At 63.1% G+C, this 57,671-nt stretch carries 44 protein-coding genes and 1 tRNA gene (2 of these 45 cut by a window edge); 24 read left to right on the top strand and 21 right to left on the bottom strand.

All coding sequences use genetic code 11. The annotated features are described in order from the left end of the window. A protein-coding gene (locus HMPREF2781_RS04385) for a hypothetical protein (protein ID WP_070644533.1) crosses the window boundary here: on the top strand, positions 1 to 62 show its final stretch. Its footprint begins 562 nt before the window's first position; only the last 62 of its 624 coding nucleotides appear in the window; its start codon lies off the left edge, out of view; it ends in the stop codon at positions 60 to 62. A gap of 42 nt (positions 63 to 104) precedes the next feature. Here the strand turns inward: HMPREF2781_RS04385 and HMPREF2781_RS04380 are convergent, their stop codons facing one another. Genes HMPREF2781_RS04380 through HMPREF2781_RS04370 form a run of 3 tightly spaced genes read right to left on the bottom strand, consistent with a single transcriptional unit; the run spans position 105 to position 3,078 of the window. Further along, a complete protein-coding gene (locus tag HMPREF2781_RS04380) occupies positions 105 to 1,400 on the bottom strand; it encodes a sulfate adenylyltransferase subunit 1 (RefSeq protein WP_070644532.1) in 1,296 nt (431 codons plus the stop codon). Then, a complete protein-coding gene (cysD, locus tag HMPREF2781_RS04375; RefSeq protein WP_070644531.1) occupies positions 1,400 to 2,296 on the bottom strand; it encodes a sulfate adenylyltransferase subunit CysD in 897 nt (298 codons plus the stop codon). The genes HMPREF2781_RS04380 and cysD overlap by 1 nt, the downstream gene beginning before the upstream one ends. Next, positions 2,296 to 3,078 (bottom strand): phosphoadenylyl-sulfate reductase, encoded by a 783-nt coding sequence (locus tag HMPREF2781_RS04370; RefSeq protein WP_070644530.1) that lies wholly within the window; start codon positions 3,076 to 3,078, stop codon positions 2,296 to 2,298. The genes cysD and HMPREF2781_RS04370 overlap by 1 nt, the downstream gene beginning before the upstream one ends. Before the next feature lie 162 nt (positions 3,079 to 3,240). Here HMPREF2781_RS04370 and HMPREF2781_RS04365 point away from each other — a divergent pair, with 162 nt between their 5' ends. The 3 genes from HMPREF2781_RS04365 (at position 3,241) to HMPREF2781_RS04355 (ending at position 7,506) form a co-directional block, all read left to right on the top strand. Further along, complete coding sequence (locus tag HMPREF2781_RS04365; RefSeq protein WP_070644529.1) at positions 3,241 to 3,657, top strand: methylenetetrahydrofolate--tRNA-(uracil-5-)-methyltransferase; 417 nt, start codon at positions 3,241 to 3,243, stop codon at positions 3,655 to 3,657. Between the two features lie 192 nt (positions 3,658 to 3,849). Then, on the top strand, positions 3,850 to 5,568 hold the full coding sequence (locus tag HMPREF2781_RS04360; protein ID WP_070644528.1) for an ABC transporter ATP-binding protein: 1,719 nt from the start codon (positions 3,850 to 3,852) through the stop codon (positions 5,566 to 5,568). Next, the gene (locus HMPREF2781_RS04355; RefSeq protein WP_070644527.1) at positions 5,569 to 7,506 is read left to right on the top strand and encodes an ABC transporter ATP-binding protein; all 1,938 of its coding nucleotides are present in this window, start codon (positions 5,569 to 5,571) and stop codon (positions 7,504 to 7,506) included. Positions 7,507 to 7,563: 57 nt separating this feature from the next. Here HMPREF2781_RS04355 and HMPREF2781_RS04350 read toward each other — a convergent pair whose 3' ends face one another. The 3 genes from HMPREF2781_RS04350 to HMPREF2781_RS04340 all read right to left on the bottom strand — a co-directional run bounded on the left by HMPREF2781_RS04350 (position 7,564) and on the right by HMPREF2781_RS04340 (position 9,308). Further along, positions 7,564 to 8,022: a hypothetical protein gene (locus HMPREF2781_RS04350; protein ID WP_246821771.1), complete on the bottom strand. Its 459-nt coding sequence runs from the start codon at positions 8,020 to 8,022 to the stop codon at positions 7,564 to 7,566. Between the two features lie 145 nt (positions 8,023 to 8,167). Continuing rightward, the gene (locus HMPREF2781_RS04345; protein WP_246821770.1) at positions 8,168 to 8,632 is read right to left on the bottom strand and encodes a DUF6114 domain-containing protein; all 465 of its coding nucleotides are present in this window, start codon (positions 8,630 to 8,632) and stop codon (positions 8,168 to 8,170) included. After that, positions 8,622 to 9,308: a DUF6230 family protein gene (locus HMPREF2781_RS04340; RefSeq protein WP_236659373.1), complete on the bottom strand. Its 687-nt coding sequence runs from the start codon at positions 9,306 to 9,308 to the stop codon at positions 8,622 to 8,624. The genes HMPREF2781_RS04345 and HMPREF2781_RS04340 overlap by 11 nt, the downstream gene beginning before the upstream one ends. Here HMPREF2781_RS04340 and HMPREF2781_RS04335 point away from each other — a divergent pair. The 4 genes from HMPREF2781_RS04335 to HMPREF2781_RS04320 all read left to right on the top strand — a co-directional run bounded on the left by HMPREF2781_RS04335 (position 9,307) and on the right by HMPREF2781_RS04320 (position 15,275). Then, on the top strand, positions 9,307 to 12,111 hold the full coding sequence (locus HMPREF2781_RS04335) for a (Fe-S)-binding protein (RefSeq protein ID WP_070644525.1): 2,805 nt from the start codon (positions 9,307 to 9,309) through the stop codon (positions 12,109 to 12,111). The two genes, HMPREF2781_RS04340 and HMPREF2781_RS04335, sit on opposite strands and share 2 nt — an antisense overlap. A gap of 69 nt (positions 12,112 to 12,180) precedes the next feature. Beyond that, positions 12,181 to 13,410 (top strand): cation:proton antiporter, encoded by a 1,230-nt coding sequence (locus HMPREF2781_RS04330; protein ID WP_070644524.1) that lies wholly within the window; start codon positions 12,181 to 12,183, stop codon positions 13,408 to 13,410. A 19-nt stretch (positions 13,411 to 13,429) separates the two neighbouring features. Beyond that, positions 13,430 to 14,041, top strand: a complete 612-nt coding sequence (locus tag HMPREF2781_RS04325; RefSeq protein WP_246821769.1) for a DUF1707 SHOCT-like domain-containing protein — start codon at positions 13,430 to 13,432, stop codon at positions 14,039 to 14,041. A gap of 10 nt (positions 14,042 to 14,051) precedes the next feature. Beyond that, entirely contained in the window at positions 14,052 to 15,275 is a 1,224-nt protein-coding gene (locus tag HMPREF2781_RS04320; protein ID WP_010188626.1) for a pyridoxal phosphate-dependent aminotransferase, read from the top strand. A 146-nt stretch (positions 15,276 to 15,421) separates the two neighbouring features. Here the strand turns inward: HMPREF2781_RS04320 and HMPREF2781_RS04315 are convergent, their stop codons facing one another. Beyond that, positions 15,422 to 16,795, bottom strand: coding sequence for an HNH endonuclease signature motif containing protein (locus HMPREF2781_RS04315; RefSeq protein WP_070644522.1), 1,374 nt, complete (start codon positions 16,793 to 16,795; stop codon positions 15,422 to 15,424). A gap of 121 nt (positions 16,796 to 16,916) precedes the next feature. Here HMPREF2781_RS04315 and HMPREF2781_RS04310 point away from each other — a divergent pair, with 121 nt between their 5' ends. Beyond that, the gene (locus tag HMPREF2781_RS04310; protein ID WP_070644521.1) at positions 16,917 to 18,143 is read left to right on the top strand and encodes a YibE/F family protein; all 1,227 of its coding nucleotides are present in this window, start codon (positions 16,917 to 16,919) and stop codon (positions 18,141 to 18,143) included. On the opposite strand, the gene HMPREF2781_RS04305 is transcribed toward HMPREF2781_RS04310, so the two are convergent. Continuing rightward, positions 18,073 to 19,419: a UDP-glucose dehydrogenase family protein gene (locus HMPREF2781_RS04305; RefSeq protein ID WP_070644520.1), complete on the bottom strand. Its 1,347-nt coding sequence runs from the start codon at positions 19,417 to 19,419 to the stop codon at positions 18,073 to 18,075. The genes HMPREF2781_RS04310 and HMPREF2781_RS04305 overlap by 71 nt on opposite strands. Positions 19,420 to 19,472: 53 nt before the next feature. Next, the gene (dcd, locus tag HMPREF2781_RS04300) at positions 19,473 to 20,045 is read right to left on the bottom strand and encodes a dCTP deaminase (protein WP_046645898.1); all 573 of its coding nucleotides are present in this window, start codon (positions 20,043 to 20,045) and stop codon (positions 19,473 to 19,475) included. Between the two features lie 87 nt (positions 20,046 to 20,132). Here dcd and HMPREF2781_RS04295 point away from each other — a divergent pair. The 3 genes from HMPREF2781_RS04295 (at position 20,133) to HMPREF2781_RS04285 (ending at position 21,483) form a co-directional block, all read left to right on the top strand. After that, positions 20,133 to 20,206, top strand: a tRNA-Gly gene (locus tag HMPREF2781_RS04295). Between the two features lie 47 nt (positions 20,207 to 20,253). Beyond that, on the top strand, positions 20,254 to 20,442 hold the full coding sequence (locus HMPREF2781_RS04290; protein WP_070644519.1) for a hypothetical protein: 189 nt from the start codon (positions 20,254 to 20,256) through the stop codon (positions 20,440 to 20,442). Between the two features lie 111 nt (positions 20,443 to 20,553). Further along, positions 20,554 to 21,483: a class C sortase gene (locus HMPREF2781_RS04285; RefSeq protein ID WP_070644518.1), complete on the top strand. Its 930-nt coding sequence runs from the start codon at positions 20,554 to 20,556 to the stop codon at positions 21,481 to 21,483. Between the two features lie 85 nt (positions 21,484 to 21,568). Here HMPREF2781_RS04285 and HMPREF2781_RS04280 read toward each other — a convergent pair whose 3' ends face one another. The 7 genes from HMPREF2781_RS04280 to HMPREF2781_RS04250 all read right to left on the bottom strand — a co-directional run bounded on the left by HMPREF2781_RS04280 (position 21,569) and on the right by HMPREF2781_RS04250 (position 33,745). Further along, positions 21,569 to 25,072, bottom strand: a complete 3,504-nt coding sequence (locus tag HMPREF2781_RS04280; protein WP_070644517.1) for a prealbumin-like fold domain-containing protein — start codon at positions 25,070 to 25,072, stop codon at positions 21,569 to 21,571. Next, positions 25,072 to 25,923, bottom strand: coding sequence for a SpaA isopeptide-forming pilin-related protein (locus tag HMPREF2781_RS12145; RefSeq protein ID WP_083308524.1), 852 nt, complete (start codon positions 25,921 to 25,923; stop codon positions 25,072 to 25,074). Before HMPREF2781_RS12145 ends, HMPREF2781_RS04280 begins: the two co-directional genes overlap by 1 nt. A 4-nt stretch (positions 25,924 to 25,927) precedes the next feature. After that, positions 25,928 to 26,836, bottom strand: a complete 909-nt coding sequence (locus HMPREF2781_RS04275) for a class C sortase (protein WP_246821768.1) — start codon at positions 26,834 to 26,836, stop codon at positions 25,928 to 25,930. A gap of 193 nt (positions 26,837 to 27,029) precedes the next feature. Continuing rightward, positions 27,030 to 28,499: a SpaH/EbpB family LPXTG-anchored major pilin gene (locus HMPREF2781_RS04270; RefSeq protein ID WP_070644515.1), complete on the bottom strand. Its 1,470-nt coding sequence runs from the start codon at positions 28,497 to 28,499 to the stop codon at positions 27,030 to 27,032. 643 nt (positions 28,500 to 29,142) lie between these two features. Further along, a complete protein-coding gene (locus tag HMPREF2781_RS04260; protein WP_070644513.1) occupies positions 29,143 to 30,924 on the bottom strand; it encodes an ABC transporter ATP-binding protein in 1,782 nt (593 codons plus the stop codon). 3 nt (positions 30,925 to 30,927) lie between these two features. After that, a complete protein-coding gene (locus HMPREF2781_RS04255) occupies positions 30,928 to 32,619 on the bottom strand; it encodes a VanW family protein (protein WP_070644512.1) in 1,692 nt (563 codons plus the stop codon). Positions 32,620 to 32,653: 34 nt separating this feature from the next. Beyond that, positions 32,654 to 33,745 (bottom strand): glycoside hydrolase family 3 N-terminal domain-containing protein, encoded by a 1,092-nt coding sequence (locus HMPREF2781_RS04250; RefSeq protein WP_070644511.1) that lies wholly within the window; start codon positions 33,743 to 33,745, stop codon positions 32,654 to 32,656. A 58-nt stretch (positions 33,746 to 33,803) separates the two neighbouring features. On the opposite strand from HMPREF2781_RS04250, the gene HMPREF2781_RS04245 reads away from it, so the two are divergent. The 3 genes from HMPREF2781_RS04245 to HMPREF2781_RS04235 are packed head-to-tail and all read left to right on the top strand — an operon-like array spanning position 33,804 to position 37,837. Continuing rightward, complete coding sequence (locus HMPREF2781_RS04245; protein WP_070517712.1) at positions 33,804 to 34,307, top strand: universal stress protein; 504 nt, start codon at positions 33,804 to 33,806, stop codon at positions 34,305 to 34,307. A 31-nt stretch (positions 34,308 to 34,338) separates the two neighbouring features. Then, positions 34,339 to 34,536, top strand: a complete 198-nt coding sequence (locus HMPREF2781_RS04240; RefSeq protein WP_010188604.1) for a DUF2613 domain-containing protein — start codon at positions 34,339 to 34,341, stop codon at positions 34,534 to 34,536. A gap of 1 nt (position 34,537) precedes the next feature. Next, a complete protein-coding gene (locus tag HMPREF2781_RS04235; protein ID WP_070644510.1) occupies positions 34,538 to 37,837 on the top strand; it encodes an alpha-(1->3)-arabinofuranosyltransferase domain-containing protein in 3,300 nt (1,099 codons plus the stop codon). Between the two features lie 159 nt (positions 37,838 to 37,996). On the opposite strand, the gene HMPREF2781_RS04230 is transcribed toward HMPREF2781_RS04235, so the two are convergent. After that, on the bottom strand, positions 37,997 to 39,178 hold the full coding sequence (locus tag HMPREF2781_RS04230; RefSeq protein ID WP_070644509.1) for an acyltransferase family protein: 1,182 nt from the start codon (positions 39,176 to 39,178) through the stop codon (positions 37,997 to 37,999). 53 nt (positions 39,179 to 39,231) lie between these two features. On the opposite strand from HMPREF2781_RS04230, the gene HMPREF2781_RS04225 reads away from it, so the two are divergent. Together HMPREF2781_RS04225 and HMPREF2781_RS04220 are read left to right on the top strand one after the other, a co-directional pair. Beyond that, positions 39,232 to 40,206: a PorA family protein gene (locus HMPREF2781_RS04225; protein WP_070644508.1), complete on the top strand. Its 975-nt coding sequence runs from the start codon at positions 39,232 to 39,234 to the stop codon at positions 40,204 to 40,206. Between the two features lie 6 nt (positions 40,207 to 40,212). Continuing rightward, on the top strand, positions 40,213 to 41,706 hold the full coding sequence (locus HMPREF2781_RS04220) for an MmpA family trehalose lipid delivery protein (RefSeq protein ID WP_070644507.1): 1,494 nt from the start codon (positions 40,213 to 40,215) through the stop codon (positions 41,704 to 41,706). Here the strand turns inward: HMPREF2781_RS04220 and HMPREF2781_RS04215 are convergent. Next, positions 41,630 to 42,712 carry a glycosyltransferase family 4 protein gene (locus tag HMPREF2781_RS04215; RefSeq protein WP_070644506.1) on the bottom strand — a complete coding sequence of 361 codons (1,083 nt, stop codon included), beginning with the start codon at positions 42,710 to 42,712 and terminating at the stop codon, positions 41,630 to 41,632. The genes HMPREF2781_RS04220 and HMPREF2781_RS04215 overlap by 77 nt on opposite strands. A 24-nt stretch (positions 42,713 to 42,736) precedes the next feature. Between HMPREF2781_RS04215 and HMPREF2781_RS04210 the strand changes: the two genes are divergently transcribed. After that, on the top strand, positions 42,737 to 43,492 hold the full coding sequence (locus tag HMPREF2781_RS04210) for a class I SAM-dependent methyltransferase (protein WP_070644505.1): 756 nt from the start codon (positions 42,737 to 42,739) through the stop codon (positions 43,490 to 43,492). Positions 43,493 to 43,548: 56 nt separating this feature from the next. Here HMPREF2781_RS04210 and HMPREF2781_RS04205 read toward each other — a convergent pair whose 3' ends face one another. Then, positions 43,549 to 45,369 carry a phosphoenolpyruvate carboxykinase (GTP) gene (locus HMPREF2781_RS04205; RefSeq protein ID WP_070644504.1) on the bottom strand — a complete coding sequence of 607 codons (1,821 nt, stop codon included), beginning with the start codon at positions 45,367 to 45,369 and terminating at the stop codon, positions 43,549 to 43,551. Positions 45,370 to 45,726: 357 nt separating this feature from the next. Here HMPREF2781_RS04205 and trmB point away from each other — a divergent pair, with 357 nt between their 5' ends. The 6 genes from trmB (at position 45,727) to HMPREF2781_RS04170 (ending at position 52,085) form a co-directional block, all read left to right on the top strand. Continuing rightward, complete coding sequence (trmB, locus tag HMPREF2781_RS04195; RefSeq protein WP_070443313.1) at positions 45,727 to 46,500, top strand: tRNA (guanosine(46)-N7)-methyltransferase TrmB; 774 nt, start codon at positions 45,727 to 45,729, stop codon at positions 46,498 to 46,500. Further along, the gene (locus tag HMPREF2781_RS04190; RefSeq protein WP_070644502.1) at positions 46,500 to 47,111 is read left to right on the top strand and encodes an NYN domain-containing protein; all 612 of its coding nucleotides are present in this window, start codon (positions 46,500 to 46,502) and stop codon (positions 47,109 to 47,111) included. The genes trmB and HMPREF2781_RS04190 overlap by 1 nt, the downstream gene beginning before the upstream one ends. A gap of 7 nt (positions 47,112 to 47,118) precedes the next feature. After that, entirely contained in the window at positions 47,119 to 49,521 is a 2,403-nt protein-coding gene (locus tag HMPREF2781_RS04185) for an MMPL family transporter (protein ID WP_070644501.1), read from the top strand. Then, complete coding sequence (locus HMPREF2781_RS04180) at positions 49,518 to 50,528, top strand: lysylphosphatidylglycerol synthase transmembrane domain-containing protein (protein WP_070443306.1); 1,011 nt, start codon at positions 49,518 to 49,520, stop codon at positions 50,526 to 50,528. Before HMPREF2781_RS04185 ends, HMPREF2781_RS04180 begins: the two co-directional genes overlap by 4 nt. Continuing rightward, positions 50,529 to 50,876 (top strand): DUF3054 domain-containing protein, encoded by a 348-nt coding sequence (locus HMPREF2781_RS04175; RefSeq protein ID WP_070443304.1) that lies wholly within the window; start codon positions 50,529 to 50,531, stop codon positions 50,874 to 50,876. It abuts the gene before it with no gap. A 195-nt stretch (positions 50,877 to 51,071) separates the two neighbouring features. Next, positions 51,072 to 52,085 carry an HNH endonuclease signature motif containing protein gene (locus tag HMPREF2781_RS04170; RefSeq protein ID WP_070644500.1) on the top strand — a complete coding sequence of 338 codons (1,014 nt, stop codon included), beginning with the start codon at positions 51,072 to 51,074 and terminating at the stop codon, positions 52,083 to 52,085. 297 nt (positions 52,086 to 52,382) lie between these two features. Here the strand turns inward: HMPREF2781_RS04170 and HMPREF2781_RS04165 are convergent, their stop codons facing one another. Beyond that, positions 52,383 to 53,954, bottom strand: coding sequence for an acyl-CoA carboxylase subunit beta (locus HMPREF2781_RS04165; RefSeq protein ID WP_070644499.1), 1,572 nt, complete (start codon positions 53,952 to 53,954; stop codon positions 52,383 to 52,385). Further along, positions 53,927 to 57,671 carry the 3' portion of a type I polyketide synthase gene (locus HMPREF2781_RS04160; RefSeq protein WP_070644498.1) on the bottom strand. It continues 1,100 nt past the right edge of the window, so the window shows 3,745 of its 4,845 coding nt (coding positions 1,101-4,845); its start codon lies off the right edge, out of view; the stop codon is at positions 53,927 to 53,929. The genes HMPREF2781_RS04165 and HMPREF2781_RS04160 overlap by 28 nt, the downstream gene beginning before the upstream one ends.

Below are 57,671 nucleotides of genomic sequence, written 5' to 3'. Positions count from 1 at the left end.
CGGAGTTCATCTGGTCCCTGCGCAAGACCTTGGGCCTCAAGCAGGCCGAAAAGACCGCCTAAAACGCCGAAACCCGCGGCCATAAAGCCGCGGGTTAAGGGGGACTAGCGCAGGCGCTGGCCTACAAAGCCGGCGGCAAGGGTGTTGCCGCTGGACTGATCAATGAGCAAGAAATTGCCCACCGCGCCGCGAGCGGCGTAGTCCTCCACGGGAAGCTCCGCCTGGGTTTGGATGGTGATGAACGCAATGTCATTGAGGGCTGCTGATTCCGGTGCCTCAACATCGGCCACGCCATCGAGGTCGAGGATGCGCTCCACCGACGCCACGCGGGCCTTGACCAGCGCGGCACCATACCGCAGCTTCACCATCTGTCCCGCGCGCAGCTCCTTGTCCGTGAGGACCACCGCGGTGGCGGCGAATTCGCGCACCTCCTCCGGGCGCTGCGTGCCGGCGATGAGGTCGCCGCGAGCCAAATCGATGTCATCGGCCAGCCGCAGAACCACGGAGTCGCCGGCGCGCGCCGCCTCGTCTTCAGCAAGCGAGCCATCGGTGGTGTCAATCGCGGTGACGGTCGAGGTGCGCCCGCCCGGGAGCGTTACCTCATCCCCCACCGCCACGTGCCCGGCCTTCACGCGGCCGGCATAGCCACGGTAGTCAGAGGCATGCTCGCGGATGACGTACTGGATGGGGAAACGCAGGTCCAGGTCATCGGCGCGGCCGGTGGCCACGGGGACGGCCTCTAGCGTTTCGAGGACCGTCGGCCCCTCATACCAGTCCATGGTGGTGGAGCGCTCCACCACGTTATCGCCCTTCAGCGCGGAAATCGGGATGGCCACCGAATCGGTGATACCCAAGCGCGCGGCGAGTTCGGAGAACTCAGTCTCAATCGCGCGGAAGGTGGCCTCGTCATAGTCCACCAGGTCGATCTTGTTCACGCCCAGAATCACGTGGCGCACGCCCAAGAGTGCTGCCACGTTGAGGTGGCGGCGGGTTTGCTCGACGACGCCATTGCGGGCGTCGACAAGCAGCACCACCACCTGGGAGGTGGACATGCCGGTGACCGTGTTGCGCGTGTACTGCACGTGGCCCGGGGTATCGGCGAGAATGAAGGTGCGCTTCTCGGTGGCGAAGTAGCGGTAGGCCACGTCGATGGTGATGCCCTGCTCGCGCTCGGCACGCAGGCCGTCCACCAGCAAAGAGAGATCCATGCCGTCAAAACCGCGGTCGGCGGAGGAACGCTCCATGGACTCCACCTGGTCCGCGAGCACGGACTTGGTGTCATAAAGCAGACGGCCCACGAAGGTGGACTTGCCGTCATCGACGGATCCGGCGGTGCACAGACGCAGAGTATCGCGTTGTTTGAGGGCGCCGACATTCGGCGCAAGGGTGGTGGTCGTCATCAGAAGTAGCCTTCCTTCTTGCGGTCCTCCATGGCGGACTCGGACAATTTGTCATCGGCGCGGGTGGCTCCGCGCTCGGACAGGGTGGAAATAGAGATTTCCGCGAGCACTTCATCCGGCGAGGCGGCGGTGGATTCCACGGCACCGGTGCAGGACATATCCCCCACGGTGCGGTAGCGCACGGTGCGGGTCTCTAGCGGTTCATCCTCGCGCGGTCCGCCCCACTCGCCTGGTGTCAGCCACATGCCGTTGCGGTTAAACACCTCGCGCCGGTGCGAATAATAGATGGAGGGAAGCTGCAGGTTGCGCGCGCCGATGTATTCCCAAATATCGGACTCAGTCCAGTTGGAAATGGGGAAGACGCGGACGTTTTCGCCGGCCATCTTGCCGCCGTTGTACAGGTCCCACAGCTCCGGGCGCTGGCGGCGCGGGTCCCAGCCACCGAAGGAATCGCGGATGGAAAAGATGCGCTCTTTGGCGCGGGCGCGTTCTTCGTCGCGGCGCGCACCACCCAGGACGGCGTCATAGCCGCGCTCAGCGATGGTCTCCACCAGCGGCACGGACTGCAGCGGGTTGCGGGTACCGTCGGGGCGCTCCTGGATGTCGCCGCGGTCGATCCAGTCTTGGACCAGCGCCACGTGCAGGCGGGCGCCGGTCTCGGCGACGAGCTGATCGCGGAAGTCAATGACCTCCGGGAAGTTGTGGCCGGTATCCACGTGGATGAGCTCGAAGGGCACTGTGGCCGGCGCAAAGGCGCGGCGGGCGAGCTCGAAGACGACGACGGAGTCTTTGCCGCCGGAAAAGAGCAGGCCTACCTTGTCGAATTGCCCGGCGACTTCGCGCAGGATGTGGAGGGATTCGTTCTCTAAATCTTTAAGGTGTGGTGAAAGAGTCATTATTCGTGTAACCCGCATTCTGTCTTGCCGTCAGCGAAAATACGCCCGGAGCGTGCATCCTCGCCCTCGCCTACCGGGAAGGTCAACGGCGCGCAGCCGATGGAACGGTAGCCCTGCAGGGTGAGGGGGTGAATGATGAGATCGTGTTCCTTGATGTAGGCGTCGGTGTTATCGAGGTCCCAGGTAATAATCGGAGAAATCTTCAGCCGTCCCGTGAGGTCCAGGCTCAGCGCCGGGGCGGTGGCGCGGTGCTCGGAATCGGCGCGGCGCAGGCCGGTGACCCACCCGACGTAGGGGTCCATGGCCATGTTGAGCGGCTCCACCTTGCGCATGCGGTTATAGGCCGCAACGTCGCGCGCATAGAGGCGCGGGCCATAAATCTTGTCCTGTTCCTCTGGGCTCAACAGTGGGCGCACGGTCACCAGCGGCAGGTCCGCATAGCGCTTGGCGACGTCCCCCGCTACCTCGAGCGTCTCCGGAAAGTGCCAGCCGGTGTCGATGAAGAGCAGATCGGCGTCTAAGTGGGCGCGGTGCGCAAGCTCGGCTAACACGGTGTTTTCCATGGACATCGTGACGGCGAGCCGGCCCGGCGCGTATTCGGCGGCCCACGCGGTAATCGTTTCGGCGGAGGCATCGTGGAGCTTATCGGCCCACTTGTCGACGAGTTCCTGGTTGCGCTGGGCCACGGCAGGCTCGAGCGGCGCGGTGTCGCGGGTGCCTTCGGGGCTAATGCTGGGGTCGCGGTAGTCGCCGCGGTCCAGCAGGTTAATCGGTTCGGTCATGACTCCTCACATTAAAGGCAGCTGTGCTTGTGTGCAGCCCCACTAAGGGGCGCGAGGGCTGTGAGCTTGGGTAGTAGGGAGAATAAAAATTAGCCAGAATGAACCGAGCGGACTAGATTTACAGACTAGACAGTCTATTTTCACCGAACTGAAGGGGTTCTTATGCAGCGTGTAGCCATCGTCGGGGACGGCCCCGCCGCGCTCTCCACCGCCGAGCGACTCATCGGGGCCGGGCTGTGCGTGGACCTGTACTGCCAGCGCCCTGCGCCCTTCGGTTTGCTGCGACGCTTCGCTGGGCTCTCCGGCGCAGAATCTATCGCCGCGCCATGCCCGAAGGGGACCACGCCGCGCCTGCGGCTTATCGGCAACGTGCGCGTGGGTAATGGCCCGGACGCGGACATCAACCATTCGGATCTCAACCAGCTTTCCGCCTCCGGCGACCGCCACTTGGTTTTACTGGAACTCATGGCCCGCGGCGTGGCCATCACGACATGGGAGGGCCTCTGCCACCCCACCCCCGACGTAGAAGATTGGGCCACCGTCACGGAACAGGCCCAGCGCGCACCGGTGTGCTTCTAGCGCGCGAGCGCGCGAGCTAGGCGCTCGCGCATTGATACGGGGAAGCCTGCCGCCAGTCCCCGCACCACCGCACTCGCTAGACGCGCGGGCTAGCGCCCGCGCAACCATAACGGATAGACTTTTGCGGTCAATGCCCTTCAGCGGCCCAGCACAGCAACCGCGCGGCCGCCAACACGCACGAAACGCTGGCACATGGAACTCGTTCGCATCCTTTTATCCCGCTCCAAGCCCTATACCGGCTACGTCATCGCGGTACTGCTCCTCCAGGCACTATCCACCGCGGCAACGCTCTACCTGCCTTCGCTCAACGCGAAGATCATCGACAGGGGCGTGACCCAAGTAGACATCGATTATATCTGGCACACCGGCGGCATCATGCTCATCGTGGCCTTCGCCCAAGTCATCGCCGCCATCGCCGCCATCTGGTTCGGCTCCCGCACCGCCATGGGCCTCGGCCGCGACCTGCGCTCCGATATCTTCCGCCGCGTCACCCGCTACTCCGCCGAAGACATGAGCAACTTCGGCACCGCCACCCTCATCACCCGCGGCACCAACGACGTCCAGCAGATCCAGATGGTCTACATGATGATCCTCAACTTCATGGTCACTGCCCCCATCATGTCCATCGGCGGCATCATCATGGCCATCCGCGAAGACGCCGGCATGTCCTGGCTCGTCGCGGTGTCCGTCATCGTGCTGCTGGCCGCCATCTCCCTCATCATCGTCCGACTCATGCCGCTCTTTCGCGCCTGGCAAGGCAAGCTCGACGTCATGAACGGCACCCTGCGCGAGCAAATCGCCGGCATCCGCGTCGTCCGCGCCTTCACTCGCGAGGAGCACGAAGCCGAGCGCTTCCGCACCGCCAACCGCGACCTGACCAACCTCTCCCTCAAGGTCGGCCAGCTGTTCATCCTCATGTTCCCCATCATCACCGTCATTCTCAACGTGGCCACCGGCGCGGTCCTCTGGTTCGGTGGCCACCGCGTGGACGAAGGCCTCGTGGAGGTCGGCTCGCTGACCGCTTTCCTGCAGTACCTGCTGCAGATCCTCGCCGCGGTCATGATGGGCACCTTCATGGCGATGATCCTCCCCCGCGCCATCATTTGCGCGCGCCGCATCACCGATGTCCTCGAACACGAACCCTCCATCACCGAGCCGGCTCAACCCCGTACCCCGGAGCACTCCGAGGGCGTCGTCGAATTCGACAACGTCTCCTTCCAATACGCCGGCGCCGAAGCGCCCGTGCTTCACGACGTCTCCTTCACCGCCACCCCCGGCACCACCACCGCGCTCATCGGCGCAACCGGTTCCGGCAAGACCACCGCGCTCTCCCTCATCCCGCGCCTCTATATCCCGACGAAGGGCCGCGTGCTTCTCGACGGCACCGATATCGCCGAGATGGCTCGTAAAGACGTCGTCAAGCGTGTGGGCCTCGTGCCGCAGAAGCCTTACCTGTTCAGCGGCACCGTGGCCTCCAACCTGCGCCTGGGTGCGCCGGAGGCCACCGATGAGGAGCTGTGGAACGCGCTGCGCGTGGCCCAGGCGGACTTTGTTGAGGACCTCGACATGCACATCTCCCAGGGCGGCACCAACGTCTCCGGTGGGCAGCGCCAGCGCTTGTCCATCGCCCGCATGCTCGTCGCCCGCCCGTTGGTGTATCTCTTTGATGATTCCTTCTCCGCGCTGGACGTGCTCACGGATGCCGCCGTGCGCTCCGGAATGCGCGAGTACACCGCCGAAGCCACAACCATCATCGTGGCGCAGCGCGTGAGCTCGATTGTGGATGCCGACCAGATTCTGGTCATGGACGCCGGGCGCGTCGTCGCCCGCGGCAGGCACGAGGAACTGCTCGAGTCCTCCGAGACGTACCGCGAAATTGTGGAATCCCAGAAGACCTCGGAGGTGGCATAAATGGCTGAGCAGGACAACGCTACGTTGAGTGAAGACACCACTGCCGAGATCGAGGAGAAGACCGGCGAGAACGCCCCGCGCAAAGCCAAGAACTTCTGGCCCTCCGCCAAGCGCCTCTTTGGTCTCCTCGCGCCGTTCAAGGCGCAGCTTTGGGCAATTGCGGCGATGAATATCATCTGCGTGTTCCTCGCCGTGGCCGCGCCGAAGGTCATGGGCATGGCCACCGACGTTATTTTTTCCGGCGTCATCTCCCGCCAGCTGCCCGCTGGTGTAACCAAGGACCAGGCGATCGCGGCGCTGCGCGCGGGTGGGCAGGAAAAGTTCGCCGACATGGCCTCAGCAATGGACTTGCACCCCGGCTTCGGCATTGATTTTTCCAAGCTGGGCACGATTATTGGCATCGTGATTGCGATGTACGTGGTGTCCTCTCTCTTCCAGTGGTGGCAGGGCTTTTTGCTCAACTCTCTGGTGATGAAGGTGGTTTTCGACCTACGCGAGAACATCGAGGCCAAGCTCAACCGTTTGCCGCTCAATTACTTCGACACGCAGTCGCGCGGTGACCTTCTCTCGCGCACCACCAACGATGCCGATAACATCCAGTCCGCCCTGCAGCAGGCCATCTCGCAGCTGTTCTACAACCTGCTCATGGTCGTGGGCATCACGGTCATGATGTTCACCGTGTCTTGGCAGCTAGCCCTCGTCGCGCTGCTGGCGCTGCCGCTGACCGCGGTGGTGATTGCGGTCATTGGCTCGCGCGCGCAGAAGCAATTCAAGGCGCAGTGGAAAGCCACCGGTGATCTCAACGGACAGGTCGAGGAAGCCTTCTCCGGCCATGACCTAGCGACTGTCTTCGGGCGCATCGATTCCATGACGGAGGAGTTTGATAAGCGCAACGAGGAGCTGTTCCGCTCCGCGTCGCTGGCGCAGTTCCTGGCCGGAATGATGATGCCGATCATGCAGTTCATCTCCTACCTGTCGTACGTGGTCATCGCGGTGCTGGGCGCGCTCAAGGTGGCCTCCGGCTCGCTGACGTTGGGCGGCGCGCAGGCCTTCATCCAGTATTCCCGCGAGTTCAACCAGCCGCTGGGCCAGCTCGGCGGCATGATGCAGCAGGTGCAGTCGGGCGTGGCATCGGCGGAGCGCGTCTTCGAGTTCCTCGACGCCGAAGAAGAGCCCGCCGAGGAGCCCACCTCCCGCTTGGGTGGGCGTGCGAAGGGGCTCGTGGAATTCGAAGACGTCGACTTCGCTTATGACCCCGACAAGCCGCTGATCCAGGACCTCAGCCTGCGCGTGGAGCCGGGGCAGACCGCGGCGATCGTCGGCCCCACGGGGGCTGGCAAGACCACGCTGGTCAACCTCATCATGCGTTTCTACGACATCGATTCGGGCACCATCCGCCTCGATGGCGTCGACACCGCGCAGATATCCCGCCACGAGCTGCGCTCCCAGGTGGGCATGGTGCTGCAGGACGCCGTGGTTTTCGAGGGCACCATCATGGACAACATCCGCTACGGCCGCCTCGACGCCACCGACGAGGAGGTCATCGCCGCCGCGAAGGCCACCTACGTGGACCGCTTCGTCCACTCCCTCCCCGACGGCTATGACACCAAGATTGACCAGGATGGCGGCGCGATTTCCGCCGGCGAACGTCAGCTCATCACCATCGCCCGCGCCTTCCTGGCGCAGCCGGCGCTGCTCATCCTCGACGAGGCCACCTCATCCGTGGATACCCGCACCGAGGTGCTCGTTCAGCAAGCCATGAACGCGCTGCGCGCGGACCGCACGTCCTTCATCATCGCGCACCGCCTCTCCACGATTCGCGACGCCGACCTCATCATCGTCATGGAAGAAGGCCGCATCGTCGAGCAAGGCACCCACGCCGAGCTTCTCGACGCCCACGGCGCCTACTGGCGCCTGAACCAGTTCCGCGAAGACTAACGCGCCGCAGTTGCGCATAACGCAGAGCTAGGACGCCACGCCCCCGGCGCATCGCCGTTACTCGACGGTAATGGACACTGTCGGGGCCGAGAACGTATCACCCGTGAGGTTCGCCAGCTCAAGGGTGACGTCGCTTAAGGAAAGGTGCTCCATGAGGGCGTCGGGAATCTCGGCGTCTGGGACAGGATTCGGCTGGGGTATACCGAGCTGATCGAGGACGGCGTTAATGTCACCGCCGGTGAGATCCGCCGTGACGGGCACGGTGCGCGCGCCTTCGACGGTGGGGGTGGCCGTCAGCGAGGTCGCCACGATGCGCACTGAACCCTCCACTTCGGTCAGGGCGTCGTCGGTGGTGAGCAGGCCATCGCCGGCGTTGCCTGGCAGCGTGATAGCCAAATCGCGCACAACGAGGCGGTCCCCGGTGAGCTCGAGGACGCGCACCTCCCCGTCGCGGGTGGGCATCGTGCCCAGCGAGGCTTTCACGTTCCCCGTCAGCGTCACCTCATCAGCCGTCACGGTGGAGAAATAAGGTTGTGCGGGCGCAACTTGCGCCCCAACTAGTCCCGCACTACTCCCCAGGATTAGCGCGCTGAGCACGGCTACCCCGGCCTTCACGCGCGTAAGGCGAACCACGCTCTGATGCCAACGCAAACGACGGCAATTAACCATCGCTAGGCTCCCAGGCCAAGGTCAGCGCGCCACCAACGATCCCGAGCACTGAGCCGATAAGGAAGCCACCCAGGTTAGAGGTGGGCAGCGCGATGACCGCCACGATGATGCCGAGCACTCCCAGGTACGTTGAGGTGGCCGGGCGGAACCACGCGCCGAGGCCAAACATGACCAACAGCGCCCCGATGAGCAGCGTGGACACACCCGACACGGTAGAAATCATGACGAGCAGGTCTGAAATCTGCACCGTGAAATAGGCGGGAAAGGCAATGACAACGCCAGAAAGAATGAGCAGCAACCCCGGAAAGAACGGCCGCCGGCCACGCCACGCCTTAAACCGCGCCCACACCCCGCCTGTGGCTGCCGTGGGAGCTACAGCCTGGTCGACATCGAGAGAATCCGGCGCTTCTGCTCCATGCAGTGCTGCGTCGGAATCCCTAGCGTGATCAGCAGACATTGCCGCGGCCCCGCTCCACAGAGACGCCCACGTTCTTCGCTGACAAGGTCTTCGCGCCGAGGGAGGTGGCACGGACGTCGTCGGCAGTCAGCGAAACCTGCTTGGCATAGAGGCCCCACGTTCCCGGGTCGGCGGACTGGGACAGCTGGCTGGCGTCGATGCCCACGTTCGCGTCCTGCATGACCAGCGAGCCCTCGATATTCGACGCACCAACGAGGAGACCAGTGGCCTCCACACTGTTATCGCCCTTCGCCTTGAGCGCGAGCGTGGACTCCCCCACCGCAGGCAGGTCAGTGGTGACATAAAGACACAAATCCGAGGCCACGGCGTGTTCCATCTTTAGCCGTGCGGTGGGAACATCCTCCTCGCCCTTCTTGTCGCTATCCACAAACAAGGAAAAGCCATCGCCTTCCAAGTGACGAATATTCACGTTGAAGAACGTACCCGAGAGCGCCAGGTTCGCCGTCAGACCGCCCTGCGCAACCGCAACTCCGGCCACTCCGAATGCTGCGAAGCCCGCAACGAGGCCCACTGCGGCCTTCGGAACATTGATTCTGCCCACAACGCCTCCTGAATTCTTAGCCCTCAAGATGATAGCTGAATCCTGACTCACTGATTTAGACGGCGAGGATTTAAGGTAGGAGGCACGCACAGCAGCAATCAAAGGAGCGCTCATGTTCGGCTGGATTGCCATCGCCGCATCGGTCCCGGTGTGGCTGTACTTTTTCTACCGCCTCACGGTGCTGTTTCGGTTCATCCGCTCCGGCGGGCCCACACAGCTGAACCGTACCGACCGCCCCATGGCGCGCCTCGGCCGCGTGCTCATCGAAGTCTTCGGCCATACCCACTTCAAAGGCCGGCCGCTGGTCAACGCCGCGCACTGGCTCGTGATGGTGGGCTTCCTCTTCGGCGCCATCGTGTGGTTCGAGGCCTATATCCAAACCTTCGCGCCCGATAAAGGCTGGCCGTGGCTCAGCGACTGGCCGGTGTACCACTTCATCGAAGAGGTCCTCGCCATCGGCACCGTGCTCGGTATCTGTTTCCTCATCGGCGTGCGCCTGAAGCTCGGACACACCGATCGCGGGAGCCGCTTCTACAATTCGCAGGTCTTCCCCGCACGCCTGGTGGAGGTCATCGTCTTTCTCGAAGGCCTCGGCATGTTCGCCGTCAAGGCCGCTGCGATCGCCACGTACGGCGGTGGCTCCCCGTGGGCTGATTTCTTGACGATGCGTGTGGCGGGGATTATGCAGGCGTCGCCAAGCATGGTGCAATTCTTTGCCCTGGTGAAGCTGCTCACGGGCCTGGTGTTCATCGCGTGCATCGCCCACTACTTCCAATGGGGCGTGATGTGGCACCGCTTCATGGCGTTCTTCAACATCTTCTTCCAACGCAACGCCGACGGCGAGAAGGCGCTGGGTGCTCTCCCCACGCCGGACTTGGAGGACCTCGAGCCAGGGAGCTGGAAGATGCTTCTCGACGCCTCCTCCTGCACCGAATGCGGCCGCTGCCAGGACCTGTGCCCCGCATGGAACACCGACAAACCGCTGAGCCCGAAGAAGCTCATGATGGACCTGCGCCAGAGCGCGCTGGATAACTACAACCCACACGAGGGGCTCAACGTGCTGGCGATGGCGGGCACGATTGATGATGACGTCCTGTGGTCCTGTACCAACTGCGGTGCGTGCGTGGACCAGTGCCCGGTGGATATCGAGCACATCGACCACGTGGCGGACCTGCGTCGCTTCAAGGTGCTGGCGGAGTCCGACTTCCCGTCGGAGCTGACCGGGCTGTTTAAGAACATGGAGACGAAGGGCAACCCGTGGGGCCGCAACGCTTCGGAGCGCCGCGCGTGGATTGATGAGGCGCGTGGCGACGGCATCGAGGTGCCGATCATCGGCGAGGACGCCGCCGACTTTTCGGACCTGGAGTACCTGTTCTGGGTCGGTTGCGCGGGTGCTTACGACGACAAGGGCCGCGCCACGACGCGCGCGGTGGTGGACATGCTGCACACCGCCGGCGTGAAGTTCGGTGTGCTGGCCACGGGCGAGACCTGTACCGGTGACCCGGCGCGCCGTGCCGGCAATGAGTTCCTGTTCCAGGTGATGGCGGAGCAGAACGTTGCCACGCTTAACGACGCCTTCGCCGGCGTCCCGAAGGGCCAGCGCAAAATCATCACGACGTGCCCGCACTGCTTCAACACGATTCGCAACGAGTACCCGGACTTCGACGGCCATTTCGATGTGCTGCACCACACGCAGCTGCTCAACCGTTTGGTGCGGGAGAAGCTGCTCGTGCCCGTGCCACGTTCCCCGGAGAATCGCCGACCCGTCACGTATCACGACCCGTGCTTCCTGGGCCGCCACAACAAGGTCTTCGACCCGCCGCGTGAGCTCGTGGAGGCGACTGGTGCAACGCTGGCGGAGATGGACCACAACCGCGATGCGGCCTTCTGCTGCGGTGCCGGTGGCGCGCGCATGTTCATGGAAGAAAACCAGGGCAAGCGAGTTAATGAATTCCGCTCAGAGCAGGCCGTGGCGACCGGAGCGGAGCAGATTGCGACGGGCTGCCCGTTCTGCAATGTCATGCTGACGGGTGGCGTGAAGTCCATCGCGCCGCAGACTCAGGTCAGCGATGTGGCGCTCATGCTGCGCGACGCCATTGCCCCCACTGGCGAACTTCCCGCCGCGCGCGAGAAGGCCTTCCTCGATACGCCCCGCCGCGAACCCGTCCCAGAAAAGCCCGCCCCGGAGGAGGCTTCCAACATCCCGTCCACCGCGCCGCAAGCACCCGCAGCGCCGAGCACGCCCGCGTCATCATCCGCGCCCAACGCGCCGAGCACGCCCGCAGCGCCATCTGCCCCCAGCACGCCGAGCGCACCGCAAGCACCCGCCGTGCCGAGCGCACCGCAAGCACCCGCCGCGCCGAGCGCACCGCAGGCGCCATCAACGCCGACTGCACCCAGCGCGGCTTCGCCAACGGCTCCCAGTGCCCCGCAGGCCCCAACTACGCCTCAGGTGGCAGGAGCTCCAACTGCTCCTACGGCACCAAGTGCTACCAAAGCACCTGCAGCACCGCCCGCACCGAACGCGCCCGGGGCTCCATCTGCAAACACTCCGGCACCGAACGCAACCGCTGTACCGCAGGCACCAGCGAACACACCCGCCGCGCCCCAGGCACCAGCGAACGCCCCCGCAGCACCTGCCGCACCCCAGGCACCCGGTGCACCATCGACGCCAAACGCGGCCGCTGTACCGACTGCCCCGGCGGCGCCCAAGGCTGCAACAACGCCAAACACACCGCAAGCACCCGTAGCTCCGGCAGCGCCCGCGGCACCGCAAGCACCCGCGGATACTCCTTCGGTGCCGAAAGCTCCGACTGCGCCAGCAGCACCCGCCGCTCCGTCCGCGCCGATTACCCCGCCGAAGGCTCCGGCTGCGCCGCAGGCTGCGGAGGAAGGGGCGTCGGAAAGCGAGGACTAGTGCGACGTCGGCCACATCAACGCCGCGCAAGGTAGGCGTGCCTGATACCCCACAGGTACGCTCTACTCCATGCACACTGACGTGACCTACGTCCTCGCCTCGGGCGAAAGCAATTACACCGACTCGCTGGTGTCCTTCGCATGGATCATGGCGGTAGCGCTGCTAGCACCGTTGGTATCCCATGCCCTAGGCAAGAAGATGCCGGCCGTGGCGCTGCTTATTTTCTTCGGCATGCTCATCGGCCCTTCGATGTTGGGCTTGGCGCACGAAGACCCCGGCATTGGCATGCTCAAGGAGCTCGGCGTGGGCGCGCTGTTCCTCCTTGCGGGTTTCGAAATTGACCTCGCCGCCCTGAAATCGAAGGAAGCCGCCACAGGGCTATCCACGTGGCTCATCTGCGTGGTGGCGTGTGGCGTCGGCGCCTACTTCCTCATGGATGACATCCCCAGCGCCATCGTCATGGCCATCGCTTTGACGTCGACTGCTCTGGGCACCATCACACCGATGCTCAAACAGGACAAACTCCTGGGCACTCGAGTGGGCGATTCCGTGGTCATCCACGGCGCGATCGGTGAGGTCGCGCCAATTACTGCAATGGCGCTCCTGTTGGGAACGCGCTCCACGTGGACAACGATGCTGATTCTTCTCGCCTTCATCGCAATCGCGGTCACCGTGGCCGTCATGCCCTTCGCCATTACTACCCTCATGCCGTGGTTCAAGGACGCCTTCATCTCCGGAGCGGGCTCCACCAACCAAACCATCATGCGCCTCATCATCCTGATGCTGGCCATCCTCATGGCGGTAACGGCGGTATTCGAACTCGACATCGTCCTAGGCGCCTTTGCGACGGGCATCATCCTCAACCGCATCATTCCCGATGAGTTCCATAAAGGCTTGGAAAACCGCCTCGACGTGGTTTTCTATTCCATGCTCATCCCCGTCTTCTTCGTGGTTTCCGGCATGGCAATCGACTGGAACGTCATCATGGCCGAGCCCATCAAGGTCCTCGGTATCCCGCTGCTCATCCTCGTGACCCGCGGCCTGCCGGTGTTCCTACGCGAAAACCTTCACCAAACCGGCTCCAACGTCGAAACCACCCGCGAACGCATCCAGGTTGCCCTCTACGCGGCGACCGGCCTGCCCATTATCGTGGCGGTGATGACGCTAGCGGTGGATTCGGGCATCGTCGATTCTGAGATCGCCTCGATCTTCATCGCCGGCGGCGCGCTCACCGTTGCAATCTTCCCGTTCCTCTCCGGCCTTGTGCGCGAAAAGGAACCCGCAAAGGCAGAGGATTAAGGCTGTTAAAATAGCCAATGTGACTAATCCTTTCAGCATGCGGCTTTCCGACGCCGAACGGACCGACGCCGTCAACGACCTCGCCCAAGCACTGGGTGAAGGCCGCCTCACCATGGATGAGTTCGAGGAGCGCACCGACGCGGTGATGCAGGCAACCACGCGCCGCGAACTGGCAGATGTCTTCATGGATATCCCCACCAAGGCCACCAGCGAGCTCAAGATCTACTCCCAAGGTGAGGTCGCCCGCGCCTACCAATCAACTCGGAAACCCCGCTTAGCCACCGCGCTGGTTGGCTCGCTAGGGCTCTTTTTCGGCTCGATCGCATCCTTTGCCGCCCTGTCCGGCGTCACCGCCGCACTCACTGGCACCGGCCTGCTTTTCCTCATCCCTGCGCTATGGATCATGTTGTACGTGGCCAAGGTGGGTCCGGAGTCCTGGCACCGTCCGTCGCCACGGCAGATCGAGCGCCAGCGCATGCGCGAGCTCAAGGCCGCCGGCGCTGAAGAACGCGCGCAGATGCGGGCGTTGGAGCAGGCGCAGTGGGCGGAACGGCGGCGCCAAGCAAGTGAAATTACTGGGGATGCGATGAATCTGGCCAAACGCAAGCTGGAGCAGTGGAACCAGAAGTAACATATCCGGCATGACACACAACCGGATTTTTGATCAATCCACCAAACTACAAGGCGTTGCCTACGATATTCGCGGCGAGGTTTCCACGGAAGCCGAGCGCATGGAGCTCGACGGGCACAGCATTCTGAAGCTCAACACCGGCAACCCGGCGGTGTTTGGTTTCGATGCGCCGGATGTCATCATGCGCGACATGATTGCGGCGCTGCCGACCTCCCAGGGCTACTCCACGTCGAAGGGTATTATCCCAGCGCGACGCGCGATTGTAACCCGCTATGAGCTGGAGGATTTCCCCAGCTTCGACGTCAATGACGTGTACTTGGGAAACGGCGTCTCCGAACTGATTTCGATGGTGACGCAGGCGCTGCTTGACGACGGCGACGAGGTTCTCATCCCCGCCCCTGACTACCCCCTGTGGACGGCGGCGACGTCGCTGGCGGGTGGCACGCCTGTGCACTATTTGTGCGATGAGGAGGACGATTGGAATCCCTCCATTGAAGATATTCGCGCAAAAGTAACGGAGAAGACCAAGGCAATTGTGGTCATTAATCCGAATAACCCGACGGGTGCCGTGTATTCGCGTGAAACGCTACAGAAAATCGTGGATGTAGCGCGCGAATATAACCTGCTGATTCTGGCGGATGAGATTTATGACCGGATTCTGTATGACGGTGCGAAGCACATTTCCATCGCCTCCCTGGCCCCAGATTTGCTGACGATCACGTTTAATGGCTTGTCCAAGGCCTACCGCGTGGCCGGCTACCGCGCTGGCTGGATGGTGCTGACGGGCCCGAAGTCCCATGCGCGTGGCTTCATCGAGGGCTTGGACTTGCTGGCGGGCACGCGCCTATGCCCAAATGTGCCGGCACAGCACGCGATCCAGGTCGCGCTGGGTGGGCGGCAGTCCATTTATGAGCTCACCGGTGAGGGCGGGCGCTTGCTCAAGCAGCGGAATATTGCCTACGAGAAGCTCAATGAGATTCCCGGCGTGTCCGTGGTAAAGCCGATGGGCGCGCTGTACTGCTTCCCGCGCTTGGATCCAGAGGTCTATGAGATCCACGATGACTCGAAGCTCATGCTCGACATTCTGCGCGCCGAGAAGATCCTCATGGTGCAAGGCACCGGCTTCAATTGGCCTACGCCGGATCACTTCCGCGTGGTTACGCTGCCGTGGGCATCGCAGCTGGAGAACGCGATTGAGCGGCTCGGCAACTTCCTGGTGAGCTACCGCCAGTAGCGCGCCACCGACATCCCTGCCTTGTTGTGCAGTATCTACGGCGCGCAGGTCCAGCGGGACGGGACTTCGCGCGATCGGGCAGGCGCAAAGAGCCGCACTCGGCACAAAAGAGTGCGCGCAGGATGCGCCCCCCTTTGCCTCAAGCGTTAGCGCTCCGGCGGGGCGGGGCTTCCCGGCTCAGAACGTGTGGATGTCGGTGGTTCGGCCGGCTTTGCGGTCTGGGCGCGACGGCTTGTGCTAGGCACCGCAACGGTGCTTACTGTGTCTTGACGGTTTTCGTGAATCCGCTGGGCGCGTGGTGCGCGGTGCGGATGTACCGGTTCCCGCGGATCGCGGGGACCAGCCGGCACCCACTTAACCTTGCCGTTTTCCCGCACGATGCGGCCACGACCCGGCAGTCCGTTAATAGCGTTGTGGTATTTGCACAGCGGGGTGAGGTTTTCAGGATTCGTTTCGCCGCCGTGTCTCCATTCTTGGATGTGGTGTATCTGGCAATAGTCGGCGCCGCACAGGCAACGGCCCCAGGCACAGGTGGGTTGCTCACCGCTGGCCATGATGCGCTGCTTCTCCGAAGCAACGCGCTGGGTGCGGTGGAGTTCGACGGGGCCTTTGACGCGGTCGACGAGCATGACGAGGCCTTCTTCCGCGAGCTCCCGCTCGATGAGCTCTTTGCCCGTGATCTTGGCACCGTTGGATAGCTGAATCACGATATCCCCAAGGTCCGGCGCTGCGGGCTCACCGGACGCTGTGGTGTCGTGGCCGGATGTCTCTCCGATGGCAGGCTCGTCAGAATCATTAGACGGTGATGCGTCGGCGGGCTGGCTGGAAGCAGGAGTTGTGGCTGCAGAAGACGCTGTTGTGCAGGAAAGAGGTGCCGAGGAAGGCGCATTCGATTCTGCGGAGTCGGGGCGCGGGGTGGACGGGTCGCCCAAGCGGCCCAAGATTGTGGCGTACTCGGGAAGCTCCATGACGGCGAGGGGCTGGGGTACGGGGCGGGCGAGGCGGCCTTCTCGAAACGCAGCCGTAAACGAGCCGACGGGATCGTCTTCGTCGATGTTGGGACGCAGGTCCTCGATGAGCGCGGCCGGGGCCGTGAGCGTGAGTTTCGACAGTTCCTTGCCGCGGCGAATTGTCACGCCCGGCTTCGGCGCGGGCGGCGGGTTGAGCTCACGAATGCGCTTGCGCGCATAGCGGGCCACGGCCTTTTCATCACCAGCAATGCCGCACAACTCAACGCGCAAATCCCACGCCTCACGCTGCTTCTTCAGCCGTCCTGCGAAGCGTTCAATGAGCAGCAGCGTGGGCAGGTCGTGCCCATTAGCGCGCGCCGCCGAAACGGCACGCGCTTGTTTACGGTTAAAGGAGGTGGAGGCAAAGTAGACGTCGAAAAGCGCCAGCAAGGCGCGTGCCACAGACTCGGGACCCCACGCCCGCAGCTGCTCGAAGCTGAGCCCCGCAACGCCGGCGACGAGCTCCATGCCCGCCGCCTGGCTGCGAAGATGCGCTTCCACGAGGTTCATGCCAGCAACGCTAAACGCCTCACCCGCCTCACACAACGGCACCGCCGCCAGCCTGTGGATAACTTGTTGACCGTATCAGCAATACTTTTCTTTATTATGAATCTCATTCACAATAGTAGGCATGACTAACCTCAGCCCGTGGCGCACGGGGCTCCTAGGATTTCTTGCCATCACGACCCTCGCAACCCTCGCGGGACTATTCATCCTCCGCCCCACCAGCGCGCTCACTGAGCACACCAGCCCGGACTTTTCCACCACCTACGCCCTCAATCATCCACAAGTCGAAGGCACCGTCGAGACCGTGGATAACCACCTGTGCTCCGATCCCCACACGGGCCGCGCCTTCGATGAGGCCCCGCTGATTCCCGCTGCGAGCGAGGACACCGGCTGCACCCGTGCACTGATAGATTTGACCTCCGGCGACGATACAGGGCGCAAAACCCAACTCATCTTCCACGGCCTGGCCAGCGACCCGACCCTCCACCCCGGTGACGAGGTAATACTGACAGTTTCCAGCGACGGCACCTATGCCTTCGCTGATTTTCAGCGCAGTGGAAACCTTGCGTTGTGGGCTATTATCGCGGCCCTTGTCATCATTGGCTTCGCTGCCTGGCACGGACTGCGCGCGCTGGTGGGCCTTGTAATCAGCTTGGCAATCGTCTTCTTCTACCTCATCCCCTCTCTCATTGAGGGCCATTCGGCGCTGCCACTCGCGCTCGTGACCTGCGCGACCATCCTCTTCCTAGCCGTCCCGCTGGTGCACGGCGTGAACTGGAAATCAGCCTCCGCCCTGGGAGGCGCATTGGTGGCGCTAGCGATTTCGGGGGCGTTGGGGTGGGCGTCGATAAGCAGCACGGCGTTAACAGGCTCGAGTTCGGAGGATAACCTCAAGCTGCTGCTCTACATGCCCGGAGTTTCCGTCGTGGGAGTGTTGCTGTGCGGGTTCATCATCGGTGCGCTCGGCAGCCTCAACGATATCGCGGTGGCGCAGGCCTCCACCGTGCGCGAGCTCCACGCCGCCGACCCCGCAGCCGGGCCGGGCGCGCTTTTCATGTCAGCCATGAAGGTGGGCCGCGACCACATTGCATCCATGGTGTATACCATCGTGCTGACCTATACCGGCGCGGCCCTGCCGCTGCTCATGTTTATCACGGCAGCGCAGCGCCCAGCCCTGCAGATCCTCTCCAGCGATCTAGTAGCCACGGAGGTTCTGCGTTCCCTGCTGGGCGCGATGGCGCTGACCCTGGCGGTGCCGCTGACCACCGGAATTGCGGCGTTTACTGTGCCGGAAGGACGCGACCAAGCGCCTCGACGGTCCAGCCGGCCTCGCGCCAAGCATCGACGCTGAGCACGTTGCGCCCATCGATGATGTGGCGGCGGGCCACGAGCTCGCCGGCCTCAGCCGGGTCGAGGTCGCGGAATTCCTGCCACTCGGTGGCGAGGATGACCAGCTCGGTGTCCTTGAGTGCCTCGCTTGCCGACGCCACGTAATTCAACGTCGGGAACACCTTCTTCGCGTTCTCCATACCCTGCGGGTCATAGACCGTCACGGCGGCACCGGCCAGGGAGAGCGAACCGGCAACGGAGAGTGCTGGCGAGTCGCGGACATCATCGGAGTTGGGCTTGAAAGCGCAGCCCAGCACGGTAACGCGGTGGCCCAAAAGGGAGCCGTCGAATGCCTGCTTGGCCAGGTCCACGACGCGGTCGCGGCGGCGCATGTTGATGGCGTCGACCTCGCGCAGGAAGGTCAGCGCCTGGTCCGCACCCAGCTCGCCGGCGCGCGCCATGAAGGCACGGATATCCTTGGGCAGGCAGCCGCCGCCGAAACCCAGGCCAGCTCCGAGGAATTTGCGACCGATGCGCTCGTCGTAGCCGATGGCGTCGGCAAGCTTGACCACGTCCGCCCCAGCAATCTCGCAGATTTCTGACACGGCATTGATGAAGGAGATCTTGGTGGCCAGGAAGGCGTTGGCGGAGACCTTGACCAGCTCGGCAGTCTGCAAGTCGGTGACGATGAACGGGGTGTCCTGCGCGAGCGGCTGGGCGTAGACCTCGCGGGCGACCTCTTCGGCGTTACTTACACCGTCGGCGAGCCCTGCCTCGCCGACGCCGAGGACGATGCGGTCCGGGGTGATGGTGTCCTTGACGGCGTAGCCCTCACGCAGGAACTCCGGGTTCCAGGCAATCTCCACGCTGGTGCCCTCTGGAGCAAGTTCATCGGCCATCTGCTGCAGCTCTGCCGCGGTACCTACCGGGACGGTGGACTTGCCAAAGATGATGTGCTCGCCTTTGAGGCGCGGTACGAGCTCCGTGATGACAGACTTCACGTAGGTGAGATCCGCGGCGTAGGAGCCGTGGGCCTGCGGGGTGCCAACGCCGAGGAAGTGCACGTTGGCGAACTCCGCGGCGTCGTCATAGCTGGTGGAAAAGTCTAGGCGGCCGGCCACGATGTTGCGCTCGAGTACCTCCGGCAGGCCAGGCTCGTAGAACGGCACGCGGCCGTTCTTGAGAGCTTCAATCTTGTGTTCATCAACATCTACGCCGAGCACCTCGTGGTCGAGCTCCGCCATGCAAGCGGCGTGCGTCGCGCCTAGGTAGCCGGTACCAATCACAGTCATACGCATAACCGGGAATTTTAGGCGTGGTTGACCTGAAGCGCGCGGCGAGAACGAAAAGTTTAGCGGAAGTTCAGATAGGACTTCGACGGCGTCGGTCCGCGCTGCCCCTGGTACTTCGAGCCCAGCGCGCCGGAACCATACGGAGCTTCTGCTGGGGAGGACATCTTAAAGATGGCCAACTGGCCCACCTTCATCCCCGGCCACAGTGAAATCGGCAGGTTCGCGGTGTTGGACAGCTCGAGCGTGATGTGCCCGGAGAAACCCGGATCGATGAAGCCTGCCGTGGAGTGCGTCAGCAAGCCCAGGCGCCCCAGGGAGGACTTGCCTTCCAAGCGGCCTGCCAGGTTGGCCGGCAAGGTGAACTTTTCCAGCGTGGCGCCCAGCACAAACTCGCCCGGGTGTAGGACGAAGGCATCGCCTTCGGCCACCTCCACTTCGCTGGTGAGGTCCGGCATTTCCTGCTTAGGGTCAATGTGTGTGTAGCGCGAGTTATTGAACACGCGGAAGAACTTGTCCAAGCGCACATCGATGGAGGAAGGCTGGACCATCTCGGCGTCGAAAGGCTCGATGCTCAAACGCTCGGGAGCATCAGCGGCAATGGCGGCACGGATATCACGATCAGAAAGAAGCACGGTTGATAGTCTACCTCCCCACTGGGCCTTTTATGGCCTTAGGCGGCGGCGGTGCTAAGCTTTACGACGATGCACATGATGCATTGCGCCGACGTAGTTTAATGGTAGAACTGCAGCTTCCCAAGCTGCTGGCGCGGGTTCGATTCCCGTCGTCGGCTCCACTTATTCTCCCAGTTCATGGACTAATTTCATACCTACAGGATGGACCATGACAGACCCTATCTTCACGCCCAAAACCACAGCGGATCTTCGCGCTGAGTGTGAGCATCTACTCCAAGAGCTTGCGCCCCGCACAATCGATGAACTCCGCGTACTGCGCGCGATTGATCAAAACTTAACCATCGATGAGGCCACTCTAAATCGGTATGAAGCCCTGCGCTTCGTTATCGGCGACTAGGCACAGTTTCGGATTCTCTCCGATCTAGTCTGAGGTTCTAACACTCACGTTATGTACCCCACGTCAATCCCTAGGACGCGCGGCAACAGATCCCCACACAGGCAGGACACAATGGGCAAGCATGAACCAGCGGAAATCAGCGACGCACCCAAGAAGAAGGGCGTCAACCCCAACGCCATCATTGCGTTAATTCTGATCCTCGTCGGCCTCGGTGTCTTGCTCTACCCCGTGGTGGCCACACAGTGGAACAACCACACCCAATACCGCGCCGCGGAGGAATACGCCAAGCTGGAGAAACAAGCCCCGCCTGAGGTACTGCACACCGCGTGGGAGGAAGCGCAGGGCTACAATGCCCAGCTGGGCCAAATCAGTGTGGAAGACGCTTGGACCACCACCGATGACGAAGACTCTCCCGAGTACCAACGCTACCGCCAATACCTGTCTGTGTTGTCCGAGACCGATGCGATGGGCCGCATCGTTATCCCTTCGATCGATTCCGACTTGCCCATTTATCACGGCACTTCAGAAAAGGCGCTCTCCCGCGGCGCTGGCCACCTCTATGGCACAGACCTACCTGTCGGCGGCGTAGGTGAGGGCGAGGGTCGGCACGCAGCACTTTCCGCCCACACGGGCCTACAAAATGCCACGCTGTGGGACAACCTCACCAAGGTCAAGAAAGGCGATGCTTTCTACATCGCTGCCGGCGGTGAGAAGCTCAAATACGAGGTACACGATATTCGGGTCGTCGAGCCTGCGGACACCAGCTCGCTCCACCGCGTACCGGGCCAAGACCTCGTTACGCTCATCACCTGTACTCCCTACGGCGTAAATACCCACCGCTTGCTCGTCACCGGCCACCGAGTGCCGATGGATCCGAAAGACGAGGCCGCATTCAACAGCTCGGGTGTGCACTGGCAGTGGTGGATGTGGGCCATTCTGGCTGCCGCAGCCATCATCATGCTTCTACTCATCTACTGGTGGCGCAAATATGTCAGCAACGCTAAGGACGCCGTGCTTGACGACGACCCGCAGGACTCCTAACCGACAATGAATATGCAATAAGGCCCGCCCTTCCCTGGTTGTTGGAAGAGCGGGCCTTTTCTAAAAGTAGCTGCAAGCGCTGGTTCTATGCCGGGCGACGTCGCAAGGCAAGGCACCCTGCCGCGACAATAGCGGCACCAGCGAGAGCCCACAGGCCTACGCCTTCACCACCGGTCTTGGGCAGCGCACCCTTGGTGATGTCAGCGACCTGAAGGACGCCGATCTTCTTCACGCAATTGTCAGCGGTGTCAGACTCAGCGCACCTATTACTGGTGATCGCGGTCCCTCCAGAGAGCACCTTGATGACTGCATTGCCATCCTTATCCCAGTCCGTGGAGAACTTGATCGGCGCGGGCAGCAGGTTATAGCCGTTCGGCGCCTTGGTCTCGATGAGGTAATAAACGCCAGGGGCGTCCAAACCTTCGAGCTTCACACGGCCCGTGGTGGTGGTCGTGGACTGCTTCACCACAGGGTTAGCATCAGTGTTGACGCTGCCATCCGCGTTTAGCTTCAGCTTTCCGTCAGCATCACCGCGATGGACGGTGAACTGCGCGCCACCGAGCAAACCGTCGGTTTGGATCTCGTCCGGGTTGTCCGGGTTATAGCTCGCCTTTTCGAGCAGGACGTCCATCGTTTCCTTGGTCTCCAGCGGGATACAGTCAGTATCCTTCCAGCCGCCCATTTCTGCCTCATTCATGAGGCCAAATTTAGGCTCGTACAGGCCACCCTTGGTGTAGCAGCGGGTGTTTCCTGAAGGTTGGCTCGGGTAGCCGGCGGGTACAGAGGTGCTGTCCAGTTTTGAACGATCCAGCTTGAAGCGCACCGTTACCTCGTAGACGTGCTGCCCAGTGCTTCCGTCAACACCCTTGGGTTTAATGATCTTCGGAGTGTCATTCTTGTTGAGCTCAAAGGGGCCGGCACCTTGGTACGCACGCGGCTGGCTGGTCTTGTTGAACTCGTCCTTGAAGATCACAGTGGCCCCAGTAACCGTGGCAGCACCAACAAACCTCGGGGTGTCCGTGAGCTTGCCGTAGATCACGTCGTTGGTGTCGAAGCCAGGTGCGTCCGGTGCCTCAACTACGACGTTGTACTTCGCGGTATATTCATTCGCTGCACCAGGAACAGGTTGCGGTGTGCTGTCGACGGCAACCTTATTGAAACAGGCTTCAGTAGCGACGTTGTCATCTTCAGCCGGGCTCGACTCCCCGTCCGTGGCCTGGAAAGCAACCTTGTTCGGACTACACACCGTCTTGAGGTTGCCGTTCTCATCTTTTCGCACCGGAGCAGAGACGACATACTCTACCTTCGCGTGCCCTGGAAGAGTACCAACATAGCCCATCATGTATCGGGACTCACCGTCCGCTCCGGATGGGACAATCATGCCTGCATAAATACCAGTTCCCGGCGCAATCTGATCAGGCCCGGGCTTTTGACCGTTGACCTCGGTAGATCCTTCTCCAAATCCCTCGAATTTCGCAGTGGGACCGGAAGCGTTCACTCCATAGTGAGTATCCGTTGGTAGGTATTCCCAGAATGTGCCGCCCGAACTGGTGTTATCCGTGGTGTTTTCCACGGAGATGGTCCAGAAAGTACGCACCTCGCCGTTTACCACCTTGGTCTCCGAGCGTTGCTTCTTCACCGCAATGTTTGATTGCAGCCCTGGCGGTGGCGGAACTAGGTCGGAGGCCGCGTCCGTGTTAAATGAAGCAGGCAGGTTGTTCATTATGTTGACCAGCTCGAACGTCGGACTACCGGAATCCGGATTACTGATTTTCAACTCAAAGCCCAGCTGATTCGCATTCGCACTACCCGAGCCAAAGCCCAGGTTTCCATTGGAGTAGGTCCACGCCTTGCCCCAAGAAGCAGAGGGGTTCGAGATCGTGCGCCCATCGAAGGTCTTGATGCCGGTGAGATCCCAGGTCCTGATGTCGCCGGTCTGTGTGTCAATGCGTTCAAGGATAAGCTTGTCGCCTGCCTGAGCCTTACTCTGGAAACCCCACATATACTTCTGGGCTTGCGGGAGCACCGCCCAGTCCTCCGAAAAAGACCGCTGGTTTCCGAACACACGTTCAGCAGTGACTTTGTCGACGTCAACCTTATAAAGGTGCCGAGTACCAGAGGTAGACGTATTGCCCACGAAGAATCCCTCGCTGGTGTACACGCCAGCGTTGAGGACATCCCGGTCGCCGCTCGTTTCAAACGGGGTACCGGTACTTCCGGCCTTTAAAATAGGCCCAAGATTATATACTTCACCGGTTGCCGGATTGATCTGAAGGAGATTTCCTGCCGGGTAGCAAGGATCACCATTTCGGCCGCGACTCTGGCTCACCGCATAGAGCCAGTTATCACTCGAATCAAAGGCTAGAGCATTGTACACCCAGGGAGTGGACTCTCCCACCTGGCGAAAGTCTCGGCCTTGGTTGACTTGACGGCTCAGAATGGAAGTGTCTCGGCGAAGATCCTTAGGTTCACTGGTTACAACGTAGACAGGGCTACCGTCGGCAAATTCAGCTGGGGTGAGATCGCGCTTTGGCTGTCTGCTTGTAACCGGATCTTGGCACTCCTCTTTCGCAGGAACGGTGAAGGAAGCTGTAAACACTGTATTGGCTGGCCCGCGGTGAACACCCTTAAACTGAATCTGTGCGGTGCCACCAATAGTAATCTGCGGCAGGGTGACTTGGTATTCCTTGGCGCTAATCCTTTTGTAGGTCACCTTCGCCTCATACCAACCTCCGTTGGCACCGGTGTAATAGATCGTCAGGTCATCAGGGTTAGTCGATAAATAACTGTTAACGCTGGATTTGAGGGTAACCACCGTGCCTTGCGGAATGGACAGCTGGCCGCCAAAAAGCTCACCGTCCGGAATCTTAAAGTTCGGGATATAGCGGCTTCCCTTGAGCACGTATCCATCGTTTACCATCGTGATGGTGCGGTCGCCTGCAGCGTACGGGGTAATGTTCGGCGCCGCCATCAGACGGGCTGGGGCCGCGTCAACGTCAGCAATATCAAGCGGCTCAGTCACCTCCGAAGGGGCTTCTAAGGCTTCGCTGGATTCAGGTGATGACGTGCTGGTAGTCTCCTCGGCTACTCCACGCACGTCGACGGACATCCCGCTCAGTTCGGATTCCTCTGCGACCGCTGGGATCTTCAGTGAGAAAGCTGCCCCTGCTGGCACGTCAGTAGAAAGGCCAGCGATTCGGAAAGTCACTGAAGAACTGGTTGATTTTACAACGAGGTTGTCTCCTTCGCGGACGGGGATCACTTCGCCGTCGATAGTCAGTGTGTAGGCCGAGCCGTCGAACTCCAGTCCTGCAGTCTCAACAGTGAATTCCAACTCCTCCACGGTTCCGGCGTCAACAAAGTGGCCTTCAAATGTTGCGGAGTCGCCAACAGTCAGGCTCAGTTGGTCTGCGGAATCGAGCTTGGTGCGCAGGGTTGTGGTTTGTGCTTCGGCTACGGCACCAACGATTCCGGGCAGAGCAGCCGGTGCAGCAACACCAACAACGAGAGCCAGTGCAGCAATGAACGCCGCAAGAGCACGCCAGCGGTACACAACCGGCTCGACCGGATGAGAATCTGTCCAGGACATTAGCGTCCCTCGCTTTCTGAATTCTTCCTACGGCTAAAGGCAATCATCACGAAACCAGTGGCAATCAATGCCAACGCTGCGGCTACTACACCGATTACCTGTGCACCGGTCATCGCCAATGAGCCACCATTGCCCGACGGCGTTACTGGGGTTGAGGTCTTACCGGCACTTGGAGTACCCGGCGGCGTTGTCTCGGGTTGGTGAGGTGGCTTCCCTGGTTTAGTCGGTGGATAGTTCGGAGGTGTTTGCGGGGTATCCGGGCGTGACGGCGGAGCGCTCGGAGCAGATGACGACGTGGGTGGCGTCGGCGTTTCACCCGGTTTGTGGGTCTTAGCCACGATTACTCCTGGTACTGGTTTCGGGTTATCTACCACCGTGTGGAATGGAACCGCCACCACAAACGGGTTTATCTCTCGGTAGGAATCATCCGGCGCTGTAGACGTCACCACATAGAAGCCATGAGCTAGACCATCAAACGTCACCTCGCCATTGGCATTGGTGACCAGATCCACGTGCACATCGGTGCGCCAATCACGAACCTCGTCGAGATTCGCGTTCCGTACGCGGGCTGCGTCGTCAGCGTTGGTCGGGTCCAAGCCGGCAAGCCGGTCCAGATGAATTGTGACACCTTGGATTTTTCCCGAGGGCGCCTGGCCATCGTCGTTGGGATTGCCTTGTGTCAGCCGGATTGTCACTGTATCCGTAGCCGAAGTGCGTTCCGCACCAGTGGACTGCTGCCCGGCAACCTGCACCGCTTCTGCAGCAACGACGCCCGGCCCTGCGAACGCAACCGCACACGCTACTCCGACGGCAACCACTCGGGCCGACCATGCATTTGTCAACCTCTTCATCGCCTTACTCCCGCACGCTACTTTCCTTATTAATAACTTCTTGCACCCCGGTAGCCGCCTTCTGGCGACGCAGCCACCACACCAGCCAACACCCAATGACAATCACCGCAGCCAACAGCGCGTACATCCACCATTGCCAGCCCGGACCATGGGAGTTTTCAAACACCGACTCCTCCCCAGGCTCCATAGGAACCTGATGGCCACGCACCAGCAAGCGATGCGTGTTGATCCCGTACGGGGTGCACGTAATCAGTGTGACGTAATCCTGATCAGCGACTGGCCGTAGGCCATCTACCTCGCTCGGCAGCACAACTTGAATGTCGTCTACGACGTACTTCAATTTGTGGCCAGCAACCTGAATGTAGAAAAAATCTCCCTTGGAAGCCGAATCAAGGTGATCAAACATCGTCGAATTTGCCAGACCCGTATGCCCCGTAATGACGGAATGGGTTCCTGGTCCGCCGACCGGCAGGTCAGAACCATACAAATGCCCCAGACCACGCTGCAGTGTCTTATCGGCGGTGCCATGAAACACCGGCAGATCAACGTCTACGGCTGGGAAGATAAGGCGAGCCATCGCTTCGGTCTCACCCAGCTGTTCCAGGTAAGCCTCATAATCGGGATTATCCACACCGATACGGTTCAGCCACGGATCCAAGATCGGACCCGACGTATGTTCTTCGTTGTATGCATGTGCAGCATCCCACACCGAATCCTGCACCTGCGCCGGTGTCTCTTTATCCAGTCGCGCATATTCCTGCGCCACTCTTGAGGCGTTCCAATTGTTCCATGCGGTCGAGACCACTGGGTACAGCATCACCAACAACCCAACGACAACGATTACCGCCGGAAGGACTAGGCCTCCACGGCGCCTGTGCCGTCGGCCTGCATTTTGGCCTACCACCGTAGTCAACGACCCGCACCACCCAAAACAATGCCCCACGCGCTAGCGCAGCGCGACCGGGATTACAACGAAAGAGAATGAAGGGGACTGAAGTCTATACCTAGCCCAGTCCCCTCACTGGGTCGAGCACCATATTTTGATTACCCGACCCGCAGCGCAGACCATCATGGACAGTCTGCGCCACCGGAACTACGCCCGGCTATTAATTACGCGCGGTACGACGAGCGAACCATGCACCGGCTGCCACAATGGCTGCGCCGATGGCGGCCAGGATGCCCACACCGGCACCACCGGTCATCGGCAGGTTCGGGGTGTCCTGCTTAATGTTGTCGATCTCGGACACGAGGGTAATCTCGTCGTCACCGTTCAGTTCACCAGTCTTCGCGATTTTGTCGCGGGTGAAGTCAATCTCAGTAACGTTTTTCTCCGGCAGCGCATAGCCGGCCGGAGCCTTGGTCTCCTTCAGGCAGAACTTCTTCACGTCGGTGACCTGTGCGTTGTCCGCGAAGTCCGTGACATGCAAGCCATCGATAGTGATGGTGCCGTCAGCGCCGGTGGTCCACTTGTTCGCACCGTTTACCGTCAGTGGGTTCTCGAGCTTATCCTGCGCGGAGGCACATCGGTAGAGCTCGAACTCCGCACCCTGCAGGACCTTGCCGGCTTCCTTGCCATCCTTCTTCACCACCTTCAGCTTGCCATGGTAGGTCACGACCTCGTTGGTCTTGTTCTTGACCTCGTTACCGGTATTCGGGTTGTTGAAGATGACGTCAGCCTGGTTCTTCAGCTCAGTGGTGTCGCCAACCTCCTTGCGCTTGACCTCGAAGGTCAGCGAGAGCTTGTCGCCGGACTTAACCTTCTGCAGGCCCTGGTCAGTCAGCTTGACGATGAGCTTGTTGCTGTTGTCAGCCGGAGTGTTGACCTCGTAGTCACCGGTTTCCAGAACAGTGTCGCCAGCCTTGACCTCGGTCACCTTCTGGAAGTCCAGGCGCTGATCCAGCTGGTCTTCGAAGCGGAAAGCAGTCAGGCTCTTGCCCTCGCCCCAGGTCGGAGCGTCGGCGTTAATAGTGTAGGTGTAACCATCCTGGATGTGCTTATCCGCATCCTTGACGGTCTTCTCGGTCTTGGTCTCGGTGTTCTTCGGGTATGCGATGACGTCGTAGTTCCAGGCATCGGAAGCCTCATTGACCATCGGCACCGACACGATGAACGGAGCGCCAGTAACGATGCCGTCCGGGGCCTTCGTCTCTTCTACCAAGTAGATACCCAAGTCCAAGTTTTCGAAGGCCACCTTGCCGTCGTCACCAGTGGTCAACTCAAAAGTCGTTGTGGTTTCGTGACCCTTGGCATCGGCAGCGGTCTTCGGGAACGTCGCCCAATCACCGTTCTGCAGGTCGTAATCAAGCTTGGTGATTTTGTAGGTCACACCAGACAGAGCCTCACCCGGAACGCCCGCCATTTCCTTACCAGTGGCCGGATTATCGGTCTCGGCACCCTTCTTCTTGAAGAGGGTGATCGAACCCTTCTTAGTGAAATCGATGTTTGCCTTGTTCACGGCCCCCTGCTCAGCGCCAGGGTTCTCCTGGGCCAGTGCACCCGGAGCGGAAACGCCCAAAGCGAGTCCGGCGATAGCAGCGAAGGCAACTGAACGAGCGGTACGAGAGATCTTGTTCACGGAAACTGGTCCTTTACACGAGTTCTGAAATGAGACACCACGTCTCATTAGCTGTGTGCAATCCATTCCCCACGGTTCACGCACCATGACCTGACCCGTTGCTAAGATTCTTTCGCCTGCCGAGAGCAGTTTTCAGGTGGAAACGCCTGCGCAGGCCCTAGCCTTAACTAACGATGGCCTGTGGATTACATAACCAGATCCTATACCCAGCACCTGAGGCAAAGTCCCCGACCAAAGCTCCCCCCCCCCCGGAGATTCAGCCAGATCACTCAAGGTTCCGCTTCATCCGCACTAGCGTGAAAACCTCTTTCGCAGGTCAACAACTGTTTTTGAAGCGTCATATAGTTTCGCGTGAAATTGAACACATTACCCATTTAAGAGGGTAAACCTATTCGATTTTACCCCCGTCACATAGCAAGCAACCATCACACAGAAGAATGGCTTTTGGAGAGTACCTTCCAGCGACAGTAAAACAACCATTAATACTGCCAATATCAGCAGATAATCCAGAACCTTCAGCAGCCCGACAAAAGGAAGTATCACCAAGAAGGCCCAGGGGTATTCCAAAACCATTCAGATCCTCAGCTTTCAACAAGCCACATGACTGAAAGTTAATAGCGTTAAGATTCTCTGGAGCAGCTCTCTACGAAGCGTCAGCCTCGGATGCTGCGCGAAGCAGCGCCGCGTAGGCACCACCACGAGCGAGGAGCTCGTTGTGGGTGCCGCGCTCGGCCACGCGGCCGGCGTCGAGGACGACGATCTGCTCCGCATCGCGGATGGTGGACAGGCGGTGCGCAATGACCAGGCGGGTCGCATCCGCTCCAAGGACCGCCTCCTGGATGGCGCGTTCGGTTTCGTTATCGAGGGCCGAGGTGGCCTCGTCCAGAATGAGCACTTGTGGCCGGCGCAGCAGCGTGCGCGCGAGCGAGAGGCGCTGCTGTTCACCGCCGGAGAAGCGGTAACCACGCGAGCCTACGAGAGTATCGAGTCCCTCGGGAAGCGCGGCGATGACCTCATCCACGCGGGCGGCATGCAAGGCCGCCCACATCTCTTCCTCCCTCGCATCCGGCTGCGCGAAGAGGAGGTTCTCCCGCACCGTGCCGTGAATCAGGTAGGTCTCCTGGGAGACCACGCCGATGACCGCCGAGCGTTGCTCGGCAGGAATGTCACGCAGGTTGACTCCGCCTAAGAGCACGGAGCCTTCCGTCGGGTCGGCCAAGCGAGCCAGAAGGGCGGCCACCGTGGACTTGCCGGAGCCGGTATGCCCCACCAGGGCCGTGGTGGTGTGGGCCGGGATGGAAAGGGAGACGTCGGAAAGCGCGTCGGTGTCGGTGCCGGGGTAGCGGTAGGAGACGTGGCTAAGGGTGAGGGAGGCGTCGGCAAGCTGGGCGGGCTCAGTGGCTTCCTTCAGTTTGGGTTCCAGGTCCAGGTACTCAAAGATGCGACTAAACAGCGCCATGGACGCCACCCACTGCGCGCCCACGTTGAGCAGGCCAGTAATGGGGCGGAATATCTGGGTCTGCAGGGTACTAAACGCGATGAGCGTGCCAATCGTAATCCCCGGGCGCAGGCCGGCAACCAGGTAAATCAGCGCCGGCATGACCCCGAAAATGATCTGGGTGAGCGCCATACGCCAGCGCCCGGCCAGCTGCGATTCCAACTCTAGGCGGATCAGGGAGCGGGAGGTCTTCTCAAACCCGTCATAGACGCGTTCCTGCGCGCCCAACGTGGCCGCCAGACGCATGCCGGAAACGGACAGATTCTCCGAAATGGTCTGATGCAACGTCGCCTGCGCGCGGCTGTTTTTCTCCATGAGGCTGCGGCGCAGAACGGCGGCGCGGCGGGTGAGCCACACGGCGGGAGGCAGCACCACCAGGGACAACAGCGAGAGGGTGGGCGAAAGCGCCACCATCGCTACCAACGTGGCCACCGTCATGGTGAGGTTGCTGGCCACGGAGGTCGCCGTGGTGGTCACCATGCCGCGCATCGCCGCGATGTCATTGGTCAGGCGCGACTGAATCTCACCGCCCCGGTTATTGGTAAAGAACTGCAGCGATTGGCGCTGCAGGTTGGCAAAGACCTGCGTGCGCAGCTCGTGCATGATGGTGTGCCCCACCCGCGCCGACAGGAAGGACTGGATAACGCCAATGGCCTGGGAGACCACGGTAATGGCCAGCATGCCGCCGACGAGCCACAACAGCAGCGTGGTGTCGTGCTCAGGAATCGCCTCGTCCACGGTGCGGCGCACGAGGAAAGGCTGCACCACCGTCAGCCCCGAAGTCGCCACGATGAGCGCGACCACCAGCAGCAGCGTGCCGCGGTGCGGGGCAAACAGGCCGGCGACGCGGCCAAATTTCACTGGGTGCTGGGCCAGCTGATCGACGTCCGCCGGGTCCTTCACCGCGGTGTGCATCGGCCGGGTCATGGCTTAACCGCAGGTAACGATGGGCTGCGGGTCGTACACCGTGGTGGTAGTCTCCCGGGAGATTTCCTTGCCGGACAGGTCCTTAATCACGCGGGTATCGGAGGTGGTAAAGCCCGGCGCGCCGGAGGAGGGCGAACAATCCTCGCTCACGGACTTCCGATGTGGCTCGGTCTTGGCCCAGCGGCCGTTGTTGATGGACTCGACCTCGACTGTCTTCACGCCCTTGAAGCGCACGGTGATGTCGTTGCCAAAGTCGGTCTCGATGCGCACCGGGTGGTTGGAGGTGTTCTTAAACTGCAGGTCGATCGCACCCTCATAAACGGTGGCCTCGCGGCCAGCCGGGTAGCGCGAAATGTAATAGGAGTGCGGGGTGTGCGCGGTATCCTCCATGCCGGCGAAGTACGCGGCGTTGTAGAGCGTGGTGGCGAACTGAGAGATGCCGCCGCCCACGGCCTTGCCGGCATGGCCGTCGATGATGATGCCGGATTCCACGTAACCTTGCGCGGTACCGCGCGGGCCCGTGTAGCCGTTGAGGGAGAAGGTCTCGCCCGGGTTGACCACGGCACCGTTGACCTGCTGGGCCACCAGGCGGATATTGGTGCCGGAGGCCCCAGAGAAACCGCCGGTGGAAAACTCCGATACGGTCTCATCGAAGGTGGCCTTCTCCGCCATCTCCGTGGTGAAGTCCGCGGGGTCCGGCTTATAATCGGCGTCCCACTCGCGGTCATCCTCGCTGCTCACGCGATCCTCGAAGCCCTCGAAGGTCTTCTCCCAGTCGATGATGGAGCCATCCACCGAGGGCGTGATCTGCTTGTCATTTCCGCTGAAGGAAATCTTGGCGTTGGTGCCGGGCACCTCGGAGCCTTGCATGCGCTCTTGGAAGAGCTCGCGCGCGCGGTTCTTATCCACCTTGAGGCGCAGCTCGCCGTCTTCGGCAGCGATGGAGACAAATTGGGAAATCTCCGGCTTGCGCAGCGTACCGGCGGTGTTGTTCTCGCCTTTCAGGGTGAGTGGGTTATCCAGCGCGCGGGCGGCATCCCCGGTGCGCATGGCCTCAATCGCCGCATCATTAATCTGTGGCTCCACCACCATCGGCTCGACGTCTACGCCCTCGGGGTCGAGCCAGTGCTTAACGACGCCCTCGTGCAACTCTCCCTCTTCCACCGCCTGGCCGAGCTTGGGTTTGGTCTCTTTGAGGGAGCCGTCGATAAGCTCCAGGTTTCCATCCTCCGGTTCGACCTTCAGATCGTTGCCAACGCGCTCAAGCTCTCCGGAGAGCTGCGTTTCATCGACGTCCACGGCGACAGGGATTTCCTGGGTGGGCTTGATAAAGCTGTACAAGCGCGAGAAGGGGTTCAGGGAGGCGTCGGGAATGCCATCGACGGCCTTCTGATAATTCAGGCTTAGGCCGGAGTCTTGAGGGATAAGCTGCGAGCTTTTCTCCCCGGCGCGGATATCCACGGGCTGGGCCGCGACGTCCCCGAGTTCCTGCTCCAGCTTCTCCACCGCAGCAGTGCGCTCCATGCGGGAGATGTCCACGCCGCCAACCGACGTCGCGCGCGGAACCTTGTGCTGGTTGGCCATCACATCCCACGCATAGGCGATGCCGGCGATGAGTATCAGGCCGACGAGCACGCCAAGGGTGACGTGAAGCCCTTTGCGCCGCTGCTGCCTGTGTCCGATTGCCTTTTTCACGTGTACGAGATTAACGTCTGCCAGCTAGTTTTTACTAGTCGCCCTCCTGCTGGGCCACGACTTCCGCGGCCGCATCAATGACCGCGTTGATGTCTTCGTCGGTGGACCACAGCGGCATATCGGCGCCCGCTGCCAGCGCCGCAGCGACGGCCTCCGGCACGCTGAAATTCTCCGAGATGGAGGCCATTCCACCCAGGTCATCGGTGTAAATCGTGCCTTCGAAGCCCAGCTCCTCGCGGGCCAGCTGGTAGGCCCGCGGGTTGAGGGAGGCGGGTTCGTCCCCCAACCCAGGCACCACGAGGTGGCCCATCATGAGGGCTGCTTCCGGGGCTTGTGGGAGGGCGGTATGGAAGGGCACGAACTCATGGCCATATAGTTCTTCCAGGGGCGGGGTCACGGCCTCACCCAGGTGCGTGTCCCCGGAGGCGCGCCCGTGGCCAGGAAAGTGCTTGAACACGGCCTTCACACCGGCGGCCTGCAGCCCGCGGGCAAAGGCCGCGCCATACTCGCCGGCGGCCTCCGGATCGGTGGAGAAGGCGCGATCACCGACGACCTCGAGGTCTCCCCCATCCACGTCGAGCACTGGTGCAAAGTCCACCGTCACGCCGTGTGCGCGCAGGCTGTGCCCGATTTCTGTGGCCAAGGCCTCGACCTCTTCTGGGCTATGCCCCTCCGCCATGGCCTGCGGGGAGGGGTAGTCGCCCAAGATTTCGGAGAAACGCTGCACGCGCCCACCCTCGAAATCGATGGAAACTTCAAAGTCACGGCCCATCTCCTCGCGCAAAGCGTTTACTCCTCGCGGGCCATCGCTGAGTAGCTCAGGATCTGCCCAGCTCGGGATAAAGAGCCCGCCCACGCCGGCTTCGAGCTTCGCCCGGGCATCCTCGTAGTTCAGCGCCGGCGGCATGAGTGTGGCGGCGGCGCGGGCGCGGACGTCTTCCGGCGCGACATCCGGTGGTGCCGCGTCTCCCGACGCGGCACTAGTCGGCGCCACATCGCCCGACGCGGCGCTCGAGGCCGCGGCGCTGGTTTCGCTCGGCGGGGCGTCGGAAAGCACGGATTCCTCGCTACACGCGCTCAGCGCACAGCTAGCACTCAACAGGAGGGCGGGCATTGCTTTTCTCATGCCCACCAGTGTGCCTGAAGCACCCGCGCGGGCAACATCTGGTTGTTAGGATGGCCACATGAATAATGGAGAGACCATGCTCATTGCCTATGACGGCTCCGACCGCGCCGACCGCGCCCTCGAGTACGCCGCGCGGCTTCTGCGCCCCACCGACGTCGAAATCCTCACCGCGTGGGAGCCGTCCGCACGCCAGGCCGCCCGCGCCGTCAGCCGCACCGGGCTGCACCAGTCCACGGTCTCGCCGGAGAGCGTGGAAGATGATCCGGCCTACGAGGAGGCCCTCGCCATCTGCCGCCAGGGAATCGCCAAGGCGGAGACCTTGGGGCTGCGGGGCCATGCCCACCTGGTGGAATCCGTGACGACGATTCAGAGCGCGATTGTCGACGCCGCCCAAGAACTCGACATCGACGTCATCGTCACCGGCACCCGCGCGCTCACCGGCTTCCGCTCCTTGTGGACTAATTCCACGGCGGAGTACATCGTGCGCAATGCGGGCCTGCCGGTCTTCATCGTGCCACCGGAGAACGATGATGAGGACGACGCGGAAGAAAGCGACTCCTAAAGGCAGCTTTTAGCTGCTAGAATCTGGCGCCATGGCATTCGACAGCGATTCCCTCAACAAGCGTACCCTGGGCCCGGCCCTGGGCAGCGCTGTCGTCGGCGTGGCGTTGGGGGTCGTGACCATCCTGGGCATTGCCCAATTCTCGCAGGCAGATGCCGTGCCGAACGATAATTCCGTCAAGGCCTCTGATGCCGTGATGGGCGGGCCGGAGTACGGCTCCCGCGAGTAGCGTGCGCGCACGCATCGGGGGGCTTTTCTTTTTAGCCCTCGTGGTTCTGGTGCAGCCGTGGGGGCTGACCGCCGCTGATACCAAGCACGATCTGGCGGCCAACCCGGCGCGTTTCCTGGCCGGCGCACTGCATGCTTATACCGACACCTTCACGCTGGGACAGCTGCAAAACCAGGCCTATGGCTACCTCTTCCCCCAGGGCTTGTTTTTCCTGCTGGCGGATCCACTTCCGGATTGGATAGCGCAGCGTGCCTGGTGGTTCCTGGTCCTGGCGGTGGGCTTTCTGGGCTTCTTCCGCTTAGCCCGCACGGTGCTTCCCGCTGCCCCTAGCTTTGCCGCGCTGATGGGCAGTCTGCTCTATGCGCTCTCCCCGCGCACGCTGACTACGCTGGGCGCGATTTCCTCGGAGACCTGGCCGGTCATGCTCGCCCCCTGGGTGCTGCTTCCCTTCCTGCGACAGGGCCGGTTGGGCTGGCGGGACGCCGCGCCCTCGGTGGTGGCGGTGGCTTGCATGGGCGCGGTCAACGCCACGGCCACGCTGGCGGCCTGCCTGCCAGCGGGCTTGGTTCTGCTGTGGCGGCGCGCGGGCAAGACCGGCCTGGTGTGGTTGGCCGGATGCGCTGCGGTGTCTGCGTGGTGGATTACCCCACTGCTCATCCTGGGCCGCTATGCCCCGCCTTTTACGGAATTCATCGAGTCCGCCGGGGTGACCACGCGCTGGCTCAACCTGGCGGAAATCCTGCGCGGAACCACCAGTTGGGCACCGTTTGTGGATACCGAGCGCGTCGCCGGCAACGAGCTGGCCACCGAGCCGGTCTTCGTGCTTGTCACCGTGGCCGTTGCCGCCTTGGGCCTCATAGGCCTGGCCCGGCTGCCGCGCGAGTGGGCCTTCATGCTGTTGGTGGGTGTGGCCGTGCTCGGCACGCATGCCGCGTGGTACCTCGACGCGCTCGACGGCCCACTGGCCGCGCTGCGCAATGTGCATAAATTCGACCCGCTGGTGCGCATCCCGCTGGTACTCGGCGTGGCCGCGATTGCCGCCCGGGTGAGGTTGCCGCGGACGTTGTCCCCGGGGCGTCGTGAAGCAGCGGGCCTTCTGGTGTGCCTCGTGGTGGTAGGCGCGACCGCCCCCGCCTGGGCGGGCCGGCTGCTGCCGAAGGGGGCGTACGAGGAGGTGCCGGCCTATTGGCACGAAGCCGCCGATTTCTTGAACTCGCTGGATACCCGCGTGCTCATCTACCCACCGGCCTCCTTTGCACGGCAGGACTGGGGGTGGACGCGCGATGAGCCGGCGCAGCCGCTTCTCGACGTCCCCTGGGCCGTCCGCGACGCCGTTCCTCTCATCCCGCCCGAGGCCATCCGTGGCCTGGACGGTGCGATGGCGCAGATTTCCCGCGACCCTGCCACAGCACCCGTGGTTTTGCAGCGCCTGGGCATCGGGGCAGTCGCGGTGCGCCACGACCTGATTTCTGGTTCTTCGGCCCATATTCCAGGCAAGGTCCACACCTTCGGGGAGGTCGACGTCGTCGTCTTCGACCCCGACCTCTCCATGAACCTGGCGCCTGCGGACCCGCCGCGCGTGGCGGGCGGTGGGGAATCGCTCGCGCTCCTGGAAGGCCCCCACGAGCTCGTCTCCGCCAACGCCGATATCGTCACCGATACTCCCACCTTGCGTGACCGCAACTACGGCACGCTTTCCGGCCCAGTGTCCGCGCCGTTGGCCTCTAGCGACCCATCGACGGTGCACAACCGACTGCGCGATTATCCCTCTGCCGGCCCGCTGACCCAGGTGGTGGAGCACGATGGTCGCGTCATCGCATCCTCGTCTGCCGCAGATGCCTCCGCCTTCGGCGGGGCAAACCCGGCGCGCTCTCTCACCGCGGCCGTCGACGAAGAAAACTCCACCGCCTGGTGGCCAGCACCCAGCGATTCCGGCTGGTTAGAGCTGCATTCTGCGTCTTCGTGGACCTCGCCTACGCTGCGGCTGATGACCACGGGCACGACTGAGGTGACCATCCACAACGGCGACTCCAAGGTCACCGTCACTATGGAGGCCTACCGCGCCCGCGATATCCGCGTGCCCGGCGCGCAGGCCTCCACCATCCGCATCGAGCCACAGCGCCGCACCGGGATTGCCGAGGCCTCCATCGTGGACCAGCCCACCCCGCGGCGCATCGTCACCGTGCCCGATACCTCGCCGGATGCCGAACAGTTCCTCTTCCAGCAGGACAACGAACACATCCTCATCCGCTCTTTCACCGTCCCGCGCGATATGACGGTGCGGGTCTCCGGCGAGAAGACAGTGCTTATCGACGGCTCCCCCCACGCCCCCAACACCACCCTCAACCTCTCCGCGGGACAGCACCTCCTGCGCACCACCGGCGATTGGGCAGCCCTGACCGATACCGCGTCTTCCCTGCCCGATCCCCTCCCTGCCTCCTCACACGCATCTTCTGCGGACTCAGCCGCTTCTTCTAACCAGGAAGCCGTCGCAGCCGACCCATCCAACTCCGGCTATACTCCGCTCGCCTCCGGCGAGCCCATCGAGCCTGCCGACCACGACCGCCTTCTCATCACCGGGCGTGCTTTCAACGAGGGCCTACGCGGCGAGCTGCGCTCCCCCAGCACAGCCGCGGTCTCGACACCAGGTTCGGCACCAAACTCAGCGCCGGCCTCGACGCCGGCCACTAGCTCGGAACCGCTGGCCCTCGAACCGCGTTCCATCGATGCGGACACGCAAGCTTTCCACATTCCCGCCGGCGCCGGTGGCACCTTCCACATGTCTTTTGCTGCCGACCGCGCCTACCGCGTCGGCCTGGGCCTCGGCGGCGCGCTCGCCGCACTGACCACCGCGCTGTGCCTGCTCGTCATGGCCCGCGGTCCCCGTTCCCAAGCCACTGCCTCATCCGCGACTTACGCAGCACACGATTCAGCCGCAACCGGCCCAGTCGCCGATGCCGCCCTCCCGGCATCCTCCGCGGCTTCCCAAACGGCCTTCCCCGCCCGTGTTGCCCACTCGTCTCTCTCGGCGCGTGTCCTTCTGGCACTACTCATCGCGGCAACGATGGCGCTCGTCGCGGGTATGCCCGGTGTGGCCGCCGCTGCCGCGGCGTGGGCTATTACCCGCTGGACCACGCTGCGCCCCGACTACCTGGCGGGCGCGCTCACCTTGGCCGCGGGCGCGATGCTCGCCCGCGCACCCTGGCCCGCAGAGGGCTACGCCGGCGATTCGCTGCTCGTGCAGCTACTCTGCATTGCGGCTATCACGTGCGCCTGCCTCCCACCCCGCAGCACGCCGTAGGTACCCTGCCCCGCCCCAGATGGTTTCCCTCAGAAGGCACTAGTCAAAAGGCGTCTTTGGGGGCAAGAGAACCATCTGTGAAGGAGCAAAAGGTTTGTTTGGGGTCAAGTAAACCGTTTGACTAATGCCTTCTGGAAAATGCCATGTGTGACGTGCAGTCTACGGCCCCACCGAACCGGTAGAACCAGTAGAACTAGTAGAACCAGCGACGTTGGCAGGGGATCCGGAACCGGAAGCGCTCGCAGAATCGGCGGCGAGGCGCGGCAGCGAACGCGGGACGGCGATACGACCGCGAGTAAAGGCGAGGGAGCGGATGAGGTCGCGGCCGGGGACCTCGACTAGCGCGTAGGTCGCGGCAGACAGCACACAGCTGACCACCACCGTAAAAGCCAGCACCACCACGAAATCCCACACTGAGCCGGAGAAGGCAGACACACCCAACAGCGGGAAGGCAATGGCCAGCACCGCCACATGCCACATGAAAACCCCATAAGACCAGCGGCCCAGCGCCCGCATCCACTCGGAGGCCAGCCAGCTTTCCCGCGGCGCCAGCGCCACCGGTACCACGATGCAGGCCCCGCACACAGCACCCACCGCGATGCGGCGCGCAAACTCGCCAGGCTCAGGATGCACCAGCCCCTGCGGGCCGAACCACTCGCGGCTCGCCAGCCACACGCAGCCCACGGCCACCACCCAGCAGACCGGACGCACAATCCGCCCGGCGCGCAGGCGTACCTGCGCGGCCTCCGCCTCCGCGGCCAGCATTCCCACCGCGAACCACGAGAAATACGCCGGCGGCCAGATCTGAGTATTGACATCCCCGGATTCATAACCGGCTACGAATGGCAGGAAGCCCCAGAACAAACTCAGCACGCCAGCTCCAGCAATCAGCGCAACCCGCGGGCGCGCCGAGAACTTATCCAACAACCACGCCAACAGCGGCAACACCGCGTAGAAGGCGAACTCCACGCACAGCGACCACAATTGCGTTAACCCGGGAACCAGGCCGTCAGCAATATAGAGCTGCGTGCCGGTCAGGTTGGTGATGACTTGCGGGAGGGTTAAGGGGGAGGCGTCGGGAAGCAAGGCGAGTACCGCCACCACGCACACGACATACAGCGGTGCCAAACGCGCCACGCGGGAAAGAAGATACTGCCCCGCCGTATGCGCATGTCGTCGACGCCACAGCAAGAATCCGCTGAGCACGAAGAAGACCGCCACCCCATAATCCAAGCGCTCAGCCCAAGCCCAGCCGGTGGCCGTCTGGAAGGACACGTGCGTGATCACGACCGCCAGCGCTGCCAGCGCACGCACGCCTTCGAGCTCAGGGAGAAAGCGCATGGCCCACTACGATACTATTTCTGCAGTGAATCCCTCGACCGATCGGAGCTGACGTGTTCCTTCGCTCCCGCCTAGCGCAGGTGACGATTGCCGCCGCGGTGTTCCTCATACTCGGGTCCATCCTTCCGCCGCTGTACAACAACCAGTCCCGCCCGCTGCCCAGGGGCCTCGACATCACGGTCCGCTCGGAACAGGATGGGGTTGAGTTCACCCGCCACACCACTACCGCCCCTGCGGAGAAGGATTCGGTGGCCCGCGCGCAATCCTCCACGGAACTCACCGTAGATGGCGAGACCTTCGCGCACATCACCGAGGAATCCCTGCTCAACCGCGAGTCCACCTACCCGCTGGCGGGGCCGAACACGACACAGCACATCGAGCTTTCTGCCTTCGACGCGCAGATGGAGGACCGGGTTGAGCGCGATGGTATAAGCTACTTCTTCCCCTCCGGGGCGGAGCAGCGCTCCTACCCTTTCTTCGATCCCCTCACCCAGGACACGGAGCCCATCGATTTTCTGCGCGATGAGAAGCTCGACGGCATCCCCACCTACGTCTTCCACCAGGATGTCGCGCCGGTCTTGCTCACGGAGGTCTTCGGCCTCGATGCTCGCCGCTCCGGCCCGGCGGGCGATTTCTACTCGCCGGGATCCTTAGAGCGCTACAACCTCAAGCCGAATTCGCACGTCATCCTCGAGCCTTTCTACGCGGTGAGCCGCACCGTGTGGGTCGAGCCCACGACCGGCACCATCGTCAACGAGGAGGAACACCCGCGCATCTTCTGGGCCACCGACGCGCGCCAGGCCCAGGCCATGGTCGACGCCGATGACACACAAGAACGCGCGCTTCTCGACGTCCCCCTCTCCTGGTCCGATTCCACCCGCGCCGAACGCCTCGACTCCGTTCGCAGGGTCATCGACACGGTCAAGATCTTGAGCCTCGTTGGCTGGTTGGGCAAGGCCATCGGCGTGGTGTTGTTGGCGGTGGCGGCCGCAATGTTCATGCGCCGGCATTCGGCGCAGAGCGCGTAGGCGCCCGTGACTACCTCCCGTGCGGTGCGCGGCGCCCTCGGCGCGTGGGGTTTAGTACTCGTGCTTGCCGTGTGCTGGCCCTTTGTGCTGCCCGGCGAGTTCCTGTGGCGCGACATGGTGCTGCTTGACCGCCCAGCTTTTAGTGCCTCCGCTTTCGGTGCCGGTGATCTGCCCGCGCGCAACGCCCCGCAGGACGGGGTGCTGGCCCTGCTCGGCGGGGCATGGCTGGCCCGGGTTTTTATCCTCGGCTCGGCGAGTGCCTCGGCGTGGGTAGCGGGTCTATGGGCGTGCCAGCGCCCACAATTCAGCCCGTGGGCAGCAGCTGCGGCGATGGCGTGCGCGGTGGCCAATCCTTTAGTCATCGAGCGCCTCTTGCAGGGCCAGTGGTCGCTGGCGGTCGCGGCCTGGCTGGCGCCCGTGATCGCATGGGGATGCCTCACAGCGCGCCCGCGCGTGGCGTGGCTGGCGCTGTGGGCCGCGTCCTTGACGCCCACCGGCGGGCTCTTCGGGGGCCTCATCGCGGTTGTCTGTGAGCGCGAAGGGCGAAGAAGGTGGCTCTTCGCTGGCGGCTCAGTCTTGTTGTGGTTGCCGTGGCTGATTCCAAGCCTTGTGGGCGGACTTTCGGCCGCGCCCATGACTAACGGTGATCCCGCCGCCCAAACCGCGGCCTTCGCCCCGCGCGCGGAGGCCTATGTGGGAACGGTCGGCTCACTGCTCGGTTTCGGTGGCATCTGGAATGCTGCAGCCGTGCCGGCGTCCCGCGAGCACGGCTTCGCCGTGGCGGGGCTTGCTGTTGCCGCCCTCGCCGTCTTGGGCGCTGCCCGCCTGTCCCGGCGCGAGCTGCGCCCGCTAGCGGCCCTGGCGGTGGTTGGGATGGGCCTGGCTATCCTCGGCGCGCTGGTGCCCGGGCTTACCGCGTTCGCCATCGAGCACATGCCCGGCGCGGGCCTGCTGCGCGATTCCTCCAAGCTCACCTTGCTCGCCCTGCCGCTGGCCGTGGCGGGCATCGCGTCTCTGCGCCAGCTTCCGGCAGCGCTCGCCCTGTGTGCCTGCCTGCTCCAAGCCCCCGATGCCCCGCGGGAGCTCGCCGTATTGAAGCCGCGTGAGACGGGCATCGACCGCGAGCTCATCGAAGAGCTCGACGGGCGCCTCACTTTCTTCGCTGACCGCCCCGCCATGGTGCCGCTCGAAGGCGGCATTGCCCTCGACCCTTATTCCAAAGCCGCCAACAAGCTCGACTCCGGCGAGCTCACCGTCGACGGTGTGGTTGTGGATCAGACTTCGCCCCGCTACCTAGCGGCCGCCGAGGCCTGGACCAACCGCGACCTCAACCGGCTAGAAGAGTTCGGCGTGGGTGCAGTCGTCGAAGCGGGAAGCGTCGTCGCCACCACGAACGCCCAACCGGCGCCCGCCCCGTGGGTTCTTAGCGCCGCTTGGTGCGCACTTCCGCTTCTAGCAACTCTTCGAAGCGCGCGCCGGTTTTCTCCCACGAAAAAGTAGCCGCCAACTCGCGCGCCGCGTTGCCTAAACGGTGGCGGAGGGAGGGGTCGTCGACAAGCGTGCGCACCGCCTGCGCGAACTCCTCCTCGCGCTGCACCAGCACACCAGTCTCACCGGCGATAACGCTGTCTTGCAGGCCGAAGGCATAACCTACCGTGGGAACCCCATGTTGGGCCGCCTCCATGACTGCCAAACCCCAGCCTTCTTTGCGGGAGGGCATAAGGTGCACGTCGGCGCGCGCGAGGAGCGCATGTTTATAGTCCTCAGTGACCTGACCGCGGAAGCGCACGCGGTCTTCCACCCCGTGGGCCCGGGCGTACTCGCGCAGCTGGGATTCCCACCAGCCGGAACCGATGACGTCGAGAATCGCCCCCGGAATCCGCGCCACGGTGTCCATGGCGTGCTCAATCTGCTTGTGCGGCACCAGGCGCGACAGCGTCACCAGGTGGATATCGGCCTCGCGCTCCAGGGTGGGCACGTGCTGCGGCAGGGGATCAAGGCCGTTCTCAATGATGCGCGCACCGTGAATCCCCAGCTTCTCTAAATCGCGCTTCGAGGCTTCCGAGACCGTCACCCACGTGTTCTCGCGATACAGCGCGGGGACCACGCGAGATTCCAGGAACCAGCCCAGCCGCGCCAGCACGGGCCCGGCCACCGGCCACTGCTCGCGGTGGCAGTGGTGCGTCAGGATCACCACGGGCGCCCGGGTGGCCAGGCGCGCAAAGAACGGGATGCCGTTGTGGGTATCCACCACGACATCGAAACCGCGGCGCCCGAACAACATCGCCACCAACGCGCGCGGGTACACGCTGAACTTGGCCCCAGCGCGCGAATAGAGCACGCCGTTGCGGCGCTCGCGCTTGGCGGCGTTCATGTGGCGCGCGGTGCGGAAGACCACCTCGTGGCCTTGGGCAGCGAGGTACTCGCCGACGCGCTCAAGGTAGCGCTCGGAACCGCCACCCTGCGGGTGGGTGGAATCGCGCCAACATAAAAGAAGGATTTTCATGACGATGCTTTAGCCTAGTGGGTTATGAAACGCACCCGCGCCTTGGCCACCCTGCGCCGCTCCTGGCGGCTGCTGCGCTCCTTCCGCTTCGAGCAGACAGCACCCGCGATCTTTTATGGCGGTCTGGCCCAAGACACCGCCGCGCTTGTCGACGCCCTCTCCCGCGATCATTCTTTGTCCCTCACCGGCGCGCGCGTGCTCGACGTCGGGGGCGGGCCCGGCTATTTCGCTTCCGCCTTTGCCCAGCGCGGTGCCAGTTATGTGGGGCTGGAGCCGGACGTGGGTGAAATGGCCGCCGCCGGCATCTCAGTGGCCCAAGCAGTGCGCGGCGATGGCACGTGCCTGCCTTTTGCGGATAACACTTTCGACATCACGTATTCCTCCAACGTGGCCGAGCACATCCCGAACCCGTGGGATATGGGCGAGGAGATGCTGCGCGTGACCAAGCCCGGCGGTCTGGTGATCTTGAGCTACACGGTGTGGCTGGGACCTTTCGGCGGGCACGAGACCGGCCTGTGGGAGCACTACGTGGGCGGCGAGTTCGCCCGCGACCGCTATATCCGCCGCCACGGCCACCCGCCGAAGAACGTCTTCGGCACCTCGCTCTTTGCGCTTTCCGCACGCGAAGGTCTGGACTGGGCGCGCGGCATGACGTCGCAAGGCTCGCAGCTCCTCGCAGCCTTTCCGCGCTACCACCCTGCCTGGGCCTGGTGGGTGACCAAGGTGCCGGTGCTTCGCGAGTTCCTCACCTCCAACCTGGTCCTCGTCCTACGCGCTTAATCCCCCGTAAAACGCCGAATGCTCCCCCGCAGGGGAGCATTCTTTAGATGCGAAGACTAGCTGGCAGACTCAACACGCTGCTTGAGCGCGGAGAACTGGTCCCACACCTCAGACGGAACGCGGGAGCCCAGGAAGGTCAGGTACTCCTTGTTGTCTTCCATGTCGCCAGCCCAATCGGCCGGGTTCACGGCAAGTGCCTCGCGGACGTCCTCGATGTCGAAGTCCAAGCCGGTGAGGTCGATATCCTCCGGGCGAGCGGTGTGGCCCACGACGGTTTCGACAGCGTCGACGTTGCCCTCGATGCGGTCCACAATCCACTTGAGAACGCGGGAGTTCTCGCCGAAGCCCGGCCACAGGAAGCGGCGGTCCTCACCGCGGCGGAACCAGTTCACCAGGAAGATGGCTGGCATGCGGTCGCCGCCCTTTTCACCCATATCGATCCAGTGCTGCAGGTAGTCACCGGCGTTGTAGCCCATGAAGGGCAGCATGGCCATCGGGTCGTGGCGCAGGGCGCCGACCTTGCCCTCAGCGGCAGCGGTCTGGCCAGAGGAGAGCAGGGCGCCAATCATGGTGCCGTGGTTCCAGTCGAAGGCCTGGGTCACCAGCGGAACGGTATCTGCGCGGCGGCCGCCGAAGAGGATGGCGTCAATCTTGACGCCCTTCCAGTCATCAAACTCCGGAGCGGCAGACGGGCACTGCGTGATCGGCACGCAGTAGCGGGAGTTCGGGTGCGCCGCCTTGGTGGTGGAAGCCGGGGTCCAATCGTTGCCGTGCCAATCGATGAGGTGCTCCGGGGCCTCGCCCATTTCCTCCCACCAGACATCGCCGTCGTCGGTCAGCGCGACGTTGGTGAACAGGGTGTTGCCCGGCTCCATCGTCTTCATGGCAATCGGGTTGGAGTCGTAGTTGGTGCCCGGTGCCACACCGAAGAAACCGTTCTCCGGGTTGACGGCGTATAGGCCGTCCTCGCGCAGCTTCATCCAGGCGATGTCATCGCCCACAACCTCAGCCTTCCAGCCCGGGATGGTCGGGGTGATCATGGCCAGGTTGGTCTTACCGCAGGCGGACGGGAAGGCGGCCGCGATGTGGTACTTCTTGCCCTCCGGGTTGGTGAGCTTCAGGATGAGCATGTGCTCTGCCATCCAGCCTTCTTCCTTCGCCATGACGGAAGCGATACGCAGCGCGTAGCACTTCTTGGCCAGGATGGCGTTTCCGCCGTAGCCGGAACCGTAGGACCAAATCTCCTTGGTTGCCGGGAACTGCGTGATGTACTTCTTGTCATTGCACGGCCACGCAACATCCTCTTGGCCCGGCTCCAGCGGAGCACCAACGGAGTGTAGGGCGTGGACAAAATCGCCGTTCTCACCAATCTTATCCAGAGCCTGCTGACCCATGCGGGTCATGATGCGCATGGAGAGCACAACATAAGCGGAATCAGTAAGCTGCACGCCGAGCTTGGGGTCCGGGTCGCTGATGGGGCCCATGCAGAAAGGCACCACGTACATGGTGCGGCCCTTCATGGAACCGCGGAAGGCCTCGGTCATCTCTTCCTTCATGGCCGCCGGCGGGGCCCAGTTATTGGTCGGGCCTGCGTCCTCCTCAGTCTCAGTGCAGATGAAGGTGCGGGACTCCACGCGCGCGACATCCGACGGGTTCGAGCGCGCCAGGTAGGAGTTCGGGCGCTTCTCCTCGTTGAGCTTAATCAGGGTGCCCTTCTCCACGAGCTCAGCGGCGAGACGGTCAGCCTCCTCCTGGGAGCCATCTACGAAGACGACTTCTTCCGGCTGGAAGAGCTCGACGCTCTCACTGATCCACGAAATAAGCTTCTCGTTCTTCGTGGGCAGTTCACCTACAAGGCCCTTAATAGTTGCGGTCATCTCACATTCTCCTGTGGTCGGTGTGGCCAGGGTGCTTTATATCGCCGAAGGTTTCCCCTATCGACGTTTCACCAACCAGAGTACGGATACTGGTGATAACAGAACGTGTAATGCCCGCCACCCCGGTTATATCCACCCAGCTCATGTCGACTATGTCGAGGACAGCGAAGTGTGAAATATGGCACCCACCGCCCCCAATCGCCCCCATACGGGGGCTCTGTTTCTAAGCATCACTCATCCAGTACGCCCGTCCTATTACCCCCGCGGAGCCCTGATCTGTCTCCGCCTAGGCACCCTCCACCCTCCACGGCGCGGCACGTTGCCCCTCACCCCTGCTTAAGGGAACAATGTCAACTGATGAATAGTGCAGACTCCTCCCAGAATCCCGCCGCGCAGATGCCTCATGGCCGCGGCCTCCAGACGGATTTCAACGCCGAGTTCAACAATGATTTGGACTACCCACGCCTCGGCAACGTGACCTTCCGTCGCGGCACCCTCACCGACAACCAGAACGCCCTCTTCGAGGAGCACTGGCCTCAGTTGGGACGCCTGCTTGCCGACGAACCCCTCGACATCCCCGCCTGGTTCAACCGCGAGGGGGCTAAGACCATCGTGGAAATCGGCTCCGGCACCGGAACCTCCACTGCTGCGATGGCCCCGTTGGAAAAGGACACCAACATTGTTGCCGTCGAGCTTTACAAGCCAGGCCTAGCCAAGCTGCTGGGCTCCATTGTCCGCAACGATATTGAGAACATCCGCATGGTCCGCGGCGATGGCATCGAAGTTCTCATGCGTATGTTCGCGCCCGAGTCCCTCGACGGCATCCGCATCTTCTTCCCGGACCCGTGGCCCAAGGCCCGCCACCACAAGCGCCGCATCATCCAATCCGGCACCCTCAACCTCTTCGCCTCCCGCCTGAAACCCGGCGGCGTGCTCCACGTGGCCACCGACCACGCCGGCTACGCCGAGTGGATCGACGAGCTCGTAGAGGTCGAGCCCTCCCTCGATTACAAGGGCTGGCCCTGGCCGGAATGCCCCATCCTGACGGACCGCCAGGTCATCACCAAGTTTGAGGGCAAGGGCCTGGATAAGGAACACGTCATCACCGAGTACCTCTGGGAGAAGAAGTAATGGCCGGCACCTACCTTCTGGTGTGGGATGCGCCCAACATGGATATGGGGCTCGGCGCCATCCTCGGCGGGCGCCCCACCGCCGCCTACCGCCCACGTTTTGATGCCATCGGCCGCTGGCTGGTAGAGCTGGCCTTTGACAACGACGCCACCCCCGAAGCCGCCGTCTTCACCAACGTCACTCCCGGCGGCGCCGACGTCATCCGCCCCTGGGTCGAGGCTATCCGCAACGTCGGCTTCGCCGTCTTCGCCAAGCCAAAGCTTCACGACGACGATGATGTCGACCCCGACATGGTCGAATACATCAAGGCCAACCGCGAGAACCTCTCCGGTGTCATCGTGGCCTCTGCTGACGGCCAGAACTTCCAGCACCTGCTGGAGCAGCTCTCTGCTTCCGGTCTGCCCACCTGTGTGCTCGGCTTCCACGAGCACGCCTCCTGGGCGCTGACCCACCCCGACATCGAATTCGTCGACCTCGAAGACATCGACGGCGTCTTCCGCGAACCGCTGCCCCGCGTTAACCTGGACAACCTGCCTCCAGGCGGCGCCTGGCTGCAGCCTTTCCGCCCGCTGTCCGCGCTGCTTCCGGACCGCGCGCCCGAGCACAGTTAGGAGCCGCATGTTTTATTCCTGGGGCCGTTTTTCCTATGCCCACCGCAAGGTCATCCCGCTCATCATCGTGGGTCTCATCCTTGGCCTCTTCTTCGGCTTCGGCACCCGCCTCGAGGAGCGCATGAGTCAGGAGGGCTGGGAGGACCCGGGGGCGGCGTCGACAAGCGCGGCACAGATCGAGCTGGAGACCTTCGGCCGCGATAATTCCGGCGACGTCATCCTGCTTTTCGACGATCCCGATGCCCACGCCACCGAGGCCAAGGCCTTTCTGGATGACCTCAAGGCTCAGCATCCGGAACAGATTGACTCTGTCACCAGCTACTTTGATAAGCGCAACCCGAACCTCATCACGCAGGACCACTCCACGGCCTTCGCCGCCATCGGGCTCAAAGGTGACGGCGAGCAGACCCTCAAGGACTTCCGCACCATTGAGGATTCCCTGCACTCCAGTGGGCTGCCCGTGCAGGTCGCGGGTGCCACCGCCGTGGCCGACGCACTGGATGAAGGCATGTCCAAAGACATCTCCCGCGCGGAGAAGGCCGCCCTGCCGCTCGTCGGCCTGCTGCTCCTCGTGGTCTTCGGCTCCGTCGTGGCGGCGTTCATGCCGCTCGTCGTGGGCGGGCTGTCCATCCTGGGCTCACTAGGCATTCTTTCCATCCTGGCTGGCTTCCAGCAGGTCAACGTGTTCGCGCAGGCCGTCGTCACGCTGCTGGGACTGGGCCTGGCCATCGACTATGGCCTGTTCATGGTCTCCCGCTTCCGTGAGGAGCTGGACAAGGGACGCGATACCAAGGAGGCCGTGGCGATCACCACCGCTACTGCCGGCCAAACCGTGGTCTTCTCCGCCGCCATGGTGGCCGTATCCCTCTCCGGGCTTTTCCTCTTCCCGCAGGCCTTCCTCAAATCCGTGGCCTATGGCTCGATCTCCGCGGTGGGGTTGGCGGCATTGCTGTCGGTGACGGTGCTGCCGTCGTTGTTTGGCATGCTCGGACCCAACATCGATAAGTGGACCGTGCGCAAGACCTCGCGTCGTGGTCGCCGGATTGAGGACACCTGGTGGTACAAGCTGCCGCGTTGGGCCATGGACCGCGCGGGTCTAATGACCACCGCCATCTGCGCCCTGCTCATCGCGCTGGCCCTGCCGGTGCTGGGCGTGAAATTCGGCGGTATCAACGAGACCTACCTGCCGCCCAACCAAGACGCGCGCGTGGCGCAGGATCAGTTCAACGAGCAGTTCCCCTCCTTCCGCACCGAGCCGGTCAAGCTGGTGGTGAAGAACGCGACGAATGAGCAGCTTGTCGACGTCGTCATGCAAGCCCGCTCCATCCAAGGCCTTACCGAGCCAATGGGCCCGAAGACCGCGACCGTCGACGGCACCACCGTCCTCGGCGCCGGTATCCAGGACCGCGAGGACTACGCACGAATCGTCCACGAGCTCGAGAACATTGAGGCACCCGACGGCGTGGAGCTTTATGTAGGCGGCACCCCGGCCATGGAGGTCGAGTCCCTCGACGCGCTCTTTGAGACCCTTCCTTGGATGGCCCTCTACGTGGTGCTGGCCACCTTCATCCTCATGGCGCTGGTCTTCGGCAGCTTCATCCTGCCGCTGAAGGCCATCATCATGACGCTGCTCTCGCTGGGTGCCACGCTGGGTATCTTGACGCTCATGTTCGTCGATGGCCTCGGCTCCGGCCTGCTCAACTTCACCGCCGGCCCGCTGATGAGCCCGATTCTGGTGCTCATCATCGCCATCGTCTTTGGCTTGTCCACGGACTACGAGGTCTTCCTAGTCTCGCGCATGGTAGAAGCCCGCCGCCGGGGCGCTTCCACGGACGAGGCCATCGCGGCGGGTACCGCGCACACCGGCGGCATCATCACGGCGGCCGCGCTCATCATGATTGTGGTCGCGGGAGCCTTTGGCTTCTCCGACATCGTCATGATGAAATACATCGCCTTCGGCATGATTTTTGCACTGCTTATCGACGCCACCATCGTCCGCATGCTCCTCGTCCCCGCCGTCATGCACCTTCTACGCGAGGACAACTGGTGGGCCCCGCGCTTCCTCACCCGCCTGACCCATCGCCTCGGCGGCGAGAACTCCCCGGCTGCCGAGCCGGCGCCCACCGCCCCAGTACTGAACAACGAAGAGGCCACACCGACTGAACAGGCTGCGCCGTCCCCCGCCGTTACTAGCGAGCGGGACGATCCGCGTTCTTCGACTGGGTCCACCGAGCAGGCAGAACCGCACTACTCCCCCGTGACTCCGGCTGAACAGGTCGAGGTGGAGGGGGCGTCGGCAAGCGCCGCGAACGAAGCCGCCGTACGCGGGAACCGCAGTGCCGATACTGACGAGGAGCTCATCCCCTTCTCTGAGCTGGTCAAGCGCCTCAATTCCACGGATGGTCAATGAAGAAGAACTGGCTGACCTGGATAATCTCCCTGCTGATTCTGGCCGCGCTGGCGTGGTTCTTCCGCGACCAGCTGGACTTCATCTCCGAGGGATTGCGCCGCCTGCGCCACGCCGAACCTTTCCCCGTCGTGCTGGTGGTGTTCTTCGCGCTGCTGTCCATCGCGGGTATGGCGGAGGTAATGAAGCGGCTCATCGGTGCCGGCGGCGTTGAGGTGCCGCTGCGCGAGACCTACGCCATCACGCTGGCCTCCAATGCCTGGTCCACGACTCTGCCTGCGGGCCCTGCCTTTTCGGCTTTGCTCACCTTCCAGGTGCAGCGCCGCTGGGGCGCGTCGGTGGCGCTGTGCAGCTACTTCCTGTTTTTGTCCTCGATCATTAGCTCGATGTTCCTCGCGCTCATTGGCCTGGGCGGGGTGTTTTTCCTCAACGCAGATATGGCTTTGGGTTCGCTGATCACGACCATCGCCCTCATGCTCGCGGCACTCGGCGGCATCTTCTGGCTGACCTCGCACCCGGTGACCCTTGAGCGCTGGCTGCGCAAGCTGCGGCCCGGCCCGAAGCGGGACCGCGCGATCCAAGAAGTCCGCAACCTGGGCGAGGTCCACCTTTCGCGCGGCCCCTTTGTTGTAGTTGCCGGGGCGTCGCTGGTTCACCGCCTGGCCGATATGGCCGCGCTATGGGCTTCCGTGTGGGCGGTAACCGGGGAGATCCCGTGGCTACGCGCCGGTGCTGACGACACCACACTAGCCGGTGTAGCCCTGGCCTTCCTGGCTGCGAAGCTGGCTGGGTCCGCGCAGGTCACCCCGGGTGGTGTGGGCACGGTGGAGGCCGCGCTCATCACCCCTCTGGTGGCGACAGGCCTGACCGTGGTGCACGCCACCTCTGCGGCCATCATCTACCGGCTTATTTCCTTTGCGCTCATCACTATCATTGGATGGGTCATCTACTTCGCCCACTACGCCCGCGATGGCTTTTCTTACGCGGCGTTGAACCGGAAGGAATCCTAAATGCGCGTTGCCCCGCTTATCGACGTCCTCGCTCTCGTACTCTTCGCCATCCTCGCCCGCCTGGCGCATGGTGGCCTAAGTTTTAGCTCCTGGGTTGATGCCTTCTGGCCGTGGACCGTGGGCGCGCTCGTCGGCTGGGTCATCATCATGGCCACGAAGCTAAGCGGCCTGTGGAAGGAGGGCGCCGTCGTGTGGCTGAGCGCCGTCATCGGCGGCATGGCTTTGTGGATGCTGGTCAACGGGCGCCTGCCGCACTGGTCCTTCCTCATCGTGGCCACCGTGATGTCGGCGCTATTCTTCTTTGGCTGGCGAGCCATCGCGGCCTTTGCGTCCCGCTCCCGCGCCTAAGGTTTGTGCTTGAACTGCCAATTCGTCCTACACGACGCCGGGGGCCTGCTTTCATCCTTAACTTCCGCCGGAGTCCAACGCGTCACAACTAACTCCCAGTCGAAATGGTACATTCACCCCTTACGTTCGGGTGTTTGAGCTGGGAGTTTAGCGCTCCGGTTGCGGGGCACTTCAGACCGGTTTAGGGTGTGAGCCATGAAGTTGGGGGACTTACTCGGGGCACTCGCTCGCGGCATGCACGTCGTGTCCTTGTGCGCAGGCCACACGCGCGAGGAGATGCTCGCGCTGGGGGCGACGCCACGCATGGCGCGGCAGCTCGAAGGACTTCACCGCGTTTATTTTGGCCAGACTGCTTTCACTGCCAAGCAGCGCCGTGCGCGGGAGACGGACCATGCGCTGGATACGCTGCTGCAGATTGAGCGTCATGTGGCACGCGTCAAAAACTCACGCCAAGCTTGGGATCTGCGAGTGGAATTGTGCTCGACCCCCGAGGGCGAGATTGCGCGCGTGGCGAAGCTAAGGCTCTCGGAACTTAAACCCGAGCCTAGCCCCGGCGTCCGCGTGCGGCGTGGTGCGGGAGGCATGCACAAACTCATCATCACGGACCGTCCGCGCGCGATTGCCAATCTGGTGGGCACGCTTAAGGCCACCTCCGACGACCTGCTGAAGGCCGTCCACGAAGTCTTTTCCGGCGGCGGCGCACCGAAGCCAGCCTTGCATGCGCACGTGATTGTGCGACTAGAGCAGCTGGACAAGATTGTGCGCGGTGAGGGCGACGATATTATTCTGCAAGCAACTGACGGCGGCACCATGACCGGCGCTGAATTTCTCCGCACGCAGTTTGCCGAGCGAGGCTTTGTCTCGCTCTTCCACCCGGTCGAGGGGCCGGTGAATCTGTATTACGGGAGCCGTTTTGCCAACGATAAACAGCGGCTTTTGCTCAGTGCAGAGCATCCGACGTGCGCCTGGCTCGGCTGCACACGACCAGCCGCGGAGTGCCAGATGCACCATATAAGGCGCTGGCAGGATGGCGGACCGACCAACCTCGACAACCTCGTGCCGCTATGTAAATATCACAACGCCATCAATGACGATGACCCCGCCCGACCCACATATCGCGGGCGCATCGACCGAGTTGAGGGCCGCATGGCATGGCTGCCTCCCGACGGCGCTCCACCAATCCCCATCCCCAGCCCGGTCTGGGATTAAAAAGCCCCTCCACAAGGAGGGGCTAGAAGCGCTGGCTTACTTCGAGCTCAGGGCGCCAACGTTCACGCCTGCCTGGTTGAGCAGCATGATGACGAGATTGATGATGTCGCCACCGAGGTCAAGGGCGCTAGAAAGCATTGGGGTTCTCCTTTGATTGAATTCCTAGACTTTATGCCTATCGTACGAAACGGTCCCAAACGTTACGCCCCGTGCCTGGGGCGCGCGGCGGAGGCTTAGGTCGCCCAGTGAGCATGCATCCCGGGAGCAGCTAACACGAGGCAGTTAACCCCCAGGACGCTAGAGCGGGGAGATGGTGTGCTTCTTGGGCAGGTCCTTCTCTTGCTTATCGGCAAGCTGGCGCAGCGCGCGGCGCAGGGCCAAGCGCGACTCGGAGGGCTTAATCATGCCATCGAGGTATCCGCGCTCCGCGGCGACATAGGGTGCGGTCATGGTCTCGTCGTAGAAGTCCATGAACATCTTCTTCGTCATCGCGCGTTGCTCTGGGGTCTCGGCGGCCTCGAGCTGCTTGCCCGCAATCATGACCACGGCGGCGGCCGAGCCCATCACGGCGATCTGGGCCGTCGGCCACGCCAGGTTGATATCACCGGTCAGGTTCTTCGAGCCCATCACGGCATACGCGCCGCCATAAGCCTTGCGCACGATGAGCGAGACCTTCGGCACGGTGGCCTCCACCACCGCAAACGCGAACTTCGCGCCGCGGTGAATCAAGCCCGCCTTCTCCTGGTCCACGCCCGGCAGGTAACCCGGCGTATCCACCACAAAGACCAGCGGGATGTTGTAGGCATCGCAAATACGGATAAAGCGCGCGCCCTTATCGGCGGCATCCGCATCGATACAACCCGCTGAATGCATCGGGTTATTGGCCACAAAACCCACGGCCTTGCCATCAATGCGACCAAAGGCAGTGATGACGTTGGGGGCGTAGTTTTCCTGAATTTCGATGAGATCCTCATCGTCGCCAAGCTGCGTGAGCAGGTCCATCATGTCGTAGCCGGCGTTCGTATCATCCGGCATGAAGGAATCCAGCTCGGTGTCCTGGGCTACCTCCTCATCAGAAGGCGCATCGAAGACCGGGGATTCGTCGAAGCAGGTCAGAGGCAAATGATCCAGCAAGTCACGAACTAGGTCGAAGGCCTCATCCTCCGAGGGCACCACGACAGACACGTTGCCGTTGAGCTCCTGCTGGCGCGCGGAGCCCAAGTCGTGGGAGGAAATTTCCTCGCCCGTGACCTCCTTGATCACGTTCGGGCCCGTCACGTACATTTCCGCCTCACCATCGACGGCGATGATGAAGTCCGTGGTCACCGGCGCATACACCGCACCACCAGCGGACTTACCCATCATGATGGAAATCTGCGGGCTACGGCCAGATAGCGGCAGCTGGCGGCGGGCAATCTCGGAGTACATGGCCAGAGACGTCACCGCGTCCTGGATGCGCGCACCACCGGAATCCTGGATACCGATAACCGGGCAGCCAATCTTGATGGCCAAATCCATGATGTCGGTGACCTTCTTACCAAAGGTCACGCCCACGGAACCGCCATACACGGTCTTATCGTGCGCGTAGATACACACCGGGCGGCCATTGATGCGGCCGTGACCAGTGACCACGCCGTCGGAGTAAATCGCATCCGGGTCACCGGGGGTCTTGCCCAGGGCGCCGGTTTCGACGAAGGAGCCTTCGTCGAGAAGCGCGGCGATGCGTTGGCGCGGAGTCGAACGCCCAGCCTCGTCGCGGCGCGCCCGGGAGCGTTCACTGCCGGGATCCTGGGCGCGTTCGAGGCGCTCGCGTAGATCCGCTAGCTTGTCAGCGGTGCTAGTCACTTCCGAATCTTCTCCTCGATCCATTCCTCCATGTGCTTGCCCACGATACCGATTGCGGGCTCGTCGGGAACCGCCAGGTGGTCGCCCGGCAGCTGCACAATCTCCAGATCCTTCACGATAACGCCCCAGCCACCGTCCGGGTTAATCTCCGCATAGGCAGGCTCGAGCTCGATGGCGCCGTCATGCATGCGCTCGGAGCGGAAGAGGATGACGGGCGCGCTTACCGACGCCCACCGTCCCATATCCAGCGAGCCCAGAATCTGGTTATCCACGAAGGATGCGCGCTGGTGCTCTAGCACGCCGGCGGACAGGCCGTGCTCAGAGGCGTCGGTGGAGCTAAGGAATTCCGCGAGCATGGCCATGAGTGCATCCTCGCCCACGGTCTCCAGCATCTCGTAGGGCGGCTCGAAGTCGAGGCCATAGGTCTTCTTGGCGAAGGCGGCGTAGCGCCCCCAGCGGGCCTTGGTTTCCTCCAGTGTCTTCGGCGCTGGGTTAGCCGGCTGGGTGGTATCCAGCAGAGCGATAAAGGCAACCTCAGCAGTATCCTCGCCGCGAGCTTGACGCTCCTGCAGCTGGTAGGCCACCTCGTAGGCTAGCGCTCCGCCGAAGGACCAGCCGCCGAGCACGACCTTGCGCCCGCGCGCGTAGTGCAGGATGTCCTCGATATAGGCGGCGGCGCGATCCTCCAGGCTGCCCTCGAGGCGCTCCACGCCGTAGACGGCGATATCGGCAGGCAGGCGGCGGGTCAGCGGCTGGTAGACCACGGTGGTGCCGCCGGCCGGGTGGAACATGAAGACGGCCGGGCCCTCGGCCTCGCGCAGCACGCGGATATTGCCTTCGACCTCGGTCTCCAGGCCCTCGCGGACCAGGTCTGCCAAATTCTCCAGGGCTTCGGCTTCCTGGACCTGCTGTGCGGTGACCTCGATGCCGGCGCGCTCGGTGAGGCGCTCGGCAATCTTTGCGGCGACCTCATCGCTGACCTGCGGCAGCGCAGAGGTCACGCCGGCCGCGGCCTTGCCCGTGAAGGTGGCCCAGGTACCAAAGACCATGCGCTCGGAGGCATCGCGCGGTGCGACGCCTACGCCTTCGCGGTTCTCGTCCGCGCCGCCGCTTTCGCCGTTCGGCTTATCTGCGCCGCCCTTCGCGCTCACGGTGGTGTCGTTCGCGCCGGTGTGGTCGGCCTCGGTGAGTGCGGAAGGTGCGTCAGTACTCGCGGTTCCAGCTTCAGCAGCCGCGTCGGCCGGTGCCTGTGCGGCAGAACCGGGCTGCTCGGACACGGCCTCTTCAACCATGGTGATGACGTCGGCGAGGGAGGCGTCGCGAAGCGCCTGCACCTGCAGCGGCGGAATCTGGAAGTCATTCTCCACGCGGTTCTTGATGCGCATGCCCATGAGCGAATCCAGGCCCAGGTCAATGAGCGGCAGCTCGCGCGGGAGATCGGAGACGTCGTAGCCCATGGACTCCGACACGATGAGTGCCAAGCGCTCCTCCACGCTCTCCGTCGCCGGGTCCCAGCGCACGGCATCGGCGCCCACGTCGGGGTCCGCGAACTGCGGCGCGGTCACAGCCTGCGGCAGGCTCGGCTCCGGGGCCGCAGCGGGTTCGGCAAGGTTGAGAGTCGAGGCAAAGCCCTCCGCGACAAGCTTGGTGCTTGCTCCGTCCACGTAGTGCACCGCCAGCGACAGCCCGCCCAGCGTGCGGCGGACAATCGTGGTGACCTCGCCCTTCGCGGGCAGGTCGAGGTGCTCCTCGCTCGCCGCGATATGGGCGCCCGGGGTCACGGCCTCGGCGGCAGCCTCCAGGATGGCCAGCGCGCTCGGCGCCTGGTCGGCGTTCGTGGAGAAAGCCACCGCGCCCTCCGGCAAGCTCACGCGCGCACCCGGCAGACCGGACACACCAGAAGACGGACGAGCATTGGTCCAAAAACGTTGGCGGCGGAAGTGGGTATGGGGGGCGTCGACAAGCGCGCCGGAGCCAAAGACCTTAGTGTAATCCACCGGCGTTCCAGCAACGTAGAGCTTGCCCAGCAGGTCCAGAAGTGACTCGGTGGGCTCCACCTTGCGCTTCAGGCTGTAGAGCAGCTGCGCATCCGCCTTGCCCGCGGCAAAAGCGGTGGACATCAGGCCCATCAGCGCAATCGGGTTCGGGGAAATCTCCACGATCTGCATGTGGCCGGCCGCGAACGCCGCTTCCGCCGCCTCCTGCAGGTAGACGGGCTTGCGGGTCATGCGGATCCAGTAGTCCTCATCGTGCAGCACCGCACCGGGGCGGTAGACCTTGCCGCGGTCCACGGAGGAGAAGAGCGTCGTGTGCAGCGGGCGGGTCTCGATGCCAGCGATTTCTGCATAGAGCTCACCCAGGAGCGGGTCAACGGCGGAGGTGTGGCCAGCGCCCTTGACATTGAGCGCGCGGGCGAACTTGCCCTCGCCCTCGAGGCGCTCCACCAGCGCGAGGACCTCCTCACGCGGGCCGCCCACGGTGGTCATGCCCGGGCCGGTGTAGACGGCAGGCTCGATGGAACCAGGCAGGGCGTCGATCTCCTCGGCGGAAAGCTCGACGACGGCCATGGCACCCTGCTGGTCCTCCGGCAGCGAAGCCTCGCCCTCGCCCATGAGGCGCGCGCGGTGGCAGGCGATGAGCATGGCGTCGGCCGCCGTGATTCCGCCCGCAGCATAGGCCGCGCCGATTTCCCCCATGGACATGCCGATAACGCCGGCCGGGCGCACGCCGAAGGTGGCGAGCAGGTCCGTCAGCGCGATCTGGATGGCGGTGATGGCTACCTGCGCGGTTTCGGTGTTATAGGTCTGGGCGTCGTCGTGCACCAGCTCCAGAATGGACCAGCCGGATTCGCGCTGGACGATGGCGTCAAGCTCCTCCAAGCGCTCCTTGAACAGCGGCGAGATCTCGATCATGTCCTTGGCCATCTTGCGGTGCTGGGAGCCGAAACCGGAGTACATGAAGACTGGTCCGTGCACCGTCGGGGAATCCGCCGCGGCGATCCCGACGGAGACGGTCCCCTCGGAGACCTGACGCAGGCGCTTGACAGCTTCCTCGCTTGACGACGCCGTTACTACCGCACGCGAACGCCCATGGTTGCGGCGCGCGAGGGTGCGGGCCAGGGAGAGCAGGTTCGGGTTCTCCGCTTCGATGTAGTCCGCCAGGTGAGCCGCTGCCGCGGCGCGGCGGGATGGCAGCAAACCGGAGACCGGCAGGGCTACTGGCTGGCCCTCGCCGATGGCGACCTGCGGGGTGTCCTGGTGGGTCAGCCCGCGGTAATCCGTAAGGACGACGTGCGCATTGGTGCCGCCGAAACCAAAGCCGGAAACACCGGCGATTTTCTGGCCGGAGTATTCAGGCCACTCGCGCGGATCCTCGACCACTTCGAGGTGCTCTGCGTCAAAATCGATATAGCGGTTGGGGCCCACGTAGTTGATGTTTGGTGGGATGACGCCGTGGCGCATGCCTTCGATGACCTTGATGAGGCCCACGACGCCAGCGGCGGACTCGGAGTGGCCGATGTTGGTCTTGGCGGAGCCCAGCAGGGTCGGGTTGGCGGCCTGGCGGCCCGGGCCCAGCACGCGGCCGAGCGCGGTGGCTTCAATGGGGTCACCGAGAATGGTGCCGGTGCCGTGGGCCTCGACGTAGTCCACGTCCTGCGGGCGGATGCCGGCGTCGGCGTAGGCGCGCTCGAGGACGTCGACCTGCGCGTCTGGGTTGGGGGCGGTCAGGCCGTTGGAGTGG

The organism is Corynebacterium sp. HMSC062A03 (assembly GCF_001811145.1).
Lineage (GTDB): Bacteria > Actinomycetota > Actinomycetes > Mycobacteriales > Mycobacteriaceae > Corynebacterium > Corynebacterium aurimucosum.
The sequence above is the reverse complement of the archived record's forward strand: the minus strand, read 5'-3'. Positions and strand labels throughout refer to the sequence as shown.

Excerpts from the sequence above, each read along its gene's own strand:
- HMPREF2781_RS04370 (WP_070644530.1), bottom strand. The coding sequence starts at position 3,078 with ATGACCGAACCGATTAACCTGCTGGACCGCGGCGACTACCGCGACCCC.
- HMPREF2781_RS04175 (WP_070443304.1), top strand. The coding sequence starts at position 50,529 with ATGCGCGTTGCCCCGCTTATCGACGTCCTCGCTCTCGTACTCTTCGCC.
- HMPREF2781_RS04215 (WP_070644506.1), bottom strand. The coding sequence starts at position 42,712 with ATGAAAATCCTTCTTTTATGTTGGCGCGATTCCACCCACCCGCAGGGT.
- HMPREF2781_RS04365 (WP_070644529.1), top strand. The coding sequence starts at position 3,241 with ATGCAGCGTGTAGCCATCGTCGGGGACGGCCCCGCCGCGCTCTCCACC.
- HMPREF2781_RS04260 (WP_070644513.1), bottom strand. The coding sequence starts at position 30,924 with ATGACCCGGCCGATGCACACCGCGGTGAAGGACCCGGCGGACGTCGAT.
- HMPREF2781_RS04180 (WP_070443306.1), top strand. The coding sequence starts at position 49,518 with ATGAAGAAGAACTGGCTGACCTGGATAATCTCCCTGCTGATTCTGGCC.
- HMPREF2781_RS04330 (WP_070644524.1), top strand. The coding sequence starts at position 12,181 with ATGCACACTGACGTGACCTACGTCCTCGCCTCGGGCGAAAGCAATTAC.
- HMPREF2781_RS04345 (WP_246821770.1), bottom strand. The coding sequence starts at position 8,632 with ATGTCTGCTGATCACGCTAGGGATTCCGACGCAGCACTGCATGGAGCA.
- HMPREF2781_RS04245 (WP_070517712.1), top strand. The coding sequence starts at position 33,804 with ATGAATAATGGAGAGACCATGCTCATTGCCTATGACGGCTCCGACCGC.
- HMPREF2781_RS04280 (WP_070644517.1), bottom strand. The coding sequence starts at position 25,072 with ATGTCCTGGACAGATTCTCATCCGGTCGAGCCGGTTGTGTACCGCTGG.
- HMPREF2781_RS04205 (WP_070644504.1), bottom strand. The coding sequence starts at position 45,369 with ATGACCGCAACTATTAAGGGCCTTGTAGGTGAACTGCCCACGAAGAAC.
- HMPREF2781_RS04320 (WP_010188626.1), top strand. The coding sequence starts at position 14,052 with ATGACACACAACCGGATTTTTGATCAATCCACCAAACTACAAGGCGTT.
- HMPREF2781_RS04380 (WP_070644532.1), bottom strand. The coding sequence starts at position 1,400 with ATGACGACCACCACCCTTGCGCCGAATGTCGGCGCCCTCAAACAACGC.
- HMPREF2781_RS04230 (WP_070644509.1), bottom strand. The coding sequence starts at position 39,178 with ATGCGCTTTCTCCCTGAGCTCGAAGGCGTGCGTGCGCTGGCAGCGCTG.
- HMPREF2781_RS04165 (WP_070644499.1), bottom strand. The coding sequence starts at position 53,954 with ATGGATCGAGGAGAAGATTCGGAAGTGACTAGCACCGCTGACAAGCTA.
- HMPREF2781_RS04355 (WP_070644527.1), top strand. The coding sequence starts at position 5,569 with ATGGCTGAGCAGGACAACGCTACGTTGAGTGAAGACACCACTGCCGAG.
- HMPREF2781_RS04240 (WP_010188604.1), top strand. The coding sequence starts at position 34,339 with ATGGCATTCGACAGCGATTCCCTCAACAAGCGTACCCTGGGCCCGGCC.
- HMPREF2781_RS04290 (WP_070644519.1), top strand. The coding sequence starts at position 20,254 with ATGACAGACCCTATCTTCACGCCCAAAACCACAGCGGATCTTCGCGCT.
- HMPREF2781_RS04170 (WP_070644500.1), top strand. The coding sequence starts at position 51,072 with ATGAAGTTGGGGGACTTACTCGGGGCACTCGCTCGCGGCATGCACGTC.
- HMPREF2781_RS04190 (WP_070644502.1), top strand. The coding sequence starts at position 46,500 with ATGGCCGGCACCTACCTTCTGGTGTGGGATGCGCCCAACATGGATATG.
- HMPREF2781_RS04185 (WP_070644501.1), top strand. The coding sequence starts at position 47,119 with ATGTTTTATTCCTGGGGCCGTTTTTCCTATGCCCACCGCAAGGTCATC.
- trmB (WP_070443313.1), top strand. The coding sequence starts at position 45,727 with ATGAATAGTGCAGACTCCTCCCAGAATCCCGCCGCGCAGATGCCTCAT.
- HMPREF2781_RS04335 (WP_070644525.1), top strand. The coding sequence starts at position 9,307 with ATGTTCGGCTGGATTGCCATCGCCGCATCGGTCCCGGTGTGGCTGTAC.
- HMPREF2781_RS12145 (WP_083308524.1), bottom strand. The coding sequence starts at position 25,923 with ATGAAGAGGTTGACAAATGCATGGTCGGCCCGAGTGGTTGCCGTCGGA.
- HMPREF2781_RS04210 (WP_070644505.1), top strand. The coding sequence starts at position 42,737 with ATGAAACGCACCCGCGCCTTGGCCACCCTGCGCCGCTCCTGGCGGCTG.
- HMPREF2781_RS04310 (WP_070644521.1), top strand. The coding sequence starts at position 16,917 with ATGACTAACCTCAGCCCGTGGCGCACGGGGCTCCTAGGATTTCTTGCC.
- cysD (WP_070644531.1), bottom strand. The coding sequence starts at position 2,296 with ATGACTCTTTCACCACACCTTAAAGATTTAGAGAACGAATCCCTCCAC.
- HMPREF2781_RS04250 (WP_070644511.1), bottom strand. The coding sequence starts at position 33,745 with ATGAGAAAAGCAATGCCCGCCCTCCTGTTGAGTGCTAGCTGTGCGCTG.
- HMPREF2781_RS04360 (WP_070644528.1), top strand. The coding sequence starts at position 3,850 with ATGGAACTCGTTCGCATCCTTTTATCCCGCTCCAAGCCCTATACCGGC.
- HMPREF2781_RS04340 (WP_236659373.1), bottom strand. The coding sequence starts at position 9,308 with ATGAGCGCTCCTTTGATTGCTGCTGTGCGTGCCTCCTACCTTAAATCC.
- HMPREF2781_RS04315 (WP_070644522.1), bottom strand. The coding sequence starts at position 16,795 with ATGAACCTCGTGGAAGCGCATCTTCGCAGCCAGGCGGCGGGCATGGAG.
- HMPREF2781_RS04305 (WP_070644520.1), bottom strand. The coding sequence starts at position 19,419 with ATGCGTATGACTGTGATTGGTACCGGCTACCTAGGCGCGACGCACGCC.
- HMPREF2781_RS04285 (WP_070644518.1), top strand. The coding sequence starts at position 20,554 with ATGGGCAAGCATGAACCAGCGGAAATCAGCGACGCACCCAAGAAGAAG.